The following is a 56197-nucleotide window of genomic DNA, read 5'->3' as shown; positions in this document are numbered from 1 at the left end:
TACGCCGGGCAGACCGTCACGCTGAAGTTCACCGGCACCGAGGACGTCTCCCTGCAGACGTCGTTCGTGCTCGACGACACCGCTGTCAACGTCTCCTGACCTGACCGCCCGACCCCGGGGCCCGGCGGCCACCCCACGCGGGTGGCCGCCGGGCCCCGCCCGTTACGGTCGCACCATGTCCGACGCGGAACTCACGGTCAGGGTGGACGGCCCGGTGGCAACGGTGGTCATCCACAACCCGGCCCGGCGCAACGCCATGACCCCGGCCATGTGGCGGCAGCTCCCGGTGCTGCTCGACGGTCTGGAGGCCGACCCGGCGGTACGGGTGCTAGTGCTCACCGGCGCGGCCGGCACGTTCTGCGCCGGGGCCGACCTCGGCGACCTGGACGAGCTGCTGGCCGCCGGAGACGGCAGCATCGCGGTGGCCGCCGAGGAACGGCTCGCCGCGTTCGGCCGTCCCACTGTGGCCGCGATCGAGGGTGCCTGCGTGGGCGGCGGCTGCCAGCTCGCCGTCGCCTGCGATCTGCGGCTGGCCTCGGCGGAGGCCCGGTTCGGCGTACCCCCGGCCCGGCTCGGCCTGGTCTACCCGGCGCCGACCACGCGGCGGCTGGCCGCGCTCGTCGGTCCGTCCGCCGCCAAGCACCTGCTGTTCAGCAGCGAGCTGGTCGACGCCGAGCGGGCGCTGCGGATCGGCCTGGTGGACGAGGTGCTGCCGGCCGGGGAGCTGGCCGGGCGGGTGGCGGCGCTGACCGCCACCATCGCCGAGCGTTCCCGGCTCACGGTGGCCGCCGCGAAGGAGATCGTCGACGGGCGCGCCGACGCCGACCGGCTCGCGTGGTGGCACGGCCAGGTGCGGGACAGCGGCGAGGCCCGCGAGGGGGTGGCGGCCATGAACGAGCGCCGCCCGCCGCGCTTCGGCTGGACCCCGCCGACCGCCCACTGACCGCCGTTTGCCCGGCACCCCTCGGCGGGTACGTCCCGACCGGCGATCCAGCGGTCACCGCGCCGACCGGCTCCGGCTGACCTGGGCCAGCAGTTCGTCCACCGACCACTGGTCGGAGGCGTGTTCGCCGTACTTCTCGGCGAGCACCCGCCCGTCCGGCGCGATCAGGAAGTCGGCCGGCAGCCCGAACCGGCCGCCGTGCGGCGTAAGGGACGGCGACCGCTCCCGTCCGCGCAGGATGTACCAGGTGCTGCTCGCCACGCCGCGCAGGATCGGCAGCCAGGCGCGCGGGTCGAGCAGCGACCGCCGCGCCGACTCCACCCCGAACTCCCGGTAGAGCCGCCGGTCCGGATCGGCCACCACGGCGAACGGCAGGTCGGCGACGTGCTCGCGCAACTCGTCGGCGGGGGAGTGGAAGAGCACCACCTCGCGTACGCCCGCCGCCTCGATCTCGGCGTGCCGGCGGACGATCGAGCGCAGGTGGAGGTTGCAGACCGGGCAGCCGGCGAAGCGACGGAACTGGAGGTGGATGAGGCGGTCCGGGTCCGGCAGGGCGACCTGGGCACCGGTCACGCTGGTGAGATGGCGAGGGGTGACGACGTCCATGCGCGCTCCCGTTGTAGGCGTACGACGTACTCCTACAACCGTAGGCGTATCTTGTACGCTGTCAAGGCCATGCCCCGCCCCCGTTCCCTGACCCCGGCCCAGCTCGCCGACGCGGCGCTCGCGGTGCTCGACCGGGACGGCCTCGCCGGCCTCACCATGCGCGCGGTCGGCGCGCAGCTCGGCACCAGCACGATGGGCCTCTACCGCTACGTCGCCGACCGCGACGAGTTGGAAGCGCTCGTCGTCGAGCGGGTCCTCGAACCGGTCGACACCCGCCCGCCGCCCGACGTCCCGTGGGCGGACGGCATCCGGGACCTGGCCGAGCGGGTACGCCGCGCGGTCGGTCTCCACCCGGCAGTGGTGCCGTTGCTCCCCGCGTACCGGCACCGCTCGCCGACGATCCTGCGCTGGGGCGAGGCGGTGCTCGCGGTGCTGACCGGGGCCGGCTTCACCGGCACCGGACGGGTGATCGCGTTCCGTGCCCTGCTCGGCTACGTGGTCGGCGCGATCCAGATGGAACACCTCGGCGCGCTGGCCGGGCCCGGCACGGCTGTCATCGCGGCGCTGCCCCGCGACGAGTTCCCCCTGCTCGCCGCGACCGCGCGCGATGCCGGCGTGGTCGTACCGGAGGACGAGTTCGGCGGCGGGCTGGACCTCCTGCTCGACGGGCTGGCCCGGCGTCTCGACAGGTAGGCGCACTGGTGGGACCGGCGGGCGCGGCGCCGGGGCGTACCCCCGACACCGCCCCCTGTGCCCGCCGGCCGTCCGTCACCGCGCCAGCGCGGCCCAGCTCGGCGTCACCGGAGCCCGCCGCAGCGGCATGCCTGCCTCGGCCGGGGTCCGGTCACCCTTGCGCTGGTTGCACGCGTAGCAGGCGGCGGTGGTGTTCCCCCAGGTGTTCCGGCCACCGCGCGAGCGGGGCAGGACGTGGTCGATCGTGCTGGCCGCGCCGTCGCAGTAGGCGCACCGCCGCCGGTCGCGCGCCAGCACCCCGGCCCGGGACCAGGCCGGGCCGGCGCTGAACCGCCAGCGGGTCACCACGTACCGGACGAGGCGGACCACCCGCGGCAGCGGGAAGACGCCGATCACCCGGTCCGGCTCGGCCTCGTGGATCTCGGCGACCCGGCGGCAGAGCATCCGGATCGCGTGCTTGACGGTGACCCGGTGCAGCGGGCCGAGGTCGGCGTTTATGACGAGGACGGCGTCCACCGGGCTCTCCCTTCACGATCGGCGGTACGGCGACGAAAAAGCCGCCCGGTCCACGGGACCGGGCGGCGACGACGGGGACGCGCGACGCGCGTCAGTCGTGCCCTCCGGGCCAGGGACCGTGTTCCCGGCAGCCGTCGCCGAGCAGCCACGACGTCATCGTGGTGGCGTATCGCAGCGACATCGACGGCTCCTGGGACGGTGGTTGACCTTGCGCGCTCACGGTAGATCGATCCGCGAGTCGTGGCCAACGTATTTCGATCCGTCCTCGGTGGGTCGCCGCTGCCGTCCGGCCCGGCCGGCGCTTCGCGCGGCGGCGAGCGGCCGGTCGATCCGGGCGGTCATCTGCACCACCAGCTCGCTGTCCAGCAGCGGACGGTTCACCTCGGCGGCCACCGACAGCGTCGGCGTGGAGATCGACCGCCAGATCGCGGTGAGCCCGGCGCCGAGGCCGACGAGCGCCACCGCCGCCCGGGTGGTGGGGGAGCCGGCCGCCGCGGCGGCGCTGACGCCCACCACCGCCAGCAGCACCACAAGCAGTGGTGCCAGCACCGGCCAGAAGATGCCCCGGGCCGCCTGCGCCACCAGCTTCCGGTCCCGGATGACGACGTTGCGGGCGATCACCGCCCAGTTCTCCTCGTCCAGCAGGTCGCGAGGATGCAGCCCACCGGTGAGCACGTCCTGCCACAGGTCGCCCTGGTTGCGCAGCTCCCGGGCCAGGTCGGCGAGTCCGGCCTCGCCCGGGTCGCCGACGGTGGCCCGGCCGACAGCCGTGGCCCAGGCGGCGAGCGAGCGGCGCACCACGGCGGCCGAGTACGGCGGCAGCACGCTCGCCAGCTCGTCCAGCCACCTGCCGATCTGGAGGTGCCGGCCACCGAACCGGCCCGGGAGCCGGTCGGCGTCGCCGCGCCGTACGGTGTCGGCGAGCGAGCGCCCGAGCCGGTACGCCACACCCACCCGGTGGTTCGTCGCCATCGTCCAGCGCAGCACGTCGATGTTGAGGTCGTCGAGCGCCCGCAGCAACGGGTCCCGGTCGGCGCCGGTGGCGCGGCGGGCGGCGGCGGTGGACGGCACGGTACGGCCCGCCGGGGTCAGCGGCGCGATCTGGGCCAGCGCCACGTCCACGCCGTCCAGGTACATGCCGAGCCGGTGCCACCCGGCCAGCTCGGTCAGGTTCGACAGCTTCGGCGGCGCGGCCACCGGCCGGTTCCCGCCGTCGGTCAGGTCGGCGGTCTGCGCGTGGTGGTAGGCGTCCGCCATCGACCAGCCGAGTCGCAGCGCGGTGACCACCACGGTCCGCTCGTCCCGTGGTGTCCCGTGCTCCTCGTCGCGCCGCTCGCGCGTCGCGATGCTCACCGCCCGACCTCCCGTGTCACCGGATCAGTCGAGCGTAGAGGCGTTTTTGCCCGCCTATGACCGTTTCGGGCCCACCCTGCCGGCCAGCAGGCCGCGCGGACGGATCGAGTGGACCGGCTCGGCCGCCGCCCCCTCGGCACGCAGGATGTGGTTCGCCGCGATGATCCCGGTGGCCGCCGACCGTTCCATCAACGCGCTCGGGAACTCCGTGCGGATGCCGTCGCCGGCCAGGTAGAGGCCCGCCGCGTCGGTCTCCACCCCCGGCCGCCCGGCGTGGCTACCAGGCGTGAACGCCGGGGCCTGCGCCTCGACCCGGGCGCGCAACTCGCGTACCCGCAGATCGGCCACCTCCGGCCAGAGCGCGGTCAGCTCCCGCAGCATCCGGGCGGCCAGCTCGTCGGCCGGCACGTCCGGCTCGCAGGCGTACGCGTGCAGCTCCACCACCGAGCCGCCGGTCCGCTCGGCCCAGCGGCGGGGCTCGTCCTCCAGCCGGTGGTAGAGCGTCACCGAGTCCAGCGTGGGCTGCCGGGAGACGCCACTGAACACCGCCCGGTCCGGGCGGACGTCCCCGTCCATCCAGTACCGCGCCACCGCGTACGGCGGTCCGGGTGTGCCGAACGCGGGCATCCGCGCCACCAGCTCGGGTGCCGCCGCGACCAGGCCGGGCGAGGCGGCGACCAGCGCGGCGAGCGCGGGCGGGTCCACCGCGAGCACCACGTGCGGCGCCTCCCAGACGTCGCCGTCCGCGCCGGTGACGCGCCAGCCCTCCGGGGTACGGTCCAGCCGGGCCGCCGGAGCGCCGGTCAGCACCCGGCCGCCGTGCTTCTCCACGTGCCGGGTCAGCGGCTCCCAGATCGCCGTCGCGTAGTCCCGGTCCGGGCAGTCGAACGCCAGCCCTTCCGGGTTGCCGAGCAGGTAGAAGTGGAACTGCGCGATCATCTCGGCGGCCGACATCTCCGCCTCGTGGTTGAAGAACGAGTGCGAGAAGACCTCGAAGAGCATGGCTCGCGCCCGGTCCGGCAGGCGCAGCGAGGTGAGCAGCTCGTCGGCAGTGCGCTCGTCGAACTCCTCGTAGGTGCGCACCGGGTCGTAGGTGAGCAGCGGCAGCGCGGCGTCCCGATCCATCGTGCGCAGGTCCGCCAGGCGCAGGCTCGGGCTGCGCAGCAGCAGCGCCAGCAGGTTCGCCGGCGGCGCGGGCGGCAGCTTGCCGAACTCCTCCGTGGGCCACTGCTCGGACAGGATCGGGTAACCCGGAATCGGCTTGAGGAAGCCCAGCTCCGGGTCGACGCGGCGCAGGATCGAACGCCAGTTCCAGTACTGCCGGAAGAACGCGTGGAAGCCGTGCTCGTTGCGCTGGACGCCGTCGGGCAGCTCCTCCGGCCAGGCGCCGAGCCGGCCGCCGAGGTGCGGCGCGGCCTCCAGCACGGTCACCGCAACCCCGCGCTCGGCCAGCACCACCGCCGCCGACATGCCGGCGATGCCGCCGCCGACCACCAGCGCCGCGACCGGTCGCGGCACGCGGGGAGCGCCACCGCCGCCCGGGTCCACCACGTGCTCGCGTACGCCGATCAGGCGACCTACCACTTGCGACAGACTCACGGGGGCATCCTTCAGTCGGTGGTCCCCCCAGTCTGCCCGAGGTGAAAGGAAGGGGCCCTTTTTAACGCATACGGATGTGCGGGGGCCCTTCTTAACGCCGGGCGGCCCGGTTACGTCCGCGCCGCGCGCCGGCCGCCCGCGCGCCGAGTGCGCCGCGCAGGGGCGCGGGGGAGGTGTTAACAAGGGGCCCTTCCTCTACCGGAGGCGTTAAAAAGGGGCCCTTCCTTTCACTCCAGGCAGTGGCGGGGGCGGTCGGAGGGGGGCCAGACGTACTCCAGGTCGGGGGAGACGTCGGTGAACAGCCGCGCATAGTGGACCGGGTCCTTGCGCAGCAGCGACGACCGGTGGCTGCGGTGCAGGTCGTCGCGGCCCAGCCAGGGCGGCAGCTCACCGGCGGCGGCCAGCTCGTCCTGGGTGCGGATCACGGCGATGCCGCAGGCGGTGGCGAGGTCGGTGGCGAGCGTGCCGGCGCAGGTGTCGGCCCGGCCGGGCTCGCACCACACCGCGCACATGTCCAGCCCGTACCGGGTCAGCGCCTCCTCGTACCCGGCCCACATCTTCACCGCGGGATGGTTGCGCCAGCCGTAGTCCGGCCGGGTCAGGCCGCGCAGCACCTGGATCGTCTCCACGCGCTGCTTGCCCAGCCGCTTCTGGTCCAGCGTCCGGGCGCTGGCCAGGAAGTCCGGATACGGCAGGAACGTCTGCATGCCGGTGCTCTACCCGTACCCGGCCACGCCATGCGTTCATGATCGAGGGGGCTGCGCGTACCGCGAGCGGCTGACTACCATCCGGACATGGCCGAGCCCCTGCGTGACCGCGCACGCCGCGCGACCGGCTGGCGGCTCCGGATGAACGGGGACGAACGCCCCCACTTCGTGGTCTGCGGCTCCGATCCGCTCGCCTACTGGGTGGTCCGGTCGCTGCTCGCCACCGACAGCGCCGACGGGCGGGTGCGGGTCACGCTCGTGGTGCCGGCCCGCCGCCGGTCCGAGGGCCCGGACGGGCGGGACGTGCCGGGGGTACGGGTCGTCACCGCCGAACGCCTCGACGAGGCGGCGTTCCGCCGGGCCGGGCTGGCCGGCGCGGCCGGGCTGGCGCTGCTGAACCAGGACGACGTGGGCAACATGCACGCCGCGCTCTGCGCCCAGGAGGTCGAGTCCCGGCTGCGCCTGGTGGTGCGCATGTTCAACACCAACCTGGCGGACGGGCTGCGCCAGCTCTTCCCCGACTCGGCGGTGCTCTCCGACGCCTCGATGGCCGCGCCCGCCTTCGTCGCCGCAGCGCTGGGCGAGGTGGCGCCGACCCACTTCCGGCACGCCGGGCGCACGCTGTACGTGGCGCGGCGCGACGACGTACGCCCCCAGGACGTGGTCTGCGGCCTGGCCGTCACCACGGACCCGGACCTGGTCCGGGTGCTGCCCGCCGACGAGGCCGCGGCCGACGTGGTGCTGGCCGAGGCGACCGGCCGGCCGGCGGGCACGGAGGTGGCCGCGCGGCGGCTGGTGCGGGCGCGGCGGCGACGGCAGCCGGCGGCGGTGCTGCTGCGCGCGGTCCGCCACTTCGCCACCCGCAAGATCGGCATCGCGGTGCTGGTGCTGCTCGGGGTGATCGCGGTGCTGGGCTGGCTCAACGCGCGGGCCGCCGACGTCAGCTGGAGCGAGGCGGTCTACCTGACGCTGGTCACCACGCTCACCGGCCAGGACCCGGACGTCAACAAGCCGGTCGCCGCCCAGGTCATGCAGGTGGTGCTCAACCTGGCCGGGCTGGCGCTGATCCCGCTGATCACGGCCGCCGTGGTCGACGGCGTCGTAAACGCCCGGCTGGCCCTGCACGCCGGGCGGGTCCAGCCGGACCGCTCCGGGCACGTGGTGCTGGTCGGGCTGGGCAACATCGGCACCCGGGTGATGGCCCAGCTGCACGACTTCGGCGTCGAGGTGGTGGCGATCGACAAGAACGCGGACGCGCGTGGCGCCGCGCTGGCGCACCGGCTGGGGGTGCCGCTGATCGTCGGCGACGCGGGCCGGGAGGAGACGCTGCGGTCCGCGTCCGTCGACACCTGCCAGGCGCTGGTGGTGGTCTCCACCGACGACGGGACGAACCTGCGTGCCGCGCTGATCGCCCGGTCGCTCGACCCGGACCTGCGCGTGGTGCTGCGGCTGTTCGACGGCGACTTCGCCGAGCGGATCCAGCAGGCGTTCGGCATCGGCATCTCGCGCAGTGTGTCCTATCTGGCCGCGCCGTCGTTCGCGGCGGCGCTGCTGGACCGCGCGGTCGTCGCCACCATCCCGGTCGACCGGCACGCGCTGCTGGTCACCGAGGTGCCGGTGGTGGCGGGCTCACCGCTGGACGGGCGTCCGCTGAGCGCGGTGGCCCGGCCCGGCGAGGTACGCCTGCTCGCGTACACCCGGCCGAACCAAAAGGCCGACTGGACGGCCGATCCGCGGATGGTGATCCAGGCCGGTGACCGGTTGACTGTGGTGGCCCGGCGGGCCGGGCTGACCGCGCTGCTGCGGGAGACCACGCCCGCGCCGCCGCCGGCGCCCGCCGGTCCACCCGCCGCGCGCCGCCCGGAGGAGTGACCGGCCGCGTCAGGCAGGTCGCCGACGGCGGCGGACGGCGTACCCGAGTGCGCCGAGCGCGAGCACGCCGAACCCGGCGAGCACGCTCGGCAGCGGCAGGTTGACCGCCAGCACCAGGCAGCCGACCAGCCCCAGCGCGGCGAGCACCCGGGCCGGTACGCGGCGGGCCGGGTCCGGGCCGAGCGTCAGCGCCGACGCGTTGGTGATCGCGTAGTAGACCAGCACGGTGCAGCTGGAGAAGCCGATCGCGCCCCGGACGTCGCCGACCGCGACGACGGCGATCACCACGGCGGCCACGGCCAGCTCGGCGCGGTGCGGCACCCGGTGGCGTGGGTGCACCGCCGCGAGCACGCGCGGCAGGTCCCGGCGGCGGGCCATCGCCAGCGAGGTGCGGCCGACGCCGGCCAGCAGCGACAGCAGCACCCCGGTCACCGCTACCGCCGCGCCGGCCCGGACCAGCCAGGCCAGCCCCGGGTGCCCGGTGGCGGTCACCACCTCGACCAGCGGCGCGTCGGTGGACGCCAGCCGGTCGGCGCCCAGCACGCCGAGCGCGACCACCGCCAGCGTCAGGTAGATCGCCAGCACCGCGCCGAGCGCCAGCGGCACCGCGCGGGGGATGGTGCGCTCCGGGTCGCGTACCTCCTCGCCCAGCGTGGCGATCCGCGCGTACCCGGCGAACGCGAAGAACAGCAGCCCGGCGGCGGTGAGCACACCGCGTGCCCCGAGGTCGGCGGGGGCGGTGAGCCGGTCGGCGGCCACCTGCGGCGCGCCGGTCACCGCCACCACGGCGAGCACTGTGAGCACCAGCGCGACCAGCACCCGGGTGGCGGCGGCGGTCTTGCCGATGCCGCGCAGGTTCACCACCGTCACCGCCACCACCGCGAGGACGGCGACGAGCCGCGCCCGCCCCGGCCACAGGTACGCCCCGACGGTCAGCGCCATGGCCGCGCAGCTCGCGGTCTTGCCGACCACGAAGCCCCAGCCGGCCAGGAAACCGGCGAACGGGTGCAGCCGTTCCCGGCCGTACACGTAGGTGCCGCCGGACTCGGGGTAGCGGGCGGCGAGCCGGGCCGAGCTGGTGGCGTTGCAGTAGGCGATGAAGCCGGCCACCGCCAGCGCGACCAGCAGACCGACGCCGCCGGCTGCCGCCGCGGCGGGGGCGAAGACCACGAAGACGCCCGCGCCGAGCATCGAGCCGAGACCGATGACGACCGCGTCGGGTACGCCGAGTCGCCGCGCCAGTTGTTCCACACCGGCAGCCTAGGAGCGTGCGGTGAACAGCGGGTGCGGTCGCCCGGTCAGCCCGGCGCGGACCAGTCGACCGGCCGCCGCCAGTCGCCGAGCCGGCGCGGCAGCGGCAGGTCGTCCCAGGGCACCCGGCGCAGCAGCCGGTCCAGCAGCAGGCCGAGCAGCAGACCGGCGATCGAGTCGGTGAGCCAGTGCCAGCCCAGGTAGACGGTGGTGCAGAAGACCACCGCCGGGGGCACCACCCGGACCACGGTGACCAGCCGGGGCGGCACGGTCCGGCCGACCGTGCGCACGAGCGGGGCCAGTAGCAGGGCCAGCACGCCGTACCAGACGATCGCGTTGGCGACGTGCCCGGACGGGTACGACTGGGCGAAGCGGACCGGCAGGTCGTGCTGGAACAGCGGCAGCGTCTGCTCGGGCGACAGGAACGGCTCCTTGACCGAGGCGCTCGGCGCCGGCCGGGCCGTCCACACCTTCAGCGGGCCGATCGTGAAGAACGTCAGCACGAACGCGACCACCGGCGGCAGGATCGGCCGCACCGAGCGCAGCCGCAGCGCCAGCAGCACGCCCAGCCCGGCCGCGAGCAGCGTCAGCGGGGTGCCCTGGCCGAGCAGGTTGAGCGTCATCGCCACCCGGCGGGCGGCGGTCGGGCGGTGCTCGTCGGACCAGTCGGCGACCGCCCGGTCGAGCCCGAACAGGTGCCCGGAGGCGAGCGCCACGGTGATCGCCACCACTGCCGCGAGCAGCAGCCCGTCGAACCACCACCCGGCCGGCCGGACCGGCCGCAGCCGCAGGTGACCGCGTACCCCTGAGGTCTGACGCACGCGACCACGCTACCGGCCGCCGACGGCGCCGGGGCGGCGCGGGCATCGGCGGCTGTGTGCCGAGCCACGAAGGGAAGCGCGGTCCGGGGGTGAGCGGTCACACTGGTTGCCGTGCGGATCACCTCGGCTCTCGTCGACCCGGCGCTGCTCGACCTCCCCTGGTCGACCCCGCTGGAGCAGTGGCCTGCCGAGCACCTGGTGGCGCTGCCGCAGGGCATCTCCCGGCACATCGTGCGGTTCGTCCGGCTCGGCGGGTACGTCTACGCGGTGAAGGAGACCGGCGAGCGGGTCGCCGAGCGCGAGTACGACCTGCTGCGGGCGCTGGAGCGGATCGACTTCCCGTCGGTGGAGGCCGTCGCCATCGTGGCCGACCGGCAGAGCGACGACGGCGAGCCGCTGGACCCGGTGCTGATCACCCGCCACCTCCAGTTCTCCCTGCCCTACCGGGCGCTGTTCTCCCGCACGCTGCGGCCGGAGACCATGAACCGTCTGCTCGACGCGCTCGCGGTGCTGCTGGTCCGGATGCACCTGACCGGTTTCTTCTGGGGCGACTGCTCGCTGTCCAACACGCTGTTCCGGCGGGACGCGGGCGCGTTCGCCGCCTACCTGGTGGACGCGGAGACCGGCGCGCTGCACCCGTCGCTGTCCAACGGGCAGCGCGGCGAGGACCTGGAGATCGCCCGGGTCAACATCTTCGGCGAGGCGCTCGACCTGCAGGCCGCCGGCCTGCTGCACGAGTCGATCGACCCGGAGGTGGTCTGCGAGGAGGTCGTACGGCGCTACGAGCAGCTCTGGCACGAGATCACCTACGAGCAGCAGGTCGAGCGCGCCGCCCGGCACGACATCGAGCGCCGCATCCGCCGCCTCAACGAGCTGGGCTTCGACGTGGCCGAGGTGGCGATGTCCACTGTCGACAACGGGCGTTACCTGGTGCGGCCGAAGGTGGTCGACGTCGGCTACCACACCCGGCGGCTGCTGCGCCTCACCGGCCTGGACGCGGAGGAGAACCAGGCCCGCCGGCTCCTCAACGACCTGGACGCCTACCGGGTGGAGAGCGATCTGACCGACGAGCAGCAGGCGGCGCACCGCTGGCTGACCGAGGTCTTCGAGCCGGTGGTCCGGGCGGTGCCCGCGCACCTGCGCCGCAAGCTGGAGCCGCAGGAGCTGTTCGCCCAGATCATCGAGCACAAGTGGCTGCTCTCCGAGCAGGCCGGGCGGGACGTGGGGATGCGCCGGGCGGTGCAGTCGTACCTGGCGGACGTGCTGGTGCACCGGCCGGACGAGCAGGCGGTGCTCGGCGTCGAGGTGCCCACCGCCTGACCGCCGGGCGGGTCACTCCACCCAGTTGCCGCCGCGCATCACCCGCACCACGTTCAGGTCGTCGTCAAGCACCACCAGGTCGGCGCGCAGCCCGGCGACCAGCGCGCCGACCCGGTCGCCCAGGCCGATCGCGCGGGCCGGGGTGGTGGCGACCATGCGGCAGGCGTCCGGCAGGGCCACGCCCGCGCCGACCGCGTGCCGCAGCGCGGCGTCCATGGTGAGCGTGCTGCCGGCGATCGCGCCGTTGTGGGCGAGCCGGGCCTCCCCGCCGGCCACGGTGACCGCCTGGCCGCCCAGCTCGTACTCGCCGTCGGGCATGCCGGCGGCGGCCATCGCGTCGGTGATCAGCGCGGCCCGCTCCGGGCCGGCCACCGAGGTGGCGAAACCGAGCATCCCGTCGTGCAGGTGCACCCCGTCGGCGACCAGCTCGCACACCACGTTCGGGGCCTCCAGCAGCGCCACCACCGGGCCGGGCTCACGGTGGTGCACCGGGCGCATCCCGTTGAACAGGTGGGTGCCGACCGTCGCGCCCGCGGCCACCGCCGCGCGGGTCTGCTCCCAGGTCGCGTCGGTGTGCCCGACCGCCGCCACCACGCCCTGCGCGACAAGCAGCTCGATCGCCTTGGTGGCGCCGTCGCGTTCCGGCGCGAGCGTGACCATGCGTACCGCGCCGCCGCCCAGCTCGATCAGCTCGGTCAGCTCGGCCGTGGACGGGTCCCGCAGGAACTCCGGGTTCTGCGCGCCGCAGCGGTCGGCAGACAGGTACGGGCCCTCGAAGTGGACGCCGGCGAGCACGCCGGACTCGACCAGCGGGCGGTAGGCGGCGGTGGCGTCGCGCATCAGCTCGAACGGGGAACTGACCAGGCTGGCCAGCAGCGTGGTGGTGCCGTGCCCGAGATGGAACGCGGCGGCCTGCCGCGCCGCCTCCGGGTCGCCGGTGGTGAACGTGTGCCCGCCGCCGCCGTGGGTGTGCATGTCCACGAAGCCCGGCACGATCCAGTGCCCGTCGCGCACCGACGGATACTCGGCGACGGCGGTGATCCGCCCGTCCGCGATCTCCACGCAGCCCTGCCGGATGACGCCGGTCGGGGTCACCACCTTGCCGGTCACGCGCCGGGTCATCGACTCTCCTTCACCAGGGTGTCCAGGGCCAGCAGGGCGGCGCCGAGGCAGCCGGCCTCGTCGCCGAGGTCGGCCGCGACCAGGCGCGGTTCGCGATGGAACGTCAGCCGCTCGCGCAGCGCCGCCCGCAGCGGGTCGAACAGCCGGGCACCGGCCTGGGCCAGCCCGCCGCCGAGCACCACTGTCGACACATCGTAGAGCGCCTGCCCGGTGGCCAGTCCGTCGGCGAGCGCCTCGACCGCGTCCTGCCACACCTCCACGGCGAGCGGTTCACCGGCCGCCGCGCGCTCGGCCACCTGGGCGGCGGTGGTGGGCGCGCCGGACAGCTCCGCGTACCGGCGTCCGATCGCCGAGGCCGACGACACCGCCTCCAGGCAGCCGGTCCGCCCGCAGCCGCAGCGCGGCCCGCCGGGCCGTACCAGGATGTGGCCGATCTCCCCGGCGGCGCCGTGCGCGCCGGTGGCGGCCGACCCGTCGACCACGTGGGCGGCGGCGATGCCGGTGCCGATGGCGACGAACAGGACGTGGCCGGCGTCCCGCCCGGCCCCGAGGCGCGCCTCGGCCAGGCCTCCGGCACGCACGTCGTGGCCGAGCGCCGCGGGCAGTCCGAGCCGTGTGCGGGCCAGCTCCCGCAGGGGTACGTCCCGGAAGCCCACGTTCGCCGACCAGACCGCCACGCCGCGCGCCTCGTCGACCACTCCGGGTACGGCGATGCCGCAGGCCACCGGCGCACGGCCGTCGGCGCGGGCCTTGCCGGCCAGCCCTTCGGCCACGTCGAGGATCGTGCCGACCACCGCCTCCGGGCCGCGCTGCGCGCCGGTGTCGTGCCGTTCGGTGTGCACTGTCGTGCCGTCCGGCCGGACCAGGGCGCACTTCATCCCGGTGCCGCCCACGTCCAGCGCGACGACGACCTCGTCGCCTCCACTCACGCCGTGGGCTCGCTTCGCTCGCTCACGCCGTGCTGACTGGGCATGCGCTCACGGCCCTCGCTGCGCTCGGTGCGTTCGCTCATGCCAGGACCACGGACCGGGTCAGGTGACGCGGCGCGTCCGGGTCGAGGCCACGGGTGGTCGCGAGCGCGACCGCGAAACGCTGGGCCAGGATCAGGTCGGCCATCGGGTCGACCGGGTTGCGCCCGGCCGCCCAGCTCGTCAGCACCGTGCGCCAGCCGTGCGTGCGGCTGTGCACGAACGCGGCGCCGGTGGCGGCCACGTCCTCCGGCAGGCCGTCCGGGATCTCGCCGAGCGCCCACACCAGCCGGCCGGGGGCGGCGACCGAGATCGGGCCGTGGCGGTAGTCCATCGCCGGGTACGCCTCGGCCCAGAACGTGGCCGCCTCGCGGCACTTCAGCGCGGCCTCCTGGGCCAGCCCGACGGTCCAGCCGCGGCCGAGGAAGGTGACCTGCTCGATGCCGGCCGGGTCGATCGGCAGCGGGGCCCGGACGGCCACCTCCGCGTCGGCGGCGAGCCGGCTGAGGTCCTCGCCGAGGTGGGCGCGCAGCAGCGCGAGCGCGGTGGTGGCGAAGCGGGTCTGCACCACCGACCGCTCGTCGGCGAAGGGGAGCGCGACAGTGGCGTCCGCGGACGCGACGGCGGCCGAGTCCGGGTCGCCGACGAGGACCGTGGTGGGGATCCGCCCGCGCAGCGCGGCGAGCAGGTCGAGCACCTCGGTGGTGGTGCCGGAGCGGGTGATCGCGATGAGCCGGTCGTAGTGGCGGCCGGTGGGGAACTCGCTGGCCTGGAAGGCGTCGGTCTCGCCGTGGCCGGCGGCCTCGCGCAGCCCGGCGTACGCCATGGCCATGAACCACGACGTGCCGCAACCGACCACCGCGACCCGCTCGCCGGGGCGCGGCAGGCGCTCGGCGACGGTCGGAGCGAGTCGCGCCGCCTCCCGCCAGCAGTCGGGCTGGCTCGCGATCTCCGCGTGCACGTACGCCATGACAACTCCTCGCCGGGAAAAACCCTTGCGCAATACGGCGCGATACTGCCGTCTTTCGCGCGTCATTCTGCGCGAAGCGGCGTGGTTGTGGCAACTGTCTCCAAGTTCGCGCAGCGAAGGCTTTTGCGCGGACTGAGTTTCGCGCACTAGTGTGCACGCAACCGATCACCGTTCACGCATAGTCAGGGAGGCCCCAGCGGTGGACCGCTACGCGCGCTGGAACGCGCTGCTGGAGATGCTGACCGACAGCGGCCGGGTCACCGTCGAGGAGGCGGCCGACCGGCTGGACGTCTCCCAGGCCACCATCCGGCGTGACTTCGACCAGCTCGCCCAGCAGCAGATGATCACCCGCACCCGGGGTGGCGCGGTCGCCAACGGCGTCTCCTACGACCTGCCGCTGCGCTACAAGACCGCGAAGCACTCGGCCGAGAAGCAGCGGATCGGCACGGCCGCCGCCGCCCTCGTCTCCCCGGGCACCGTGGTCGGCCTCAACGGCGGCACCACGAGCACCGAGGTCGCGCGGGCGCTGGCCGTACGCCCCGACCTCAACACCAGCGCGGAGGGCGCCCAGCTCACCGTGGTCACCAACGCGCTGAACATCGCCAACGAGCTGCTGGTGCGCTCGCGGATGAAGGTGGTGGTGGCCGGCGGCGTGGTCCGGCCCAAGTCGTTCGAGCTGGTCGGCCCGCTGGGCGGGGCGCTGCTGCGTGAGGTCACGCTTGACGTCGCGCTGCTCGGCGTGGACGCGATCGACCCGCAGCTCGGCGCCGCCGCGCACCACGAGGGGGAGGCGGCCATGAACAGTCTCATGGTCGCCCGCGCCAAGCGGGTCGTCGTGATAGCCGATTCCTCGAAGCTCGGTGGGCACGCGTTCGCCCGGATCTGCCCGGTGGACCGGGTCGAGACGCTGGTGACCGACTCCGGCGCGTCCCCGGACGTGGTGGCGGCGTTCCGCGAGGCCGGCGTCCACGTCGTCTGCGCCTGACGGCGCAAGGAAGGGACCCTTCTTAACGCCTGCGGTAGAGGAGGGGCCCCTTTTTAACGCGCCTCGACGCGCCTCGACACGCCGACACTGCATACCGGGTATTGCCATCCGGTGCATACCGCGTATGGTGTCGCTGACGCCTACTTATCGGGGGAGGTCAGCTGTGTCGGCTGTCCTGGAGATCGAAGGTCTCCGCAAGACGTACCGGAGCCGGAAGCGCGGGGTCCGCCACGCGCTCGACGGTTTCGACATGCGAGTGGAAGCCGGCCAGGTGCACGGCTTCCTCGGCCCGAACGGGTCGGGCAAGACCACCACGTTGCGTACGCTGCTCGGCCTGATCAAGCCGAACGGCGGCCGGATGGCGATCCTCGGTCAGGAGCTGCCGCACGCGCTGCCGGCCGTCGCCGGGCAGGTCGGCGCCATCGTGGAGAGTCCGCAGTTCTTCCCGCACTTCAGCGCGCGGGACACGCTGGGCCTGCTCGCCCAGGCGGGTGAGCTGCCCAAGCAGCGCGTGGACGAGGTGCTGGAGCTGGTCGGGCTGCGCGACCGGGCGGGTGAGCGGGTCAAGACCTACTCGCTCGGCATGAAGCAGCGCCTCGCGGTCGCCTCCGCGCTGCTCAAGAACCCCAAGCTGCTGATCCTCGACGAGCCGGCGAACGGGCTCGACCCGGGCGGCATCCGGGAGATGCGCGGCCTGATGCGGGAGCTGTCCGAGGCCGGTATGACGGTGGTGCTCTCCAGCCACATCCTGGGCGAGATCCAACTCATCTGCGACTCGGTCACCATCATCTCGCTCGGCCGCCGGGTCGCGTTCGGACCGGTCGACCAGGTGCTCGCGGCCCACTCCCAGGGCGCCGTGCGGGTACGCCTGGAGGCGGTCGACGACCTGCCCCAGGCCGCCGACGCGCTCAGCCGTGCCGGGGTCGGCGTGACCGCCGAGCCGGACCACCTGATGCTGTCCGGTGTGGACAAGCCGGCCACCGTCAGCCGCCTGCTCGCCGAGCAGGGCCTGTACGTCAGCGAGCTCACCCCGGTCGCCGTCGACCTGGAGAGCGTCTTCCTCGAACTGACCGCCACCGCGCCGGTCCCCGGCCAGCACCGTCAGGTCGATCAGTCCGCCAAGGTCGACCAGACCGGCACCGCAGGAGGTTGGGGCGCATGAGCCTGTTCGTCACCGAGCTGCGCCGGCTCGGCAAGCGCCGGCTGACCCGGCTGATGCTCGTGCTCCTGGTGCTCGGCCTGGCCACCGTCGCGACCGCGTTCAGTTTCTCCAGCGAGAAGCTCTCGCCCGTGGTGGTGGCCGAGGCCGAGGCCAAGGCGAACAACGACTACCAGTCCGCGATGACGGACTGGAAGCGTAACGTCGCGGAGTGCGAGGCGGTCCAGGCGCGCGGCGAGAAGACCGAGGAGCGGTACGGCCCGAACTGCGGCAAGGACTACCAGCCGCAGCCCGACATGTTCGAGGCGAAGTGGTACCTGCCGTACCAGTTCGACTTCCGGGCCGAGTTCCCCATGTTCATCGCCGTGTTCGCCGCCTCCGTGGCGCTGTTCGGCTTCATCGTCGGCGCCTCCTTCGTGGGCGCCGAGTGGAACACCGGCGGGATGATGAACCTGCTGTTGTGGCGACCGAAGCGGCTGACCGTGCTGGGCACGAAGCTGGCCGCCCTGCTGACCACGGTGTTCGGCCTGACCGTGGTGCTCGGCGCGCTCTGGACGGCGGCGTTCTGGCTGATCGCCGGCCAGCGGGGCAGTACCGCGAAGATGACCGCCGGGGTGTGGCAGTCGATCGGGCTGGACGGGCTGCGCGCGCTGGGCATGACGCTCCTCGTGGCGGCGGTCGGGTTCGCGCTGGCCTCGCTGGGCCGGCACACGGCGATGGCGCTCGGCGCGGCGGTGGGCATCTTCGCGGTGAGTGAGATCGGCATCCGGATCGCGGTCGCCGTGCTCGGGGTGCAGTTCGGCGACCGGTACGTGCTCTCCACGTACGCCCAGTCGTGGTTCCTGAAGCAGGCGGAACTGTTCGACTACGACACCTGTCAGTTCTCCCAGGGCGCCTGCGAGCCGGCCACGTACGTGGTCACCTGGCAGCAGTCGGCTGTGGTGTTCGGCGTGGCCCTGGTGGGCGCGGTCGTGGCCGCGTTCTGGACGATGCGGCGGCGGGACATCGCCTGACCTGGTCCGCGCCGCCGGCTCCCCCCGGCGGCGCGGACCCCGCGTCCGATGCGGCCGGGGGCGGCCCTGGTTACGCTGGGGCTCCCCCGGCCGGCGCGCTCCGCGTGCCGGTCACCCGCCGTCGGAGAGGAGCGCCATGTCCGCCGACGCCTCGCAGCGGGCCGCCGTCGACCCGTCCGGCCCGGCAGCGGGTACGCGCCACGCGGGCGGGACGGTTCCGCCACCGCGCACCGCTCCGCCCGTCGAGTCCACCGCACCGTCGGAGTCCGTCCGGCCCGGGTCGCCGCCCGTCGAGTCCACCGCGCCGGTCGAGCAGCCCGGTCCGGAAGCGGCGGATACGGGCGCCGCGGGCACGACGCCGGCCGGCCTCACCGAGCGGGAGCAGCGGATCCTCGCCTTCGAGGCGCAGTGGTGGAAGCACGCCGGAGCCAAGGAACAGGCCATCCGGGACACGTTCGGGCTCTCCGCGACCCGCTACTACCAGCTGCTCAACGCGCTGCTCGACCACCCGGCCGCGCTCGCCGCCGATCCGGTGCTGATCGGCCGGCTGCGCCGGCTGCGCTCGTCGCGGGCCCGCAACCGGCGGCGCTGACCCGCCTCACTTCTCGTACGTGCGCAGCCCGTTGCCGATGGCGAAGAACGTCGGCGCCCACTCGCCGATGAAGATGCCCCAGCGGTCCGCCCGCGCCACTCCGGCGCGCTCCATGTGCTTGGAGAGGAACCAACTGGTGACCGAGAGGCCGATGCTGACGAACCCGGCGAGGTATGCGTGCTCCGCCCGGATGCCGCCCTCGTGCAACCGCTCCAACATCTCGAATCCCCCTGTCACCGAGACCGACCCGGTCGCGTCCGACGCTACCGAAAGCGCGGGAGTGATGACGCAGGGTTACCGCGATCGGGCCGGTGGCGGATGACCTGGCGCGGGCCGGGTAGGCGGCCGGCGACGACGAACGGAGGCGACGATGGGAGCACCGGACCGCCGGTACGCGATCGGCAGCAGGCCGGCCCGCCCGGCCGGGGAGGCGCCGGTGATGCGGGTGCGTTCCGCCTCCGACCCGGCGCCGGGCCGCCCGGAGAACGAGGACGTGGTCTTCCGGATCGGCCCGCTCGTCGGCGTCCTCGACGGGGCCACCGTGCCGGAGGGCTTCGACACCGGATGCGTGCACGGTCCCGCCTGGTACGTCCGGCACCTGGCCGCCCGGATCGGCCTGGCGATCGCGGCCCGGCCCGCCGCCACGCTGATGAGCAGCCTCGCGGCGGCGATCCTCGCGGTCCGGGCCGACCACGGCGGGACGTGCGACCTGGACCATCCCGGCACCCCCTCGTCCACCGTCTGCCTGCTGCGGGAAAGCGGCGACCGGGTCGACTACCTGGTGCTCTGCGACAGCCCGCTGGTGCTCGACACCGACCGCGGGATCGAGGTGGTCACCGACGACCGGCTCGCGGACGCGGTGGCCGACCTGCGTCGCAGCGCCGCCGCGCTGCCCGACGGCGAGACCGACCCGGCGACCCGGTTCCGGCGGGCGACGACGGTGCAGCGGACCCGGATGAACCGCACCCACGGCTACTGGACGGCGGCGAGCGACCCGGACGCGGCGTACCACGCGCTGACCGGCACGCTTCCGCTGCGCGGTCCGGGTGCGCTGCGCCGGGCCGCGCTGCTCAGCGACGGCGCCTCCTGCGCGGTCGACCAGTTCGGCCTGTTCGACTGGGCCGGGCTGCTGGAGGTGCTGACCGTGGCGGGCCCGGAAGGGCTGATCGATCGGGTCCGCGCGGCCGAGCGGGACCACCCGGAGCGGCTGCGGCGGCGCAAGCGCACCGACGACGCCTCGGTGGTGCTGTGCGAGTTCGCTCCTCCGGCGTGAGCACGCTCACGCCGGAACACCCGGTCGGATGACAACGCAGCGTGAGGCGGAACACCCCGGGGGTACGACCGGCCGAGGCGGTCGGCCATAGCGGCAATCCGGGCCCAAAGGGGTGGACGGCCCGGACAGGTAGCGGCAGACTGCGCCTCGTGACGGGTGCGGTACGGCTGGAGCCGGTGGACGAGCGGAACCTGGAACCGTTGCTCTCCGTAGCGGCGGCGGAGGCGGAACCGGAGGACGTGATGCCTCCGGTGCAGGCGCCCGCGGGCTGGTCGCTCGCCCGCCGGGACGCGTTCCGGGAGTTCCACCGGGCGAACCTCGGCGGACTCGACGGCCCGACCCGCACCGCCATGTACGCGATCGTCTCCGGCGGCGAGGTCGTCGGCATGATCCGGATGACCCGCCGGGACGAGCCCGGCACTGTGGAGACGGGCATGTGGCTGGGCCGCTCCGCCCGGGGCCGAGGTCTCGGCGCCGCCGCGCTGCGGCAGCTGCTGCACACCGCCGCGGCGGCCGGGATGCACACAGTGGTCGCGGACACCACGCCGGACAACGCGGGCGCTCTCTCCGTTCTTCGTAAATGCGGTGCGGAATTGCGCGAGGAGGGCGGAGAAGTGCACGCCCGAATGTGCCTCGACTCGGCGCTGCCGATCCGCTGAAACCCGTTCTTGCAGCTCCCTGACGCTTGACGTGAAGTTTCGGCCGCCTTTTCCGTTCCCCTGAGGAAATGTTTTCCCAACGGGGTGACGGGTAGTTCGCGCCCCGGGGAGTGCGGAGGAGAGCGGATGAAAAGCGGAGCACGGGTGGCGCTGGCGGTGGGCTTCGGCTACCTGCTGGGTCGCCGGAGGAAGATGCGTACCGCGTTGACGCTCGCCGCGGCGGTCGCCGCCGGGCGAGCCAGCCAGCGTCCCGGCGGCATCAAGCGGCTCGGCGCGGATCTGATGGGCGCCAGTCCGCAGCTGCGCAACCTCGGCGGGCTGGCGCCGCCGCTGGTGGCGGCCGGGCGGGCCGCGGCGACCGCCGCCGCCGGCAGCGGCATCGACGCGATCGGCGGCCGGCTGCGCGACGGGGCCGACGCGCTGCGCCGCCGGAGCGGCCCGGGCCGGCCGGACGCCGAGCGTTCCGCGCCGGACGAGGAACCGGAGCTGGACGAGCAGCCCGAGGCGCCGGACCGACAGCAGCGGGGGCGGTGACGATGGCGACGACCGATCTGACCGGCCGGGTACGCGACGAGATCGGCGGCGAGCTGCGCAACCTCGCCTCGGCGCTCGGTGAACGGGCCGTCCAGGCGATCAGCGACCGGGTCACCGCCGCGACCGGACGACTCAGCGAGTACGCGCAGCAGGGCGGCGACCCCGGCCTGGTCGCCGCCGCCACCGGCGCGCGGAAGCTCGCCGAGGGCAGCTCCCCGGTGAAGGCCATGTTCCATGCCGGCGTGGCCGGCGGTAGGGAGAAGCTGATGGCGGCGTTCGGCCGCAAGGGCGGCGGCGACGGCGGCCGGAAGCTCAAGGTCACCAACATCGTCGAGACCATCGAGGTCGGCGTACCGGTCCGGGTCGCCTACAACCAGTGGACGACGTTCGGCGACTTCCCGAGCTTCATGAAGAAGGTCGAACAGGCCGACTGCGACGACGAGAAGATGACCTGGAAGGCGCAGGTGCTCTGGTCGCACCGGACCTGGGAGTCGACGATCGTGCGGCAGATCCCGGACCGGCTCATCCACTGGCGGTCCACCGGCGAGAAGGGCTCGGTCGACGGCAGCGTCAGCTTCCACGAGGTCGCCCCGGAGCTGACCCGGATCCTGGTCGTGCTGCAGTACCACCCGCAGGGCTTCTTCGAGCACACCGGCAACCTGTGGCGGGCCCAGGGCCGCCGGGTCCGGCTGGAGCTGAAGCACTTCGTCCGGCACGTGATGACCCGGACCGTGCTCGACCCGGACGCGGTCGAGGGCTGGCGCGGCGAGATCGAGGACTCCCAGGTCGTCAAGGACCACGAGACCGCGCTCCGGGAGGAGCGGGGAGAGACCGGGCCGGCCGACGACGAGTACGCCGCCTACGACGAGGGCAACGACTTCGCCGACGACGAGTACGCCGACGAGCCGGTCCTCACGGCGCCGGAGCGTGCCCGCCGCCGCGACGAGCGCTGACCGGTCAGGACCGGCCGGCGGCGTACGACTCCAGGTGCGCGAGCTGCACCGGGTCCAGCGACGGCCGGACACGGTCCCGGGCCGCGCCGACGTGCGCGGCAGTCACGGTGCTCGCGTTGAGCGACTCCCGCATGGCGGCGAGCGCCGCCTCCCGTACCAGCGCGGCGCAGTCGGCGGCGGAGAAGCCGTCCAGCTCGGCGCCGAGCGCGTCGAGGTCGACGTCCGGCGCGAGCGGTACGCCCCGGGCGGCGGCGCGGAGGATCTCCGCGCGGGCCGGCCCGTCCGGCGGCGGCACGTAGACCAGACGTTCCAGCCGGCCGGGACGCAGCAGCGCCGGGTCGACCAGCTCCGGCCGGTTCGTCGCGCCGACCACCACCACGTTGCGCAGCGCCTCCACCCCGTCCAGCTCGGTGAGCAGCGCCGCCACCACCCGGTCGGTGGTGCCGCCGTCGCTGGCCTGCCCGCGTACCGGGGCCAGCGCGTCCACCTCGTCCAGGAACACCAGCGTGGGCGCGGCCTGGCGGGCCCGGCGGAACAGCTCCCGCACCGCCCGCTCGCTCTCACCCACCCACTTGGAGAGCAGCTCCGCGCCCTTCACCGACAACACGTTCGCCCGCCCGGACCCGGCCAGCGCGGTGACCAGGTAGGTCTTGCCGCAGCCGGGCGGCCCGTAGAGCAGCACCCCGCGCGGCGGCGTCACGCCCAGCCGGGCGAACGTGTCCGGGTAGGTGAGCGGCCAGAGCACCGACTCGGTGAGCGTCTGCTTGACGTCGTGCAGTCCGCCCACGTCGTCGAGCGTCACCGACGCCAGCTCCAGCGTGGACGCGGACATCGTCGTCGGCCGGACCACCTCCAGCGCCTCGGTGAAGTCCGTCATCGCCACCGTCGGCGTCTCCGCCGTCTTCTGCCGCAGCGCCGCGCGTACCCCGGCCTCGCGGACGAGCGCCGCCAGGTCCGCCGCGACGAACCCGGGGGTACGGCCGGCCACCTCGTCCAGCCGTACGTCGCCGGCCAGCGGCACCTGCCGGGTGAGCACTGTCAGCTGTTCCCGGCGCAGCGCCGCGTCGGGCAGCGGCACGGTGATCCGCAGCGCCAGCAGATCCGGGCCGCGCAGTCCCGGGTCCACCGCCTCCGGTCGCCCGCTGGTGCAGACCACCGCCACGCCGGCCCGCAGCGCCTCGGCGACCACCTGGCGGAACACGGTGGCCAGCGGACCCGGCTCGTCGGCCGGGGCGATCGCCTCCACGTCGGTGACCAGCAGCACGGCCGGTCCGCCGGCGCGTACCGCCGACGCCGCCTCGCGGAGCCTGCGGGCCGCCGCGTCGTTCGTGAGCGCGGCCAGCTCCGGCGCCCAGAGCGGGCGCAGACCCGCGCCGACCCGGGCCGCGACGGCGCGCACGAGCGCTGACTTGCCTGAGCCCGCCGGTCCCTCCACCAGCACGCCGAGCGAGACGGTGGTGCCGAGCCGGCCCAGCACCTCACGGTGGTGGAAGCCCAGGTCCAGCAGCTCGGTCAGCTCCTCGGCCTGGGCGCGCAGGCCGGGCAGCTCGTCGACGTCCGGGGCGTCCTCCGGGCCGAGCAGGCCCTCGGCCCGTTCCGTCCCGGCCGGCGCGGCCGAGGGGGCGGAGACGGGCGCGCCCGGGGACACCGGGCCGGAGCCCCGGGTGGCCGGACCGTGCTCCCAGCCCACCACCGTGTCCATGGTGACGAGCGCGCCGGCCGCCGGCTCGACGGACACGACGTTGAGCAGCGTGCTGGTCCAGGCGTACCCGACGGAGCTGGCGAGACTGCGCCGCGCGGCCTCGATCAGGCCGCGCACGGCGGCGTCCGGGAGCACGTCCTGCGGCAGCAGCGAGACGTCGTCGCCGGGCGTGACGACCTTGCCGAGCAGCGCGAGCCGCAGCATCTCCGGCGGGACCGCGGCGACCACCGCGGCCGGGCCGGCCAGCGTGAGCCGGCGCGCCGGGGTGGCCGGCAGCGGGCTCACCGTCACCTGGCCGCCGGCCCGCAGCCCCAGGTTGCCGAGCAGCAGGTCGTCGGCGTGCAGCAGGACGCCGCTGGTGCCCGGGTCGGCGGCGGCCGCGATGCCGGCGGTCGTCCGGCGGCCGGTCAGCCGCACCGGATCGCCGGGGCGCAGCGCCAGCGCGGTGAGCACCTCGGGGTGCAGGCGTACCACGCCGCGGCGGGCGTCGAGCGCGGCCGGCCGCAGCGTCGCGGTCAGGGTCAGATCGGGTTCCGCCACCCGCCGACAGTAGCCGCCGTGACCACGAGGTGCCGCCTCAGCGCGGGTCCGGGCCGTCCAGCAGCGAGGGATCCCGCCGGATCATCTCCGCCAGCCGGGCCGCCGGGTCCGACTCGACCGAGTCCTGCCCGGGGGCGGGCACCGTCTTCACCGACATGGGCCACGCCGGCGGGGGCGTCGGCGCCGAGGCCGGGCCCACCGTGACCGCGGGGCCCGACCAGGAGACCCGCAGCGGGTACGCCTGGTCGCCCACTTCCACCCGCAGCGTGACGGCGACCCCGGGGTGGTCGGCCACGACCCGCCGGACCGCGTCGGCGACCTCCTCGACCGGGTCACGCCGCGCCGGCGCCGCGCCGCCCCGCAGCCGGTACGCGCCGTGGCCCGCCCGCCCGTTGCCCGGCTCGGCCGGCAGTTCCTCCGGGACCACGTCCTGGTCGGTCCCGCCGGCCGGTTCGCCGGGCGCCCGGCGGCGCATCGCCTCCTCGCGCCGCGCCATCCGGGCCAGTGTCTCGTCCAGATCACCTCTCATGGCGTCCACCCCTTCGCCAGACAACGGATCGAAACGACTGTCGGTGTTCAGCCCGCCCGTGGCTGCGGGGCGGGCCCGTCGCCGCGCCGCCCCGAACGGGTCGCCCGGTCCAGCGCCCGGTCCAGGACGACCAGCAGGGCGTCCCGGACGGAGAGCCGGTCCCGGGCGTCGAACTGCACGAGCGGCACGTGCTCCGCGATCGCCAGCGCCCAGCGGATCGACGGCAGGTCGAGGGCCAGCCGCCCGTCGAAGGCGTTGACGCCGACGGCGAACGGCAGCCCGGAACGTTCGAAGAAGTCGATGGCCGGATAGCAGTCGTCGAGGCGGGCGCTGTCCACCACCACGAGCGCGCCGAGCGCCCCCCGGGCCAGGTCGTCCCACATGAAACCGAACCGCGCCTGACCGGGCGTACCGAAGAGGTAGAGCTTGAGGCTGCGGTCGATGGTGACGCAGCCGAAGTCCATGGCGACGGTCGTGGTGGTCTTCCCGGCGACGCCGCCCGGGTCGTCGATGCCGATCCCGACGGTGGTCATCTCGGCCTCGGTGGTCAGCGGCGCGATCTCCGAGATCGCCCCGACCGTGGTGGTCTTGCCGACCCCGAACCCGCCGGCGATCAGGATCTTGACCGGGATCGGCGGGCGGGGCGCCGGGACCCGGCTCACGATCGGGGCCGGTTCCTGGGGCGGCACCCCGGGCGGCAGGTACGGCAGCGGCGGGGTGGGCGGTGGCGGTGTGGCGCGGCCGATCAGCGGGGCCGGTCCGCCGTAGCGGCTCGGGGCGCTGTTCGCGGACGGCCCGCCCAGGGCCGCCGCCGGCCATTCAGGAGATCGCACGAAGTCCATCAATCACTCGCAGGATGATGTCGGGATCGAGGGCGTCGTCGCCGTCCGCGACGTGCACGTCGAGATGGCCGGCGGCGCGGAGGTCGCCGACGAGTACCCGGGTCACACCGAAGTGCATCCGGGTCCGGGCGGAGATCTCCGCCACCGAGACGGGCTCGGCGCAGATCGCGACGATCGCCGCCAGTTCCGGGGACAGCCGGGCCGTCACCGCCCACGAGGTGCTGCCCGGACGAGCGGTGACCTGGGTCTCCAGACCGATCGCCGGGTCGCCGTCCACTCGTCCGGCGGTCAGCACGAACGGGCGCGGGCCGGTCGGCTCCCCGTCGCCCGCGTCCGGCTCCGGAACCGGAACGGACGCGTGCAGGAAGGGGCGGACCCGGATGCCGGGTTCCGGCTCCGGGTCCGCGCCGGCGGCCCCCGGGATCATTGCTGAACGGCGTTCTTCAGCTCGGCGATCAGGCGGGGACTCAGGGCGCCGCCGGCCCGGCCGGCGAAGAGCGTCATCTCGTACGCCACGGTGCCCAGGTTGGCCGTCCGGTCGGCGACGACGCCGAGGACCGAACCACTGCTGATCGCGCTGATCAGCAGGTAACCCTCGGCCATGTCGACGATCACCCGGTTGAGCGCGCCCAGCGCGTACCAGCTCGCGGCGCCTCCGGCGAGGCTGGTCATGCCGGAGACCACGGCGGCGAGCCGTTCCGCGTTGGACCGGTCCTTGATGGCGGACATGGCCATCAGCAGCCCGTCCGAGGAGACCGCGATCGCCTCCATCACCCCGGCGGTGCTGGAGGTGAACGAGTCGAGCAGCCAGTTGAAGGTGCGCGCCTCGGGGCTGAGGTCGCCGGCGGCGCTCTGTTCGATGTTGTCGTGCAAGAAGGGGCTGGTCACCGTGATGGGTCCTCTTCGTAATGACGGTCTGGGCTGACTTCGCGCAGAGCGCGGGCGACGCCCGCCTCGAATTCGTTGACGAGATTGCGGACCTCGACGGGGTCGCCGGGGTCGGAGCTGGCCGGGGGCGTGGACTGGACCGGGGTGTCGGCCAGGTTCGCGCCCGGCACCCGCCGGCTCAGCCGGGGACGCTCCGTTGCGGGCGGGACGAGGGTGGTGTGGCCCTCGGCCCGGCGTACGCCGTCCTGGAACGCCTCGACCAGGGCCCGGACGGAGGCCGGATCGGCCGGTACGCCGACCAGCGGCCCGCCGGTCGCCGGGGCGGCCGGGGTGGTGGGCGCGGGGGCCGGGAGGTTCGCGCCGGGCACCCGCTGCCGGATCGGCGACCGCGTGCCGGGCCGTCCGGTGGGCGGGCCGACCGGTTCCGGCCCGGCCGGGACCGACGGGCGACCACCGGCGGGGGGCGCCGTGCGGGCCGGACCGACCGGCGGGGCCGACGCCGGTCCGGCGGTCGGTACGGGCGCGGACCCGACGGTCGGCGTGCGCGCCGGCCGGACAGCCGGTGGCGACGACGGCCCGACGGCCAGGCCGGCCCCGGCGGCCGGTGCGAGGGCCGGGCCGGCGGGCGGCGTCAGGGCCGGACCCGCCGGTGGGGTCAGGGCTGGGCCGGCCGGCGCGGTGCGGGTCGGGCCGGTCGTCGGCCCGGCGGCCGGGGGAGCGACCGGGACCGGGCCGACGACCGGTGTCGGCGGGGAGGTACGGCCGGGGTGCGCCACCGGCCCGGCCGGCCGGGTGGCGGGCGCACCTGCGGCCGGCGGCCAGGCGGGCGGCGCGCCGGCGGTGGGCAGGCCCGGATCCTCGGCCGGCTCCGGAGCGTCGTCCCGCTTGCCGAAGGCGTTCCACGGGTCGCCGCTGGACATGCTGCGGGTGGCCCGGCTCAGCAGCTCCGCGTCGAAGCCGGCGGGCGGTTCGACCGCTGCCGTCCCGTGCTCGTGCCCGCCGGGCGGCACAGCGGCCAGCGTGGCGGTGGCGAAGACCGGCTCGGGGCGGCGGACCACGAGCGAGTCGGCCGGGACCTCCAGGGTGGCGGTGACTCCGCCCCCGGGGGTCGGCGTCAGCCGGACGTGCCAGCCGTGCCGCCGGGCCAGCCGGCCGACGACGAAGAGGCCGAGCACCTCGGTCGGGGCGAGGTCGAGCCGCTCCCGGCGGTCGAACCGCGCGTTCTCCTCGGCCATCCGCTCCTCGGTCAGGCCGATGCCGTGGTCGACCACCACGAGCCGGGCGCCGCCGTCGGTCAGCTCGCCGGTCACCACCACGCGGGTGTGCGGCGCCGAGAAGGAGGTGGCGTTCTCCATCAGCTCGGCCAGTGTCAGCACCAGGTCGCCGACGATCGCCGGCGCCGCCGCGACGCCGGGCGGCACCTCCACGTCGACGCGGGTGTAGTCCTCGATCTCGCCGAGCGCGAGCCGGACCACGTCGGCCAGCGGGACCGGCGCCACGTGGCCGTCCGAGCCGGTGGCGCCGGAGAGCACCACCAGGCTGCCCGCGTTGCGGCGCAGACGGCTGGAGATGTGGTCCAGCCGGTACAGGTGCTCCAGCCGGCCCGGGTCCGTCTCCTGCCGCTCCAGCCGGTCGATGAGCGCGATCTGGCGGCCGACCAGGTTCTGGGTACGCCGTCCGACGTGGCCGAACATCTGCGCCACGTTGCGGCGTCCGGCCACCTGCCGCTCGACCAGCCGGGCGGCGGTGTGCTGCACCCGGTCGAACGCGCGGGCCAGCTCACCGATCTCGTCCCGGGCGCTCACCTCCACCGGGTCGAGGCGTACCGGGGGCACGCTCTCGGACTCGTCGTCGGCGACCCGGGTCAGCTCCGCCTCGGCGACCCGGGCGACCCGCTCGGCGGAGCGGGTGAGCCGGCTCAGCGGGCGGGCGACGGTACGGGCCACCGTCATGCTCAGCAGCACCACGACCAGCAGGATGACGCCCGCCGCCACGGTGACCAGCCAGGCCGCGGTCAGAGCCTCCCGCTCCCGGGCGCGGGTCTCCGCGATGACGTCCGCGACGACCTTCTTCTCGACGAACTGGCCCAGCGTGATCATCGACCGGGACGCGGGGAAGAGCACGTCCAGCGAGACCGGCGCGATCGCCGCGTCGGGGTCCCGGAGGCTGTCCACCAGGAACGTCGGGCTGGTCCGCGCGGCCACCGCCGCGTCGTCCAGCTCGGCCACCTTGAGCTGCTCCGGCGTGATCAGCCGGCGGAAGCGCCGGTTGTCGACGTTGAGCGCCGCCATGCACGCCACGAACGACCGCGACATCCGCGGGTCGCCGGTCGCCTTGACCAGCACGATCTGGGTGGTGCAGGAGCTGAGCGCCTCGTCGACGCGCAGCAACGCGTCCAGGGCGAGCACCTGCCGCCCGGCGGCGGTGTCCGTGTCCACCTGGTACGGCAGTCGCAGCGCGTCGATCAGGGCGGTGTCGACCTCGCTGAACGCGGTCAGGATCTGGTCCGGCCTGGCCCGGCCGGCGAGCGTGGCGGTGCGGACGTCGTCCAGCTTGCGTACCCCGTCGAGGCTCTCGCGGACCGTCGCCGGCAGCGTCTCGGCGCGCAGATCGGCGACCCGGTCGTCGACGGTGGCCGACTTCTGGATCAGCTCGGTGCGGGACACCCGTCCGAGCAGCAGCCCGACCGAGAGCAGGCGTTCCTGCTGGAGATCCTGGACCAGGCTGCCGACCCGGCTGGCGATGCGGACCGTCTCGGCGGTGTCGGCGGCCCGCTGCGCGGCGGCCACCCGGTCGATGACCACCGGAACGGCCAGCCCGACCATGCTGAGCAGCGGGATGATCACCAGCAGGGCGAGCTTGCCCCGGATCCGTAACCTAGCGAGCAGCATCGAACGGCCTCCACCGGTCGGCGTCGCCGCCCCGGCCGACGGCGACCGGCTGGCGGTCACCCTCGGACACGGTGATCGGCGGGTCCCCGTGGACCGCCGGTGGCGGTCCGGCCTCGGCCGGCGTGCGGCGCGCCGGGGGAGGGCCGGCCGCCCGCGCCCGCCGTAGCGCGGCGAGGTGCAGCGCGGCGATCCCGGCGAGCAGCGCGACAGCGGTGCCGGCCGCGGCCCGGCCCAGCAGGCGGTCCCGGTCGATCGCGTCCAGCCGTTCCTTCAGCAGCGCGTCGAGCTGGTCGAGGATGACCGTCCGGAGCTGCTTGGCGGCGTTCTGCGCGGTGATGCCGGCCTGGGTGAGCTGGTCGGTGCTCGGCGCGGACCGCCCGCCGCCGGGCGCCGAGTACACCGAGAACGTCTCCAGCGAGCGCTGGTAGGTGTCCAGCGGGGTGAGCACGTTGGCGCCCAGGTCGGTGCTCTCCGAGCTGTCGACGGCGGAGCGCAGGTCGGCGACGAGGTCGGTGGCCGGGCCGAGCGCGGCGACGCGCAGCTCGGCCAGTTCCGCGCCGGTCCGCGCGCGCTCGGCGGCGGGGCGCTTGGCCGCCAGCCGGGCCAGGTCGACGAGCCGCCCGGCCAGCACGGTCGCGGTGGGCAGGTCACCGCCGATGCCGTCCTGGAGGAAGAACGAGTCCGAGCGCGGGTCGCGGATCAGCCCGGAGCTCTCCCGCACCTTGCGGTAGAGGGCCAGGAGCAGGTCGGACGCCTCGCCGTAGGCCCGGAAGGCCGCCTCGGGGTCGCCGAGCCCGCGGTCCGGCAGCGACTCGAGCTTCGCCCGCAGCCCGGCCCAGCGCTCGTGGGTGCGCAACTCGTCGCCGACGGCGCTGTCCACCTCGGCGACGCCCTCGATCGCGGCGGTGAGCGCGCCCCGGGAGACGGCTCCCTCGGCGACCGCTATCGCCTGGGCCTCCACCAGCGCGTCGGTGATCGGGCCGAGGGCGCGCAGGTAGCGCACACCGAGCCGTTCCCGGCTCGCCAGGTCGTGGTCGTCCGCGGCGCTGCTCTCGGACTGGGCGAAGATGAACCCGAGCGGTACGAGCAGCGCCAGCACCAGCAGCAGGGGAAGCGCGCGGCCCGGTACGGCGGGCCGCCGACGGACCCGCGGCGCGGGGACTGTCATGGTGTGTCTCCTCCGGCGACGGCGGGGCGTTCGGTGCCCCGGGAGGTCGCCGTACGCAGTCCCGTGCACCGGACCGGAAAAGTAGCCGAACCGGACGTCTGTGCAACCTCGGCCGATGAGTCGGCTTCACGTCAGTCCATTCTGGGCGACGCTGAGTGAGCTTCGACGTCACTCAGCGTCCGATCATGTTGCCGAGAAGTGACATCGACGATGGTTTGCGCGTGTAGATGTGAATTCACATGATCCGAACATGTGCCGCTGGGATGCTCTGGACCTTTGGCGGACGACGGTGGGCGAACGACGAACGGCGCAACCGGACGGACGTACGGCGGATCTCAGCGAATGCACAGCGATCGGCCCGTACCGTGTGCCGCATGAGATCACCAGTCGCGCGGATCCGGCGCGCCCTGGCCGGACGCCCACGCCGGATCGTCGCCGTCGTGGCGGTGGTAGTCCTCGTCGCCGCCGCGCTCGTCTGGGTGGCCCGGCCGCAGAGCCCGGACTTCCGCACCGAGTCGGCGCTGGTGACGGTCCGCTCCGGGCCCTCCGGTGACGAGCCGGTCGAGCTGGACACCACGCTCTACCTGCCGGATCGCGCGTCGGAAGCGAACCGCGTGCCGGCGGTGCTGCTGGCGCACGGGTTCGGTGGCACCAAGGACTCGGTCCGCTCCGACGCCGAGGACCTGGCCGCCCGGGGGTACGCGGTGCTCACCTGGACCGCCCGCGGCTTCGGGCGCAGCGGCGGCCAGATCCACCTGGACAGCCCCGACTACGAGGTGCGGGACGCCCAGCGCCTGCTCGACCGGCTCGCGGCCCGGCCGGACATCCGCCTCGACTCGCCGGGCGACCCCCGCGTCGGCGTGGTCGGCGGCTCCTACGGCGGCGGCCTGGCCCTGCTGCTGGCCGCGCAGGACCAGCGGGTCGACGCGATCGTCCCGATGATCACCTGGAACGACCTGTCCCGCGCGTTCCTGCCGGAGAGCACCGGCCGGCAGCCCACCGACGGCGTGTTCAAGAAGGGCTGGGCGGGGATCTTCTTCGGTGGCGGCGGGAACGCCGGCTCCGGTCCGGCCGGGCTCTCCGGGGCCACCGCCGCCGCGCCGGAGGGCGCGCCCGAGTCGGCCGGACCGCCGAGTCCGCAGCCGGGCGCCGGTCCCGGTACCGGCTCCGGTCGTGCGCCGGCCGGCGCCGCCGACCCGTCCTGCGGGCGCTTCGCCGCCGACGTCTGCGCCGCGTACCTGCGTATCGCGACCACGGGCCGGGCCGACGCGGCGGCGGTCGAGCTGCTGCGCCGGTCGTCGCCGGCCGGCGTGCTGGACCGGATCAAGTCCCCGACGCTGCTGGTCCAGGGCGAGGCGGACACGCTCTTCCCGCTGGCCGAGGCGGACGCCAACGCCCGGGGCATCGCCGCCGCCGGCACGCCGGTGCGGGTCGCCTGGTTCACCGGCGGCCACGACGGCGGCTCCGGACCCACCTCCGACTCCGACCGGGTGAAGTTCCTGACCGCGCAGTGGCTCGACCACTACGTCAAGGGGGACGGGGCGGCGCCCGGCGACACGTTCACGTTCTCCCGCATCGCCGGGTTCGACGCGCTCGACCGGGGCCTGGTCGCCACCGGCTTCCGTACCGCCGACTATCCGGGCCTGGCCGGGGAGGACCGCCGCGAGGTCACGCTCGCCGGTCCGCCCCAGCCGGTCGCCGTACCGCCCAACGGCAACCCGGCGGCGATCTCCTCGGTGCCGTTCGCCGGCGCGCTCGGCTCGCTGCTGGACGGCGTGGCCGGTGACATCCCCGGCCAGCACGCCCGCTTCGAGTCCGCGCCGCTGGACGAGCCGGTCGACGTGGTGGGCGCGCCCACCGTGCGGATCCGGGCCGCCTCCCCGACCGGCGAGGCGGTGCTGTTCGTGAAGCTCTACGACGTCGACCCGCAGGGGGCGGCCACGCTGCCGTCCGGCCTGGTCGCGCCGGTGCGCCTGACCGGCCTGCCCAGCTCCGTCGACGCGGCCACGCCGGTCACCGTCACGCTGCCGGGGATCGTCCGGCGGGTCGAGGCCGGGCACCGGCTGCGGCTCGTGGTGGCGACGTCGGACCAGGCGTACGCCTCGCCGGCCGAGCCGGCCGTCCACACGGTGGCGCTGGCCGACGGGCCGCTGACGCTGCCCACCGTCGAGGCCACGCCCATCCCCACCACGGCAGTGGTGTGGCGCTGGGCGCTGGCCGGGCTGCTCGCCGCAATCGTGCTCGGGCTCGTCGTGGTCGTGCTGCTCACCCGCCGCCGGCACCGCCGCCAGGACAACTCCGTGCACCCGGAGTACGCGGGCGTCCCGCTCGCCGTGCGCAACCTGCGCAAGGAGTACGCGGACGGCTTCGTCGCGGTCTCCGACGTCGACTTCGAGGTGCACCCCGGGCAGGTGGTCGGCCTGCTCGGCCCCAACGGCGCGGGCAAGACCACCACGCTGCGGGTGCTGATGGGGCTGACCCAGCCCACCGCCGGGGAGATCTACGTCTTCGGGCACCGGCTGGTGCCCGGCTCGCCGGTGCTGTCCCGGATCGGCGCGCTGGTCGAGGGGCCGGGCTTCCTGCCGCACCTGTCCGGCCTGGACAACCTCAAGGCGTACTGGCGGGCGACCGGGCGGCCGTGGGAGGACGCGCACTTCGACGAGGCGCTGGAGATCGCCGGCCTGGGCGACTCGGTGCACCGGCGGACGAGGAAGTACAGCCACGGCATGCGGCAGCGGCTGGCCATCGCCCAGGCCATGCTCGGCCTGCCCGAGCTGCTGGTGCTGGACGAGCCGACGGACGGGCTGGACCCGCCGCAGATCGCCGAGATGCGCCGGGTGCTCCAGCGCTACGCCACCGACGGCCGGGCGGTGCTGGTCTCCAGCCACCTGCTGGCCGAGGTGGAGCAGACCTGCACGCACGCCGTGGTGGTGAACAAGGGCCGGATCGTCGCCTCGGGTCCGGTCGAGGAGATCGTCGGCGAGTCGCCGAGCGTGCTGTTCGAGGTGAGCGACCCGGACGCGGCGCGTACGGTGCTCGACCGGCTCGACGGCGTACGGGTGCTGCCCGACGCCGAGGGCGCGCTGGTGGTCGACACCAACGGCACCGCGCGCAGCGAGGTGGTGGCCGAGCTGGTCCGGGCCGGTATCGGAGTGGACCGGGTGGTGCCCCGGCGCCGCCTGGAGGACGCGTTCCTCGCCCTGGTCGGCGAGAACTCTCGGGGAAGCGGGGACCGGTGATGGCGGGTTCGTCTGTGGCATCGTCGCCTGGTGGCGGCACGTCCGGGCCCGGCGCGGGCGGTGCGGCGGCCGGTTACCGGCCCTCGGCCACGCTTCCGTTCGCCGCGGAGTTCCGGCGGCAGGCGTCGCGCCGGCGTACCCAGCTCGCGCTGGGGTTCATGGTGCTGCTGCCGCTGATCATCCTGGTGGCGTTCCAGTTCGACTCCGGGGACGACGACCGCGGCGGGCGGGGCGAGTTCTCCAGCCTGGCCGACCTGGCCACCTCGGGCGGGCTCAATTTCACCCTGTTCTCGATCCTGGTCTCCGCGTCGTTCCTGCTGGTCGTGGTGGTGGCGTTGTTCTGCGGCGACACGGTGGCCAGCGAGGCGAGCTGGGGCAGCCTGCGCTACCTGCTGGCGGTGCCGGTGCCCCGGGCCCGGCTGCTCGCGGTGAAGCTGGTCGTCGCGCTCGCGTACTCCGGGCTGGCGCTGCTGTTGCTCGCGGGCACCGCGCTGCTGGTCGGCACGCTGCGGTACGGCTGGAAGCCGTTGAGCAGCCAGGTCTCGGCCGAGCTGGCCCCGGCCGACGGCTTGCTGCGGCTGCTCGGGGTGCTCGGGTACCTGGCGGTGGTGCTGCTGGTGGTGGCCGGGCTGGCGTTCCTGCTGTCGGTGACCACCGATGCCGCGCTCGGCGCGGTCGGTGGCGCGGTGCTGCTCTGGATCCTGTCCAGCATCCTGGATCAGATCACCGCGCTGGGCGGGCTGCGGAACCTGCTGCCCACCCACTACAGCAGCGCCTGGCTGGGGCTGCTGTCCACGCCGATGCAGACCGACGACGTGGTCAAGGGCGCGTTCTCGGCAATCGTCTACGCCACGTTGTTCTGGAGCCTGGCCTTCTGGCGTTTCACCCGCAAGGACGTCACCAGCTGAGGTGACTGTCGGGGGTACCCGCATTGGCGCGTCCGCCCATATCATGGGAGCGTTCCCATGCAATTGTCCCGCCTGCAAAGAAATTGATTAACATCGATACGTGCAATCGCCATCCTGGAGCGGTCAAACACCCGCCCCAGGAGGTCACACATGATTCCGACCCAGCTCAGCGGCCCTGTCCTGTCCCTGTTCCGCGCTGTTGTGGGGCTGCTGTTCCTATGCCACGGCGCGGCGTCGATATTCGGCGTCCTCGGCGGTAACCGAGGCTCCGGCGAGGCCGTCCCGTTCGCCACCTGGCCCGGTTGGTGGGCGGCGCTGATCCAGCTCGTCTGCGGCGTGCTGGTCCTCGTCGGCCTGCTCACCCGTCCGGCCGCGCTGCTCGCCTCCGGCTCGATGGCGTACGCGTACTTCACTGTGCACCAGCCGCAGAACCTGCTGCCGCTGCAGAACGGCGGCGAACTGGCGGCGCTCTTCTGCTGGTCGTTCCTGCTGGTCGCCGTGCTCGGCCCGGGCAGCTGGGCGCTGGACGCGCTGCTCGCCCGCCGCCGCGCCGCCCCGGCCGAGCCCGCCACCGCGTCGCCCGCCTCGGTTCCGGTCTGATCCGCCGCCCGGCGAGATCGCGGTACGGGAGGGCGCTTCCGTGCCGCGATCTGAGTCAGAGCGGGTTGACCGGCGAGGTCGAGGGGGCCGGTGGATCGGAGCGCGGGGGCGTCTGCGTCGCCGGGTCGGCGTCGCGGCGCTTCCAGGCGCTGACGCCGAGCCGGCCGGTGTTCCCGAGGTCGATCGGCCCGTCCAGCTCGACCGGGTTCGCCGGCCGGCCGGTCGACGGGGCGACGTCGAGTTCGGCGCCCGCGGTGGCCACCACGGTCGGGTCGGTGACGAGGTTGCGCCAGATCAGCGCCGCGCCGGCCCGTTCGCCCGGCGCCAGCACGATCCGGGTGGGCGGGTGGTCGAAGCCGGCGGTGATCGGCGCGGCGCCCGGGATGATCCGTACCGTTATCGCGTCCCCGTCGGCGTCCCGGAGCGCGACCGCCGGATAGCCACGCAGCTCGTACGGGCGGTCGCCGCAGTTGACCAGGTCCAGGCCCATCGCCCGCAGCCCCATCGCCGCGCTCACCCCGAGCCCGGTGATCCGGATGCCCTCCGGGGAGCACGTGGCGGCGGGCTCGGCGCCGGGCCGGGGTGGTGCCGACGGCGGCCCGTCGACCGGGGCCGGTGCCGGGGTGCAGCCGGCGAGCAGTGCCGCGCCGGCGAGGAGCCCGATCCGGGCAGTCGCCTTCCGCATCAGGCGATCATGTCATCCCGCCGGGAGTGGCGGGGGAGGCTGATCATTGCGGCCGGGCGGGCGCGGTGAGGACGGCGTCGAGCAGGCCCGGGTAGAGGCGGTCCAGCTCGTCGCGGCGCAGCCGCACGTACCGGGTGGTGCCCGCGATGCGGGTGCGGGTCAGCCCCGCCTCGCGCAGCACCTTCAGGTGGTGGCTGCGGGTGGCCTTGGAGACGCCGAACTCGAACGAGCCGCAGGCGTGCTCCCCGCCCGGCGCGAGCGCGCGCACGATCTGCAGCCGCACGTCGTCGGCCAGCGCCGCCAGCACGGCGGTGACCGGGACGTCGCGCAGCTCGGGTTCGTGCAGCTCCATGTGACTACGATAACCCATGTTCGACAATCGTCGAACAAGCTCCTAGAGTCGTGGCGTTTGGTTCGACGATACTCGAACATAGGAGCTGGGATGCGCTTCCGTTCCGCCGCCTTCCCGATCTTCGCAGTGCTCAGCTGGGGCGTCATGTTCCCCGTGCTGGCGAGCGCGCTGACCCGGGTGGACGCCCTCAACCTGACCACCGCCCGGTACGTCCTCGCCACCGCTGTGCTGGTCGCCCTGCTGCTGGCCCGCGAAGGGCTGGCCGCACTCGCCACGCGCGGGCGCGCGGCCGAGGTGTGGCTGCTCGGCGCACTCGGCTTCGCCGGCTTCAACACGCTGACGAACCTCGCCCTCGGCCATGCCACCCCGCAGCAGATCGCGCTGTTCGGCGCCACCGTGCCGCTGATCACCCAGCTGGTCCGCTGGGCGCGCGACGGCGTACGCCCCCGCCCGGCGCTGCTCGGACTGGCACTGGTGGCCCTGGTCGGCGTCGGCCTGGTGATCACCCGCGGCCGGCTGGACGGGCTCGGACAGTTCGGCGTCGGCGGGCTGCTCATGCTGGGCGCGGTGATCGGCTGGGCCTTCTACACGCACGGCGCGAGCCGGTTCCCCGAATGGTCGGCGCTGCGCTACACCACGCTGACCGCCGTCACGGGCATGCTCGCCATGCTCGCCGCCAGCGCCGTCGCCGACCTCACCGGGCTCCAGCACGCGCCGGCCGCCGCCGACCTCGTCGCGGTCGCCCCCCAACTGGCGTACGCGGTGCTGATCGCCGCCGTCCTCGCGGTGCTGGCCTGGAACACCGGTGTACGGCGACTCGGCCCGGCCGACGCCGCGCTGTTCATGAACCTGGTGCCGGTGGTCACGTTCGCGGTGCAGATCCTGCGCGGGTACCGGCCGGTCGCGATCGAGCTGGTGGGCGCCGGGCTGACCATCGCCGCCCTGGTGGCCGCGAACCTGGTCACCCGTACCCGCCCGGCAGCCGTGACCACGACGGCGCCGGAGCCGCTCGCGGTGGTGGACCGGCCCGCCGTGGTGGAGCCGGCCGCGGTGGTCGGACGCTGAGCCGGCCCACAGCGTGGGATCCCGGGGTGGCGCGGCCGTGAGCAGCGCATAGACTCGGCGGCACAACTGAATACCTCATCCAGAGGGGCTGAGGGATACGGCCCGACGACGCCCCGGCAACCACCCGCACGCTCGACGACGAGCGACAGCGGGCAGGTGCCAATTCCGTCCCCGCCGCACCCGGCGATGCGGGGAAAGATGAGAGGAAATCCTCGACATGACGTCGACGCTTCCCGCCGCCACCGGCATCGACACCACCCTCAGCCCGGCCCGCGCCCTGGTCTGCCGCGCCTGTTCGGCGCGCTACCCGCTGGCCGCCCAGCACGCCTGTTACGAGTGCTTCGGGCCGCTGGAGGTCGACTACGACACCGCCGCGCTCGCCACCGTCACCCGGGAGCAGATCGAGGCCGGTCCGGCGAACATCTGGCGGTACGCGGCGCTGCTGCCGGCCGGTCAGGACCCGGACACCCGGGTCACGCTCGACCCGGGGCTGACCCCGCTGGTCGCCGCCCCGAACCTCGCCGCCGAGCTGGGACTCACCGCGCCGCTGTGGGTCAAGGACGACAGCGCGAACCCCACCCACTCGTTCAAGGACCGGGTCGTCTCGGTGGCGCTGACCGCGGCCCGGCAGCTCGGCTTCACCCGCTACGCCTGCGCCTCCACCGGCAACCTCGCCAACTCCGTCGCCGCGCACGCGGCCCGGGCCGGCGTGCCGTCTGTCGTCTTCATCCCCGGCGACCTGGAGCAGGGCAAGGTCGTCACCACCGCTGTCTACGGCGGTGACCTGGTCGCCATCGACGGCTCGTACGACGACGTGAACCGGCTCTGCGGCGAACTGGTGGAGACCGACGAGTTCGAGGACACCGCGTTCGTCAACGTGAACGTGCGGCCCTACTACGCCGAGGGCTCCAAGACGCTCGGCTACGAGGTGGCCGAGCAGCTCGGCTGGCGGATCCCGGCCCAGGTGGTCATCCCGATGGCCAGTGGCGAGCTGCTCACCAAGATCGACAAGGCGTTCGCCGAGCTGGTCGAGATCGGCCTGGTCGAGGCGCCGGCCGGTGGCTGGAAGGTGTTCGGCGCGCAGTCGGCCGGCTGCAACCCGATCGCCACCGCGCTGCACGGCGACACCGACACGATCACGCCGGTCAAGCCGACCGGCATCGCCAAGTCACTGAACATCGGCGACCCCGCCGCCGGGCTGTACGCGCTGGAGGCGGTGCGCCGTACCGGCGGCTGGATGGACTACGCCGACGACGACGAGATCCGCGCCGGCATCCGGCTGCTCGCCCGTACCACCGGGGTGTTCGCCGAGACGGCGGGCGGCGTGACGGTCGCGGTGTTGCGCAAGCTGGTCGAGTCGGGCCGGCTCGACCCGTCCGCCGAGACGGTCGTGTTCAACACCGGCGAGGGCCTGAAGACGCTCGACGCGGTGGCCGCCCAGGTCGGGCCCACCCACCGCATCAAGCCGTCCCTGCGCGCCGCCCGGGACGCCGGCCTGCTGTCCTGACCCGGAGCCCGGCGCCTCGGCCGAGTGGGGGAGGTGGGGCTCGCCCGGGTGGGGGATCGGGTGAGACCGGTGGGTAACCGGTGATGTGCGGTGAGTGCCAGAAAACCACCCTCAAGGACTTGACGGCAGGAACCGGACGGCGCAAGATGCTTCGTGCGGGAGGGCATCCGCCGGAGACTTTTCAAGTTCTTGCGACCCAACGCCGGAGGCGTTGTGCGGACGTCCCTCCCGACCAACGTCCGAAGAGGCCAGCGGAAAACCGCTGGCCTCTTCGCTGTGTCCGGCGCACCCTGGGTGACATGACGCTGACCGTGACGCCGCTTGATCCCGCCGACCGGCAGACGCTCGACGCGGCGTACCGGATCGCCTGCGCCGCCCAGGCCGTCGACGAGCCGGACCTCCCGCCGATCTGCCGCCGCCGCTTCGAGGCGCTGCTGTCGCACCCGATGCCCGGCATCGAGGGACGCTGGCTCGTCGCCCGCCTGGACGGGCTGCCGGTGGGCTGGCTCCGGTTGCACCTGCACACGATCGAGAACACCGAGAACGCGACAGTCGAACTGACAGTCGACCCGGCGTACCGGAGGCGCGGCATCGGCCGCGTGCTGCACGAGCACGGCGTGCGGCTGCTCCGCGAGCACGGCGGCAAACGCCTTGTCGGCTCGACCACCGCCGCGCTGCCCGGCGAGGAGGACCGGGTCTTCCCCGGCGCCGCGTTCGCCGCCGCCCTGGGCGCCAAGCCGGCGCTGGCCGACGTCCGCCGCCGCCTCGACGTGACCGGGCTCGACCGTGACCGGCTCGCCGCGCTGCTGGCCCAGGCCCGCACCGCGGCCACCGGATACCGGCCGGTGCGGTGGCGCGATCACACCCCCGAGGAGTACGTCGCGGACGTCGCCTACCTCCAGGGCCGGCTGCTGCTCGACGCGCCGATGGGTGAGCTGGACTGGAAGCCGGAGCGGATGGACGCGGCGCGGGTACGCGACGCGGAGCGGGCGCTCGATGCCCGGGGCGTACGCCGGTACAACACCGGCGTGGTGCACGAGGCGACCGGCCGCCTGGTCGGCTGGACCCAGCTCAGCCTGGACGCGAGCAGCGCCGACCACGCCTGGCAGGAGATCACCCTCGTCGACCCCGACCACCGCGGCCGCCGGCTCGGCCTGCTCTGCAAGGCCGGGAACCTGGAGTACGCGCTGACACACGAACCGGCGTTGCGGGCCGTCGACACCTGGAACGCGGTCGCGAACCGGCACATGATCGCGATCAACGAGCAACTGGGCTTCCGCCCGGCCGCCGGTTCCGTCGACTGGCAGTTGACGATCTGAGTTGTGACACGCCCCTACTGATCTGGTGCCTTTCTGTTGCATGATGGCGGGCATGACGGAGACCCCGCACCCCCTGTACGACAGGCACCGCGAGACCCTCGACCGGGCGCTGACCGCCATCGCGGAGCGCGGGTACTGGTCGGCCTACCCCGAGTCACCCAGCCCCCGGGTGTACGGCGAGACCGCCGCCGCCGACGGCAAGGCCGCCTTCGAGGCGTACCTGGGTGGCGACTTCCCGCTCGACCAGGCCGGTGACGGCAGCACGGTCGCCACCGAGGTCAGCCCGTTCGGCGTGGCGCTGGACGTGCGCTACCCGCACGCGGGCGCCGACCAGCTCGTGTCCGCCGCGAGCGCCGCGCTGCCCGCCTGGCGCGACGCCGGCCCGCAGGCCCGGGTGGGCGTCTGCCTGGAGATCCTCGCCCGGCTGCACAAGAACGTCTTCGAGCTGGCGAACGCGGTGCAGTTCACCAGCGGCCAGGCGTTCGTGATGGCGTTCCAGGCCGGTGGCGCGCACGCGCTGGACCGGGCGCTGGAGGCGGTCGCGTACGCGTACGCCGAGATGACCCGCCACCCGGGGACCGCCGGCTGGGAGAAGGCCGCGGGCAAGGGCGACCCGCTCCGGATGACCAAGACGTTCCACGTGGTGCCGCGCGGGGTCGCGCTGGTCATCGGCTGCAACACGTTCCCCACCTGGAACTCGTACCCCGGTCTGTTCGCCTCGCTGGCCACCGGCAACCCGGTCGTGGTGAAGCCGCACCCGCGCGCGGTGCTGCCGCTGGCGATCACCGTGAAGTACGCCCGCGAGGTGCTCGCCGAGGCCGGGTTCGACCCGAACCTGGTGCAGCTCGCGCCCGAGGCGCCCGGCGAGAAGCTCGCCACGACGCTGGCCCTGGACCCGGCCGTGAAGATCGTCGACTTCACCGGCTCCACCGAGTACGGCGACTGGCTGGAGGCGAACGCCCGGCAGGCGGCCGTCTACACCGAGAAGGCCGGCCTGAACACGGTGGTGATCGACTCCACCGACGACTTCGCCGGGCTCTGCCGCAACCTCGGCTTCACGCTGACGCTGTACAGCGGCCAGATGTGCACCACCTCGCAGAACCTGCTGATCCCGCGCGACGGAATCGAGACCGACCAGGGGCACAAGAGCTTCGACGAGGTGGCCGCCGGGATCGCCGGCGCGGTCGCCAAGCTGACCGCCGACCCGGCCCGCGGCGTCGAGCTGACCGGCGCGATCGTCAACGACGGCGTGCTGGAGCGGCTGGACGAGGTCACCAAGGTCGGCGAGCCGGTGCTGGAGTCGCGCGTAGTCGAGCACCCGTCCTTCCCCGGCGCGGTGGTGCGTACGCCGACTGTGGTGAAGCTGGACGCCTCCGACACCGCCACCTACTCGCGGGAGTGGTTCGGGCCGATCTCGTTCGCCATCGCGACCGACTCGACCGAGCACAGCCTGCGCATCCTGCGCGAGACGGTGGGCGAGAAGGGCGCGCTGACCGCGGGCGTCTACTCCACCGACGAGGCCGTGCTGGACGAGGCCGAGAAGGCGGCCATCGACGCCGGGGTGCACCTGTCCTGCAACCTCACCGGCGGGGTGTTCGTCAACCAGTCGGCGGCGTTCTCCGACTTCCACGGCTCCGGCGCGAACGCGGCGGCCAACTCGGCGCTGACCGACGGCGCGTACGTGGCGAACCGGTTCCGCATCGTCCAGAGCCGCCGCCACTCCTGAAAGGAGGGGCCCCTTCTTAACGCCTCCGGTATAGGAGGGGCCCCCTCTTAACAACTGCTGTCCGGTCGGCCTCACGCCGGGCGGCGCATCTGGAGTTCGTGCAGGCGGGGGATCCTGGGGTGCGGCACGCGTACGCCGGTGTCCACGAAGCCCAGCTTCTGGTAGGCCCGGTAGGCCCGGTCGTTGCCGACCACCACCTCCATCATCAGCTCGGGCCGTCCGCAGGCGCGCGACCAGGCGGCCACCTCGTCGACGAGCGCGGCGAGCAGACCGCTGCCCCGCCGGGCCGGCGTCACGTAGACCGCGTAGACGAGCGTCAGGCCCGGCTCGTCCGGCGCGGCGGTGCCACCGGCGTGGCCGACCAGCCGGCCGCCCGGGTCGGCCACGAACTGGGCGGTGTGGTCGCCCCGGGAGACGGCCGCGACCCGGGCCGCGAACTCCGCGTGCGGCCGGGCGGCGGCCTCGGCCACCGTCTCCAGGAAGGCCAGTGGGGAGTCGGCCAGCATCTCCAGCCGCAGCGCCCGCATCCGGGCGGCGTCGGTCGGCCGGACCCGGCGAACGGTGGTCGTGGTGGGCGCGCTGGTCATGCCGCATGCATACCGGACGGGCCGGCGCAGGCGCGTGACCGGGGCCGGGTACCGCCCGGAATATGCCCGATTTGTGGTCGTGCGCCGTCGTCACGCCTCGTGTAGCGTGCGATTTCGGTCACCGAATTCAGTGGTCGTCGCCGATCGCTGAACCGGTGTGCTACCGGTGCCGGTCCGCCGGTTTCCGGGTGTTGGAACGCCGCGCAGAGTGAGGAAGTGCACCGTGGCACAGGGCACCGTGAAGTGGTTCAACGCCGAAAAGGGCTACGGCTTCATCGCCGTCGACGGCGGGCAGGACGTCTTCGTCCACTTCTCCGCGATCGAGATGGACGGTTACAAGGCGCTGGACGACGGCCAGCGGGTCGAGTTCGAGATCGCGCAGGGGCAGAAGGGTCCGCAGGCCGAGCGGGTCCGCGTCATCGCCTGACCTCCGCCCGCCGGGCGGTTCCGCAGCCGGGTCCGCCGACCGGGGGGCTGCGCTGTGAGCGTGCACCATGGAAGATCATGAGCCGTTCCAGCCGTAGCCGCTGAGGAGGGCCCATGTCCGATCTGCCTCCGCCGGGTTCCACCGAACCGGTGTCGCCGACGCCGTCCGGCTCTCCGGCCGACCCGACCGCGCCTCCGCCTCCGGCCACCGATCCGGCGTCGTCGGGGAGCGCCGGCCCGTCCGTGCCCGCTCCCGGCCCGGCGCCCGCCGATCCCTGGGCCGACCAGACCGGCTACGGCCCGAGCATTCCGCAACAACCCGGGTACGACGCGCAGCCCGCCCACCCGAACCCGTCCGGCCCGGCCACTCCCGCCGACCCGGCCACCCCGCCCGGTGGGGGCGACCCGGCCGGCTGGACCGCGCCGGGTGCCGCCCCGCCCCCCAGCTACCCCACGCCGCCGGGCTACCCCACGCCGCCGGGCTACCCCACGATGCCGGGCTACCCGGCTGGTCCTCCCCAGGCGGGCTGGCCCGGGTACCCGGCTCATCCGATGCCGGGCGTCGCCTACCCGGTGGCCGCCGGCCCCGGTGCGTACGCCGGCTGGTTCCCCGGCATCGACCCGCAGGACCCGCTCGTCAACCCGCCGCACGCGGGCATCGGCCCATGGTTCGCCCGTTGCTGGGGGGCGCTGCGGCGCGGTTGGCGGCAGCTCCTGCCGATCGTGCTGCTCACCCAGGTCCCCCCGGCGATGGTGATCGGCGTCCTCACGCTCGTCCTCAGCCCCGACGGGCAGATGGCGACCGCGCCGGACGGGTCGCCGGTGCTGCCGGAGGACTTCTGGGCGCAGACGCTCGGCTTCTACGGCGCGATCCTGTTCGCCGGGCTGATCTTCGGCGCGCTCCAGGCGATGGGCTGGGCGGCGGGCACCTGGGTGATCGCCCGGCAGGCGGCCGGTCAGCCGGCCGGGCTCGGCGCCGCCTTCCGGTACGGGCTGAGCCGAGCCCTCGGCCTCTGGGGCTGGACCATCGTGGTGTCGCTGCTGGTCACGCTCGGCGCCTGCTTCTGCCTGCTGCCCGGCCTCTACGCCGCGCTCGCGCTCGCCCTGTTCGGTCCGGTCTACCTGTTCGAGCGGCGGGATCCGGTCGGGCGGTCGTGGCGGATGTTCCACAGCCGGTTCGGCATGGTGCTGGGCCGGGTCGCGCTGGTGGTGGCGGCGTTGGTCGTGTCGACGCTGCTGGACGTCGTGCTGAGCGGGATCAGCGGGGCGCTCTTCGGGCTCGAGCCGATGGGCGCCGTGGGCACCGCGATCGGCGCGGTGACGCTCACCGTTCTCAGCGCCGTGGTGGCGGCTCCGGCCTACCTGGCGCAGCAGGTGGGGCTGGTGGTCACGTACGCCGAGCAGCGGGCCCAGGAAGGCCCGGTGACCGCGGCTCAGCTGGCGGCGGAACTCGGCTGAGCGGGGCGGTCGTGCTTGCACTCGGCTAGGGAGAGTGCTAAACAAGTCATTGGCACTCGCATACGGTGAGTGCCAGAAGGTCGGGGCGGTAGGGCCACGGCCGCACCGGTGTCCCAGGTGGCGCCGGAGCGGTACGGGGCCGGTCGTCGCGGGCTGTCCGGCCCGACCGAGGAGACGTCGTCGTCGCCAGGTGGCGACGTCCCCAAGGTGCGTACACCAGACGGCCCATCCGGGCATCCCGGGTGGCCCGTGAGTGTCCAGGAGGACAACGCCGTATGGCCAAGATGATCGCGTTCGACGAAGAGGCGCGCCGCGGCCTCGAGCGGGGCATGAACCAGCTCGCCGACGCCGTGAAGGTGACGCTCGGCCCCAAGGGCCGCAACGTCGTGCTCGAGAAGAAGTGGGGTGCCCCCACCATCACCAACGATGGTGTGAGCATCGCCAAGGAGATCGAGCTCGAGGACCCGTACGAGAAGATCGGCGCCGAGCTGGTCAAGGAGGTCGCGAAGAAGACCGACGACGTCGCCGGTGACGGCACGACGACGGCGACCGTCCTGGCCCAGGCCCTGGTTCGTGAGGGTCTGCGCAACGTGGCCGCCGGCGCCAACCCGATGGCCCTGAAGCGGGGCATCGAGGCCGCCGTGGCCAACGTCTCGGAGGAGCTGCTCAAGCTCGCCAAGGACGTGGAGACCAAGGAGCAGATCGCCTCCACCGCCTCCATCTCCGCCGCCGACCCCAGCGTCGGCGAGATCATCGCCGAGGCGATGGACAAGGTGGGCAAGGAAGGTGTCATCACCGTCGAGGAGAGCAACACCTTCGGCCTGGAGCTCGAGCTCACCGAGGGCATGCGCTTCGACAAGGGCTACATCTCCGCCTACTTCATGACCGACCCGGAGCGTATGGAGGCCGTCTTCGACGACCCGTACATCCTGATCGTCAACAGCAAGATCTCGTCGGTGAAGGACCTGCTCCCGATCCTGGAGAAGGTCATGCAGTCGGGCAAGCCGCTGCTGATCATCGCCGAGGACCTGGAGGGCGAGGCCCTGGCCACCCTGGTGGTCAACAAGGTCCGTGGCACCTTCAAGTCGGTCGCCGTCAAGGCGCCGGGCTTCGGTGACCGCCGCAAGGCCATGCTGACCGACATCGCCATCCTCACCGGTGGCCAGGTCATCAGCGAGGAGGTCGGCCTCAAGCTGGACGCGACCGGCCTCGAGATGCTGGGCCGCGCCCGCAAGGTCGTGGTGACCAAGGACGAGACCACCATCGTCGACGGCGCCGGCGACGCCGAGCAGATCCAGGGCCGGGTGAACCAGATCCGGGCCGAGATCGACAAGAGCGACTCCGACTACGACCGGGAGAAGCTGCAGGAGCGTCTGGCCAAGCTGGCCGGCGGTGTTGCGGTGATCAAGGTCGGCGCGGCCACCGAGGTCGAGCTGAAGGAGCGCAAGCACCGCATCGAGGACGCCGTCCGCAACGCGAAGGCCGCCGTCGAGGAGGGCATCGTCCCGGGTGGTGGCGTCGCGCTGGTGCAGGCCGGCAAGACCGCCTTCGACAAGCTGGACCTGGCCGGCGACGAGGCGACCGGCGCGCAGATCGTCAAGATCGCGCTGGACGCCCCGCTGCGGCAGATCGCCGTCAACGCCGGCATGGAGGGTGGCGTCGTCGTCGAGCGGGTTCGCAACCTCGACCCGGGTCACGGCCTCAACGCCGCGACCGGCGAGTACGTGGACCTGCTGGCCGCGGGCATCATCGACCCGGCCAAGGTGACCCGTTCCGCGCTGCAGAACGCCGCGTCGATCGCCGCGCTGTTCCTCACCACCGAGGCCGTCGTGGCGGACAAGCCGGAGAAGACCCCGGCCGCTCCGGCGGGCCCGGGTGGCGGGGAGATGGACTTCTGAGTCCAGCTCCACCCAGTACGCCGAAAGGGGCGGGCCGCGTCAGCGGTCCGCCCCTTTCCGTGTGCGTGTCAGGTGGGCAGCGGGCGCTGGTTGCGTCGCTTGTGCGTCCGGTCGTACGGCGGCAGCCGCCGCGGCTCGTCCACCGGCTGCCGTTGCTCCTCCACCGGTGGCCGGTCCGCGCCGGTCAGCTCGGCGAGCTGCTCGGCGTCGCCGATGTCGAGCCGGTCGAACGGGAGCTGGCCGGGAAGCTCGTCGGACGGTTCCTCGGCCCGTTCGTCATTCGTGGTCATGCACCGCCTCCTCTGCCCCCGACCGTAGAGCCCGGTCGATGACGAAGGAGGTCGAATGGCGCTATTAGCGTCTATGCCCCTTTGATGGCTTTCCGGTAGAGGAAGAACACCCGTTCGATCCGGGCCCCCGCCGCGTTCGAGTAGAACGGCACCGGCCCCACCCAGCCGATCTGCGCCGCGCCGATCCCGGCCGCCGCCTGGTCACGCAGGCAGCGGCGCAGCAGCACACCGCCGATCCCGGAGCCCTCCGCCGCCGGCGCGGTGCCCATCGGCCCGAACCAGCTCGGCCGCGCCGACCCGTAGGCGGCGAAACCGAGGATCTCACCGTCCCGCTCGGCCAGGTGCACGCCCGCGTCCGGCCGCCCCACCGAACCGGCCAGCTCACCGTCCCAGGTGCCGCCGAACGTGGACCTGGCGAACGCGGCGAGCGCCGGCAGGTCGTCCGGGGTGGCCCGGCGTACCGTCACGCCCCGCCCGGCCAGCCGCCGCTCGGCGGCCTCGGTGGGACGCAGCGCCACCGACCCCTCGGACAGGTCGGCGGTCATGTTCCAGGCGGTCCGGTCCTGCCGGTAGCCGAGCCGCTGCGCGGCGCAGACCGCCGGGGTGTAGCGCACGTCGACCCCGGGCCAGGCGTAGTGCGGCGGGTTGCCGGCGAGCAGCACCTCGGCCGCGCCGAGCGCGCCGAGCCGGCTCTCCGCCTCGGCCAGCAGCGCCCCGCCCACACCCTGGCGGCGCTCCGGCGGGGCGACCGCGATCAGGTCGACGTGGCCGAGCCGCGGATCGGCTGCCGACAGCGACCCGACGAGCACCCCGATCAACGCGCCGTCGCGTACCGCGCCGAGCCGCAGCACCGGGCGGTCGGCCCCGGCGCGTTCCGCCACGGTGACCACCACCGCGGACGCCTCGACCGCGTCCTCCGGCAGGTCGAGCGACACGCGGCACAACTCGACCACCTCGGGCAGCCGGTCCCGGCCCAGCTCGATGATCTCCACGTCCATGGACGCCGACAGTAGGGCATCGGCAGGCCAATGGACAGGGTTGTTAACCGGTGGCGGCCGCTCGGGCCGCGCGCACCGCCGCGTACGCGTCGACCAGCCCGGCGCCGGAGACGTCCCGCGGTCCGCCGCAGGCCTCGGCGGGCTGCGGGACCGGCTGCGCGGTGTCGCGCAGGATGGCCCGGGTCCGTTCCAGGTCCCCGACCAGCGCGGGGTTCGCCGACCACATCAGCGCCACCACGCCCGCCACCTGCGGCGTGGCCATCGAGGTGCCGTCCAGCGTCGCGTACCCGCCGCCGGGCATCGCGGAGAGCACAGCCGCGCCCGGGGCGACCAGGTCCGGCTTGGCCACCCCGTCCGGCGCGGGACCACGGCTGGAGAAGTCGGTGACGCGGCGCTGCCGGTCCACCGCCCCGACGGTCAGCACGTCCGGGTACGGCGCCGGCGGGTCCACGATCGAGCCGCAGGACGGGCCGGTGTTGCCGGCGGCGGCCACCACCAGGATGCCGGCCGCGGTCAGCGCCGCGGTCGCCGGGCGCAGCGCCCCCGGATCGCAGCCCTCCAGCGGCGGGCAGCCCCACGAGTTGGTGAGCACGTCCGGGGCGCGCGCCGGACGGCCGTCGGTCAGCGGGTTCCCGCCCGGCGGGAACGGGGCCAGCATGAACTGGAGACAGTCGAGGTAGCGTGCCGGGCTGCCCAGGTTGCGGTCCAGGTTGACGCAGCCGACCCAGCTCGCGCCGGGCGCCACGCCGATGCCGTCCCGGCCCACCGCGCTGCCCAGCGTGTGGGTGCCGTGGCCACCCCGGTCGGCCGGGGCGCGGCGGTCCTCCCACGGGTCGTACCAGGAGTCGTCGCCGCCCCGGAAGCCGCCGGCTAGCGCCGGGTGCCGGCCGTCCACTCCGGAGTCGGAGGTGCCCACCACCACGCCGGAGCCGGTGACGCCCAGCTCCGACCAGACCCGGTCCGCCCCGATCAGCGAGATGTTCCAGGCCGGTCCGGTCGGCGCCGGGGCGTCGCCGCGCGCCGTCGGGGCGAGCGCGGGCAGCGGACGCAGCCGCTGGCTGACCAGCACCCGGGCCACCTCGGGCCGGCCGGACAGCCAGGCCCGCACCGCCGGGCCGCCGTCCGTCTCGATCGCGTTGACCAGGTAGTACGGCGTCGGCTTCAGCCGCATGTCGGTCAGCGTGCGGCGCAGGTCGCCCTGGGTGCGGTCGGCGGTGGCGACCAGCCGCCGGTAGACCTCGGTCGCCCGGGCGTCCCGCCCGGCCCGTCCCGGCGTCCCGGCCGGCAACCCGGTCAGGTCGGCCTGCTCGCGCAGCACCACGAGCAGCCGCTCGCCGTGCAGACCCGGCTGGCCGGGGACCACGTACACCACGGCGACGGCGACGAGCAGCGCGGCGGCGGCGAGCGCGGCCGGACCGCGCCGGGGCGCGCGGGCGCGGGACCGGGCGAGCAGCACGCCGTACCCGAGGGCGAGCAGGACCGCGACGGCGAACGCGACGCCGGTGCCCACGGCGACCCAGAACGGCGTGTCCCGGGTGGTGGCGAGCAGGAGGGTGATCTCCTCCGGGTCGGTGAACGCCAGCGGCCCCAGCAACGCCAGCCCGATCAGCCAGCGCACCGGCGCCGGTCCGGCCGGGCGGCCCGACTGCCGGGCCGCCGCCTCCAGCGCGGCCAGCACGAAACCGAGCGGCGGCAGCAGGAACAGCGCCGGCAGTTGTACGCCGGACTGCCCGGCGGCGGCCGCGAGCGGCGTCAACGCGACGCCCGCGACCAGGCCGCCGACCAGCACCAACCGGGCCGGACCCGGCCCGAACGCGGCCCAGAACCGGGTGCCGAGCAGCGCCCCGGCGAGCGTGCCGAGCGCGGCGGCGGCCAACCCGGCGAGCACCGTCTCCAGCGCCCCGCCCAGCGCGCCCACCCACGCCCAGGGCAGCAGCGACGCCAGCCCGGCCGCGACCGCCAGCAGCGACACCGTCCCGAAGCGGCCCTCCGGGACCGCGTCCACGGCGACGGGCGGACGCACGCGGGCCAGCCGGGCGGCGACGAACGCGAGCACCGCGGCGGTCACCGCCAGCGCGGCCAGGTACGCCTCGTGGTGCACCGGCGGCACCATCCGCAGCAGCGTCGTCGCGCCCAGCGCGACCACGGCGGCGGTCCAGGCGCGGCCGGTCGCCCGCAGCGCGGGGGAGCGGGGCGCCAGCGCCAGCGCCAGCGAGGGCGCCCCGGCCAGCAGCACGGTGACCACCGCCACCACCGGCCAGACCGCCACCGCACGGTCCAGGCCCATGACCAGCATGACCTGCTCGACGAGCCAGCCGCCGACCTGACCCGGAACGGTCACCAGCACGACCCAGAACCCGGTGAGCACGGCCGCGACGACCGGCCACGGCCCGGTCTCACGCGGTGGCGGCGGCGGTAGGGGCGCGAACGGCGGGCCGGTCAGCATGGTCATCACGGTACGGCCGGGCCGTGTCGCCGCGCGCCCCGGACGGTTACCGTGGACGGGTGCGCGACCCCAACGTGTCCCGATCCGTGGCCGGCCAGCTCTCCGCCGAGCGCCGCGCCGACGACCTGCGCCGCCTTCGGGCCGAGCGGTTCGACGTCCTGGTCATCGGCGGCGGGGTGACCGGAGCGGGCGCCGCGCTCGACGCCGCGTCCCGCGGGCTGAAGGTCGCCCTGGTGGAGGCGCGCGACTACGCCGCCGGCACCTCCAGCCGGTCCAGCAAGCTGATCCACGGCGGCCTGCGCTACCTGGAGCAGCTGGAGTTCCACCTGGTCCACGAGGCGCTGACCGAACGCGGACTGCTCGCCACCCGGCTCGCCCCGCACCTGGTCCGTCCGGTGCCGATCCTGGTTCCGCTGCCCGCCGAGGGCGGCGCGCGGGACCTGCCCCGGCGGTTCTTCCGCCGCTCCTACTACGGGCTGGGCGTGGCGGCGTACGACGCGTTCGCCGGGGTGTTCGGCGGCGGGCGGGGGATGCCGCTGCACCGGCACCTGAGCCGCGAGGGCACGCGCCGGATCTTCCCGAGCCTGCGTCCGGACAAGCTGGCCGGCGCGATCCGCTACTACGACGGTCAGGTCGACGACGCCCGTCTCGTGGTGACGCTGGCGCGTACCGCGGCGAGCCTCGGCGCGACGGTGGTGACCAGCGCCCGCGCGGTCGGCCTGACCCGCCAGGCCCGCGAGGTCACCGGCGTGCGGGTACGCGACCTGGAGGCGCCGGCCGGCTCGCCGGACGCCGAGTTCGAGGTACGCGCGCGCACCGTGATCGCCGCCACCGGCGTGTGGAGCGACGACATGTCGCGGATGCTCAACGACGTCGGGCTCCGCCCGAAGCTGCGGGTCCGGGCCTCCAAGGGAGTGCACCTGGTGGTGCCCCGCTCGGCGATCGTCGGCGAGACCGGCCTGATCCTGCGTACCGCCACGAGCGTGCTCTTCGTGATCCCCTGGGGCGGGCACTGGATCATCGGCACCACCGACACGGACTGGCAACTCGACAGGTCCCACCCGGCCGCGACCGCCAGCGACATCGAATACCTGCTCTCCCAGGTCAACACGGTGCTGGACCGGCCGCTGACCACCGCCGACATCGAGGGCGTCTACGCCGGGCTGCGCCCGCTGCTGGCCGGCGAGGCGGACTCCACCTCGAAGCTGTCCCGCGAGCACGCCGTGGTGGAGCCGATGCTCGGCCTGCTGCTGGTGGCCGGCGGCAAGTACACCACCTACCGGGTGATGGCGTCGGACGTGGTCGACCGCGCGATGCACCGGCTCGGCCGGACCCGCCCCTCGCGTACCGCCGACCTGCCGCTGCTGGGCGCCGACGGGTACGCGGCCCTGTGGCGGGACCGGGCCGACCTGGCCCGCCGGCACGGAGTCGCGGTCGGCGTGGTCGAGCACCTGCTGGAGCGATACGGCAACCTCACGCTGGACCTGCTCGCGCTGGTCGACGCCGATCCGCTGCTCGGTTCGCCGCTGGCCGGCGCGCCGGAATACCTCGCCGCCGAGGTGACGTACGCCGCCCGCGCCGAGGGCGCGCTGCACCTGGAGGACGTGCTCACCCGGCGTACCCGGATCTCGATCGAGACCAGCCACCGCGGCCTGGAGTCGGCGGAGCACGCCGCGGAGCTGATGGGCGCGGTGCTCGGCTGGGACGCGGCGACCCGGGACCGGGAGGTGGCCCACTACCGGGCGCGGGTGCTGGCCGAGCGGGAGTCGCAGCTCATGACGGACGACATCGCCGCCGACGCGGCCCGCCTCGGCGCGCCCGATGTGCGTGGTTTCGCAGCAGACCGAGGGACCGACGGCCCGGGCGTTGAACTTCCGGCCTCCCCCAGGTAGGGGATCCCCACCCCGGGCCGCTCGGCCGGTAGTGCGCGCTACCTACGGAAGTGTAGGTTTCCCCGCGTGGTCCGCCCATCATGGTCGTCGCGCGTCCCCGCCCTGTCCGCTGCCGTCCTGCTGGCGACCGCTCTGACCGGATGCGCCTTCGGCCGGGCCGAAGGCGCCACCGCGCCCGGAACAGCGGGAACAGCCAGCCCCACCCCGGCCGGCAAGCGCGTCTCCCTGGTGCAGAAGCTCGGCGACGAGGGCCCGATCCGCCACCTCGACGTGGACCCGTCCGGCCGCTGGCAGTGCCGCGACTGCGCCGGTGACGGCGTGGACGCCACCGGCACGCTGAGCCCCGAGCAGAGCCGGCGGCTCCAGCGGATGCTCGCCGACCCGGCGCTGGCGAAGGAGACCGACGAGGCCCGCGGCTACAAGCAGGGCTGCATCGGCGTGCTGACCTCGACGTTGCTCGTCCCGCCCGGCCTGACCGTCACCATCCAGGACTGCCCGGGCGAGCCGAAGCCGAAGGTGGCCTACGACGTGCTGCTGCTCGTCACCCAGGCCACGCCCGCGGAGGACAAGGGTTAGAACACCTTGCCGGGGTTGAACAACCCGGCCGGGTCCAGCGCCGCCTTGATCGCCTGGTGCACCCGTACGCCCACCGGGCCGATCTCGCGGGCCAGCCAGTCCCGCTTGAGCAGCCCCACGCCGTGCTCCCCGGTGCAGGTGCCGCCCAGCTCAAGCCCGAGCGCCATGATCTCGTCGAAGGCCCGCCGCCCCCGGGCCAGGCTGTCCGGGTCGGCCCGGTCGACCACGATGTTCGGGTGCATGTTGCCGTCGCCCGCGTGACCGACCACCCCGATCGGCACCCGGCACGCCTCGGCGATCCGGGCCACCCCGTCCAGCAGTTCCGCCAGCCGGGCGCGCGGCACCGCCACGTCGTCGATGACCAGGCCACCGTTGCCGCCGGGGTAGGTCTGCGCCGCGAACCGCTCCATCGCCGGGTGGGCCAGCCGCCGGGCCTGCAGCAGCGCCGCCGCCTCGGTCGCGTCGCCGGCCGCGTAGACCTCGTCGGCGCCCGCCGCCGTGCACACCTCGGCCAGCCGGGCCAGGTCGTCGGCGGCCCGGGCGCCGGTGTCCACCGCTGCCAGCAGCAGCGCCTCGGCATCGGTGCGCAGACCCATCGGCCGGTACGCCTCGATCGCCCGCAGATGGGTCCGGTCCAGCAGTTCCAGCAGACTCGGGGTGAGCCCCCGCCCGGCGATCCCGGCGACCGCGCCACCGGCCGTGGCCACCGTGGGGAAGACCGCGACCAGTGTCAGTGACTGCTCCGGGGCCGGACGCAACGCCACTGTCACCTCGGTGATCACGCCGAGCGTGCCCTCCGAACCGACGAAGAGCCGGGTCAGGTCGTACCCGGCGACCCCCTTCGCGGTACGCCGCCCGGTGCGCAGCACCTCGCCGGAGGCGAGCACCACCTCCAGGCCCAGCACGTACTCGCCGGTCACGCCGTACTTCACGCAGCACATGCCACCGGCGTTGGTGGCCACGTTGCCGCCGACCGTGGACGACTCCCACGAGCCGGGATCCGGCGGATACCAGAGGCCGTGCTCCCGCACCGCGCGGGCGAGCGCCGCGTTGACCACGCCGGGCTGCACCACGGCGATCCGGCCGACCGGGTCGATCTCGCGGACCCGGTTCATCGCCACGGTGCTCACCACCACCGCGCCGTCCACCGCGTTCGCCGCGCCGGCCAGCCCGGTCCGCGCGCCCTGCGGCACCACCGGTACGCCGTGCCGCCCCGCCGCCCGGACCACCGCCACCACGCCCTCGGTGTCACGGGGCCGGACCACCACCAGCGGGACGCCCGAGTCGCACAGGTCGGCCTCGTCGCGGGCGTGCCCGGCCAGCAGGTCCGGGTCGGTCAGCACGGCGGCGTCGCCGAGCGCGCCCCGCAGGTCGTCGAGGAGGGGATGGGCGGCCATGCCGGGAAGGCTACCGGCGTACCGTCTGTTGCCGTGCTCTACCTGGACCCGCCCGCCGTGCCCTGGCGCGGCCGGCTCTGGTCGCACCTGATCAGCGACGTCTCGTACGCCGAGCTGCACGCGTTCGCGGAGATGCTCGGCGCGCCCCGGCGCGGCTTCGACCGGGACCACTACGACGTGCCCGCCGAACGGTTCCGGGCGGCGGTGTGGCTGGGCGCGACTGTCGTGCCCTCGCGGGAGATCGTCCGGCTGCTGCGGGACACCGGCCTGCGCCGTCCGAAGCATCGCTTCTCAGGCCAGCGCGGCCAACTCCCGGGACAGGTTGGCCCGGGCCCGGGACTCCCAGCGGGCGTGCGGCTCGGGTAGCCGGTACAGCGCCGGCAGCGCGAGCAGGTGCCGCAGCGCCGCCGACCGGCCGGCGCGGAAGTCCGGGTCGGGCACGTGCGCGTACTCGGCGCGGATCGCGGCGGCGTACCTGTCGTAGCGCTCCCGCGGGGCCGCCAGCACCGCCAGGTCCGCGTCGCAGAGCAGCGCGCCGTCCGGGTCGTCCGGCCCGACCGCGTGACCGGCGGTGAGCAGCACCAGGCGGCGTACCCCGGTCACCGTCGCGGCCGGGAGCCCGGCGGCGGCCAGCAGCTCGCCGCCGAGGTCGGCGCTGGCCCGCTCGTTGGCGTCACCCGCCGCGCGCGGGTCGTAGACCGCGTCGTGGCACCACGCCGCGAGCCGGACCAGGTCGGGGTCGCGGGCCAGCCCGGCGTACGCGTCGACCACGTCGAGCACCGCCCGCAGGTGCGCCTCGTCGTGGTAGCGCCGGTGCGGCTCCCGCCAGCCCGCCAGCAGCCGGGCGCCGGCCCGCTCGACAGCCGCCGGATCGGTCGCGCCCGCCGCCCGCGCCGTCTCCCGCCACCGTGCCGTCAGGTCGTCCATCGGATGCAGTCTGCCCCCTTCGGCCCGGGCAGAGGGATTCAGCCGGGGCGGTACGGGTAGTACCGGCCATGGCCCGGGACGGACGACTGCAGTTCTTGCGTCGCGGAAAGCTGCGTGAGGGGCGGACCGACCGCGACGGGCAGCGGATCGCCTCCGCGATGGAGGAGCTGCGGCACCGGGGCAAGGCGACCCTGCACGACCGGCTGCACCGGGTCCGGACCGCGTTCGGCCTGGCGGTGCAGGCCGGGCTCGCCGCCGGCCTGGCGTACCTGATCTCGCACCGGCTGCTGAAGAACCCGCAGCCGGTCTTCGCCCCGATCTCCGCCGTCGGCACGCTCGCCGCCTCGGTGGGGCAGCGGTTCCGGCGTACGGTCGAGCTGATCGCCGGCGTGGCCGTCGGCGTGCTGGTCGGCGACGCGCTCATCTACTTCGTCGGCACCGGCGCCTGGCAGCTCGCGCTCGTGGTGACCTCGGCGATCCTGCTGAGCATCTTCGCCGGGGCGAGCGTGGCGATCGTGATCCAGGCCGCGGCCACCGCGGTGCTGATCGTGACGCTCAGCCCGTCCACCGAGAACCTGGAATTCCCCCGCTTCATCGACGCGTTACTCGGTGGCGGCATCGCGCTGCTCGTCACCGCCATCCTGCTGCCGCTCAACCCGCTACGGGTGATCAACCGGGCCGCCCGGCCCGCGCTGGACCTCCTCGCCGACCAGCTCGACGCCTGCGCCGAGGCGCTGCGAAACCAGGACCGGGAGGCGGCCCAGCGCGCGCTGTTCCGGCTGCGGGAGAACAAGGAGGAACTGGCCGCCCTCTCCGAGGCGATCGAGGGTGCCAAGGAGACCAGCACGCTGTCCCCGGCCCGCTGGCACCGGCGCGGCGAGCTGACCCACTACGCGGAGGCGGCCGACCCGATCGACCGGGCCATGCGCAACACCGGCACGCTGATCCGCCGCGCGGTCACCATGATCGAGGACGACGAACCGGCCCCCGAGCCGATGCCGGACGCGATCGGTCATCTGGCCGAGTCGGTGCGCCTGCTCCGCCATGAGTTCGCCGCCGGGCAGGAGCCGCAGGAGGCCCGCGAACGGTCGCTGCGCGCGGTGAGCGAGGCCGGCCGGGCGTACGCCGAGGGGGTCGGCTTCTCCGGCAGCGTGGTGATCGCGCAGGTGCGTACCACGGCGAGCGACCTGATGGTGGCCTCCGGGATCGAGCAGGAGGAGGCGAACCGCCTGGTCCGGCAGGCGTTCGGCGAGAAGGAGCACCGCACCGGCCCACCCACCGACCGCAACCCCGCCGCCCACCCACCCACGGCCCCCCCAGTCGGCTGACCCGCCCGGCCCCCGCCGCCCGTCCCGCCGCCTGCCCGCCCCGCCCCGCCCCGGCCCGCCTCCCGCCCGGCCCGCCTCCTGCCCGCCGCGTTGATCAAGGAGTT

53 protein-coding genes and 1 riboswitch (1 of these 54 cut by a window edge) are annotated in these 56197 nt (G+C 74.3%); of the genes, 27 read left to right on the top strand and 26 right to left on the bottom strand.

Features of this window, described 5'->3' with window-relative positions; genetic code table 11:
* Positions 1-99, top strand: partial view of a M4 family metallopeptidase gene (locus J3R08_RS29070; RefSeq protein ID WP_043327955.1) — the final stretch only. Its footprint begins 2301 nt before the window's first position; the window shows 99 of its 2400 coding nt (coding positions 2302-2400); its start codon lies off the left edge, out of view; the stop codon is at positions 97-99.
* A 76-nt stretch (positions 100-175) separates the two neighbouring features.
* Positions 176-943, top strand: coding sequence for an enoyl-CoA hydratase/isomerase family protein (locus J3R08_RS29065; RefSeq protein ID WP_209963475.1), 768 nt, complete (start codon positions 176-178; stop codon positions 941-943).
* Positions 944-997: 54 nt separating this feature from the next.
* On the opposite strand, the gene J3R08_RS29060 is transcribed toward J3R08_RS29065, so the two are convergent.
* Positions 998-1549 carry a peroxiredoxin-like family protein gene (locus tag J3R08_RS29060; RefSeq protein WP_209963473.1) on the bottom strand — a complete coding sequence of 184 codons (552 nt, stop codon included), beginning with the start codon at positions 1547-1549 and terminating at the stop codon, positions 998-1000.
* A 69-nt stretch (positions 1550-1618) separates the two neighbouring features.
* Between J3R08_RS29060 and J3R08_RS29055 the strand changes: the two genes are divergently transcribed.
* Positions 1619-2242 (top strand): TetR/AcrR family transcriptional regulator, encoded by a 624-nt coding sequence (locus tag J3R08_RS29055; protein ID WP_187693837.1) that lies wholly within the window; start codon positions 1619-1621, stop codon positions 2240-2242.
* Positions 2243-2317: 75 nt separating this feature from the next.
* On the opposite strand, the gene J3R08_RS29050 is transcribed toward J3R08_RS29055, so the two are convergent.
* The 4 genes from J3R08_RS29050 to J3R08_RS29035 form a co-directional block, all read right to left on the bottom strand.
* Positions 2318-2758 (bottom strand): HNH endonuclease, encoded by a 441-nt coding sequence (locus J3R08_RS29050; protein ID WP_043327959.1) that lies wholly within the window; start codon positions 2756-2758, stop codon positions 2318-2320.
* A gap of 216 nt (positions 2759-2974) precedes the next feature.
* Positions 2975-4111, bottom strand: coding sequence for a hypothetical protein (locus J3R08_RS29045; protein WP_209963470.1), 1137 nt, complete (start codon positions 4109-4111; stop codon positions 2975-2977).
* Between the two features lie 54 nt (positions 4112-4165).
* A complete protein-coding gene (locus J3R08_RS29040; protein WP_209963468.1) occupies positions 4166-5710 on the bottom strand; it encodes an FAD-dependent oxidoreductase in 1545 nt (514 codons plus the stop codon).
* A 227-nt stretch (positions 5711-5937) separates the two neighbouring features.
* Positions 5938-6417: an MSMEG_6728 family protein gene (locus tag J3R08_RS29035; protein WP_043327962.1), complete on the bottom strand. Its 480-nt coding sequence runs from the start codon at positions 6415-6417 to the stop codon at positions 5938-5940.
* Positions 6418-6504: 87 nt separating this feature from the next.
* On the opposite strand from J3R08_RS29035, the gene J3R08_RS29030 reads away from it, so the two are divergent.
* The gene (locus tag J3R08_RS29030) at positions 6505-8289 is read left to right on the top strand and encodes a TrkA family potassium uptake protein (RefSeq protein ID WP_369799321.1); all 1785 of its coding nucleotides are present in this window, start codon (positions 6505-6507) and stop codon (positions 8287-8289) included.
* A 9-nt stretch (positions 8290-8298) separates the two neighbouring features.
* On the opposite strand, the gene J3R08_RS29025 is transcribed toward J3R08_RS29030, so the two are convergent.
* The gene (locus J3R08_RS29025) at positions 8299-9540 is read right to left on the bottom strand and encodes an APC family permease (protein WP_064446742.1); all 1242 of its coding nucleotides are present in this window, start codon (positions 9538-9540) and stop codon (positions 8299-8301) included.
* A 47-nt stretch (positions 9541-9587) separates the two neighbouring features.
* Entirely contained in the window at positions 9588-10361 is a 774-nt protein-coding gene (locus J3R08_RS29020; protein WP_064446741.1) for a phosphatase PAP2 family protein, read from the bottom strand.
* Between the two features lie 111 nt (positions 10362-10472).
* On the opposite strand from J3R08_RS29020, the gene J3R08_RS29015 reads away from it, so the two are divergent.
* Complete coding sequence (locus tag J3R08_RS29015) at positions 10473-11681, top strand: DUF4032 domain-containing protein (RefSeq protein ID WP_030502801.1); 1209 nt, start codon at positions 10473-10475, stop codon at positions 11679-11681.
* A 12-nt stretch (positions 11682-11693) separates the two neighbouring features.
* Here J3R08_RS29015 and nagA read toward each other — a convergent pair whose 3' ends face one another.
* The 3 genes from nagA to J3R08_RS29000 all read right to left on the bottom strand — a co-directional run bounded on the left by nagA (position 11694) and on the right by J3R08_RS29000 (position 14741).
* Entirely contained in the window at positions 11694-12803 is a 1110-nt protein-coding gene (gene nagA, locus J3R08_RS29010) for an N-acetylglucosamine-6-phosphate deacetylase (RefSeq protein ID WP_064446740.1), read from the bottom strand.
* Positions 12800-13732 (bottom strand): ROK family protein, encoded by a 933-nt coding sequence (locus tag J3R08_RS29005; protein WP_064446739.1) that lies wholly within the window; start codon positions 13730-13732, stop codon positions 12800-12802. Before J3R08_RS29005 ends, nagA begins: the two co-directional genes overlap by 4 nt.
* Before the next feature lie 79 nt (positions 13733-13811).
* The gene (locus tag J3R08_RS29000; protein WP_043327967.1) at positions 13812-14741 is read right to left on the bottom strand and encodes an SIS domain-containing protein; all 930 of its coding nucleotides are present in this window, start codon (positions 14739-14741) and stop codon (positions 13812-13814) included.
* Between the two features lie 199 nt (positions 14742-14940).
* Between J3R08_RS29000 and J3R08_RS28995 the strand changes: the two genes are divergently transcribed.
* The 4 genes from J3R08_RS28995 to J3R08_RS28980 all read left to right on the top strand — a co-directional run bounded on the left by J3R08_RS28995 (position 14941) and on the right by J3R08_RS28980 (position 18490).
* Positions 14941-15726 (top strand): DeoR/GlpR family DNA-binding transcription regulator, encoded by a 786-nt coding sequence (locus J3R08_RS28995; RefSeq protein ID WP_043327968.1) that lies wholly within the window; start codon positions 14941-14943, stop codon positions 15724-15726.
* Between the two features lie 163 nt (positions 15727-15889).
* Positions 15890-16888 carry an ATP-binding cassette domain-containing protein gene (locus J3R08_RS28990; RefSeq protein ID WP_043327969.1) on the top strand — a complete coding sequence of 333 codons (999 nt, stop codon included), beginning with the start codon at positions 15890-15892 and terminating at the stop codon, positions 16886-16888.
* On the top strand, positions 16885-17898 hold the full coding sequence (locus J3R08_RS28985) for an ABC transporter permease subunit (protein ID WP_064446738.1): 1014 nt from the start codon (positions 16885-16887) through the stop codon (positions 17896-17898). Before J3R08_RS28990 ends, J3R08_RS28985 begins: the two co-directional genes overlap by 4 nt.
* A 136-nt stretch (positions 17899-18034) precedes the next feature.
* Positions 18035-18490, top strand: a complete 456-nt coding sequence (locus J3R08_RS28980; protein WP_064446737.1) for a DUF3263 domain-containing protein — start codon at positions 18035-18037, stop codon at positions 18488-18490.
* 6 nt (positions 18491-18496) lie between these two features.
* Here the strand turns inward: J3R08_RS28980 and J3R08_RS28975 are convergent, their stop codons facing one another.
* Positions 18497-18709 (bottom strand): hypothetical protein, encoded by a 213-nt coding sequence (locus J3R08_RS28975; protein WP_013288875.1) that lies wholly within the window; start codon positions 18707-18709, stop codon positions 18497-18499.
* 151 nt (positions 18710-18860) lie between these two features.
* Between J3R08_RS28975 and J3R08_RS28970 the strand changes: the two genes are divergently transcribed.
* The 4 genes from J3R08_RS28970 to J3R08_RS28955 all read left to right on the top strand — a co-directional run bounded on the left by J3R08_RS28970 (position 18861) and on the right by J3R08_RS28955 (position 21909).
* Positions 18861-19763, top strand: a complete 903-nt coding sequence (locus tag J3R08_RS28970) for a hypothetical protein (protein WP_064446736.1) — start codon at positions 18861-18863, stop codon at positions 19761-19763.
* 149 nt (positions 19764-19912) lie between these two features.
* Positions 19913-20422 carry a GNAT family N-acetyltransferase gene (locus J3R08_RS28965; RefSeq protein ID WP_043327973.1) on the top strand — a complete coding sequence of 170 codons (510 nt, stop codon included), beginning with the start codon at positions 19913-19915 and terminating at the stop codon, positions 20420-20422.
* A gap of 126 nt (positions 20423-20548) precedes the next feature.
* Positions 20549-20956: a hypothetical protein gene (locus J3R08_RS28960; RefSeq protein ID WP_043327974.1), complete on the top strand. Its 408-nt coding sequence runs from the start codon at positions 20549-20551 to the stop codon at positions 20954-20956.
* A 2-nt stretch (positions 20957-20958) separates the two neighbouring features.
* Positions 20959-21909, top strand: coding sequence for an SRPBCC family protein (locus J3R08_RS28955; RefSeq protein WP_082930987.1), 951 nt, complete (start codon positions 20959-20961; stop codon positions 21907-21909).
* A 4-nt stretch (positions 21910-21913) separates the two neighbouring features.
* Here the strand turns inward: J3R08_RS28955 and J3R08_RS28950 are convergent, their stop codons facing one another.
* Genes J3R08_RS28950 through J3R08_RS28920 form a run of 7 tightly spaced genes read right to left on the bottom strand, consistent with a single transcriptional unit; the run spans position 21914 to position 30469 of the window.
* A complete protein-coding gene (locus J3R08_RS28950; protein ID WP_043327975.1) occupies positions 21914-24151 on the bottom strand; it encodes an AAA family ATPase in 2238 nt (745 codons plus the stop codon).
* 37 nt (positions 24152-24188) lie between these two features.
* Positions 24189-24680, bottom strand: coding sequence for a hypothetical protein (locus tag J3R08_RS28945; protein WP_043330885.1), 492 nt, complete (start codon positions 24678-24680; stop codon positions 24189-24191).
* Between the two features lie 47 nt (positions 24681-24727).
* Positions 24728-25522 carry an ATP/GTP-binding protein gene (locus J3R08_RS28940; protein ID WP_176722823.1) on the bottom strand — a complete coding sequence of 265 codons (795 nt, stop codon included), beginning with the start codon at positions 25520-25522 and terminating at the stop codon, positions 24728-24730.
* A complete protein-coding gene (locus tag J3R08_RS28935; RefSeq protein ID WP_043327976.1) occupies positions 25500-25949 on the bottom strand; it encodes a DUF742 domain-containing protein in 450 nt (149 codons plus the stop codon). Before J3R08_RS28935 ends, J3R08_RS28940 begins: the two co-directional genes overlap by 23 nt.
* Positions 25946-26410 (bottom strand): roadblock/LC7 domain-containing protein, encoded by a 465-nt coding sequence (locus J3R08_RS28930; protein WP_043327977.1) that lies wholly within the window; start codon positions 26408-26410, stop codon positions 25946-25948. The genes J3R08_RS28935 and J3R08_RS28930 overlap by 4 nt, the downstream gene beginning before the upstream one ends.
* Positions 26407-29301 (bottom strand): nitrate- and nitrite sensing domain-containing protein, encoded by a 2895-nt coding sequence (locus J3R08_RS28925; RefSeq protein WP_064446853.1) that lies wholly within the window; start codon positions 29299-29301, stop codon positions 26407-26409. Before J3R08_RS28925 ends, J3R08_RS28930 begins: the two co-directional genes overlap by 4 nt.
* Positions 29288-30469 carry a hypothetical protein gene (locus J3R08_RS28920; protein ID WP_064446735.1) on the bottom strand — a complete coding sequence of 394 codons (1182 nt, stop codon included), beginning with the start codon at positions 30467-30469 and terminating at the stop codon, positions 29288-29290. Before J3R08_RS28920 ends, J3R08_RS28925 begins: the two co-directional genes overlap by 14 nt.
* Before the next feature lie 374 nt (positions 30470-30843).
* Here J3R08_RS28920 and J3R08_RS28915 point away from each other — a divergent pair, with 374 nt between their 5' ends.
* The 3 genes from J3R08_RS28915 to J3R08_RS28905 all read left to right on the top strand — a co-directional run bounded on the left by J3R08_RS28915 (position 30844) and on the right by J3R08_RS28905 (position 35216).
* Complete coding sequence (locus J3R08_RS28915; protein WP_064446734.1) at positions 30844-33708, top strand: alpha/beta fold hydrolase; 2865 nt, start codon at positions 30844-30846, stop codon at positions 33706-33708.
* Positions 33708-34616: an ABC transporter permease gene (locus J3R08_RS28910; protein WP_043327978.1), complete on the top strand. Its 909-nt coding sequence runs from the start codon at positions 33708-33710 to the stop codon at positions 34614-34616. The genes J3R08_RS28915 and J3R08_RS28910 overlap by 1 nt, the downstream gene beginning before the upstream one ends.
* A 150-nt stretch (positions 34617-34766) precedes the next feature.
* A complete protein-coding gene (locus tag J3R08_RS28905; RefSeq protein ID WP_064446733.1) occupies positions 34767-35216 on the top strand; it encodes a DoxX family protein in 450 nt (149 codons plus the stop codon).
* Positions 35217-35271: 55 nt separating this feature from the next.
* Here the strand turns inward: J3R08_RS28905 and J3R08_RS28900 are convergent, their stop codons facing one another.
* The gene (locus J3R08_RS28900; protein ID WP_064446732.1) at positions 35272-35901 is read right to left on the bottom strand and encodes a DUF4232 domain-containing protein; all 630 of its coding nucleotides are present in this window, start codon (positions 35899-35901) and stop codon (positions 35272-35274) included.
* Positions 35902-35944: 43 nt separating this feature from the next.
* Positions 35945-36253, bottom strand: coding sequence for a helix-turn-helix transcriptional regulator (locus J3R08_RS28895; protein ID WP_043327981.1), 309 nt, complete (start codon positions 36251-36253; stop codon positions 35945-35947).
* A 90-nt stretch (positions 36254-36343) separates the two neighbouring features.
* Here J3R08_RS28895 and J3R08_RS28890 point away from each other — a divergent pair, with 90 nt between their 5' ends.
* The 4 genes from J3R08_RS28890 (at position 36344) to paaN (ending at position 41870) form a co-directional block, all read left to right on the top strand.
* Positions 36344-37318, top strand: a complete 975-nt coding sequence (locus tag J3R08_RS28890) for a DMT family transporter (RefSeq protein WP_051611342.1) — start codon at positions 36344-36346, stop codon at positions 37316-37318.
* A gap of 72 nt (positions 37319-37390) precedes the next feature.
* A riboswitch (SAM riboswitch) is annotated at positions 37391-37523 on the top strand.
* A 12-nt stretch (positions 37524-37535) separates the two neighbouring features.
* Positions 37536-38825, top strand: a complete 1290-nt coding sequence (thrC, locus tag J3R08_RS28885) for a threonine synthase (protein WP_064446731.1) — start codon at positions 37536-37538, stop codon at positions 38823-38825.
* A gap of 299 nt (positions 38826-39124) precedes the next feature.
* Positions 39125-40144: a GNAT family N-acetyltransferase gene (locus J3R08_RS28880; protein ID WP_064446730.1), complete on the top strand. Its 1020-nt coding sequence runs from the start codon at positions 39125-39127 to the stop codon at positions 40142-40144.
* Between the two features lie 52 nt (positions 40145-40196).
* Positions 40197-41870: a phenylacetic acid degradation protein PaaN gene (paaN, locus tag J3R08_RS28875; RefSeq protein ID WP_197494891.1), complete on the top strand. Its 1674-nt coding sequence runs from the start codon at positions 40197-40199 to the stop codon at positions 41868-41870.
* Positions 41871-41941: 71 nt separating this feature from the next.
* Here paaN and J3R08_RS28870 read toward each other — a convergent pair whose 3' ends face one another.
* Positions 41942-42457, bottom strand: coding sequence for a GNAT family N-acetyltransferase (locus tag J3R08_RS28870; protein ID WP_043327984.1), 516 nt, complete (start codon positions 42455-42457; stop codon positions 41942-41944).
* Positions 42458-42680: 223 nt separating this feature from the next.
* On the opposite strand from J3R08_RS28870, the gene J3R08_RS28865 reads away from it, so the two are divergent.
* From J3R08_RS28865 to groL, 3 genes are all read left to right on the top strand, one after another.
* Positions 42681-42884: a cold-shock protein gene (locus tag J3R08_RS28865; RefSeq protein WP_013288855.1), complete on the top strand. Its 204-nt coding sequence runs from the start codon at positions 42681-42683 to the stop codon at positions 42882-42884.
* Between the two features lie 113 nt (positions 42885-42997).
* Positions 42998-44341: a hypothetical protein gene (locus tag J3R08_RS28860; protein WP_064446728.1), complete on the top strand. Its 1344-nt coding sequence runs from the start codon at positions 42998-43000 to the stop codon at positions 44339-44341.
* A 275-nt stretch (positions 44342-44616) separates the two neighbouring features.
* Complete coding sequence (gene groL, locus J3R08_RS28855; protein WP_018787968.1) at positions 44617-46239, top strand: chaperonin GroEL; 1623 nt, start codon at positions 44617-44619, stop codon at positions 46237-46239.
* Between the two features lie 68 nt (positions 46240-46307).
* Here groL and J3R08_RS28850 read toward each other — a convergent pair whose 3' ends face one another.
* The 3 genes from J3R08_RS28850 to J3R08_RS28840 all read right to left on the bottom strand — a co-directional run bounded on the left by J3R08_RS28850 (position 46308) and on the right by J3R08_RS28840 (position 49979).
* Positions 46308-46529 (bottom strand): hypothetical protein, encoded by a 222-nt coding sequence (locus J3R08_RS28850; protein WP_030502772.1) that lies wholly within the window; start codon positions 46527-46529, stop codon positions 46308-46310.
* Positions 46530-46600: 71 nt separating this feature from the next.
* Positions 46601-47527 carry a GNAT family N-acetyltransferase gene (locus tag J3R08_RS28845; protein ID WP_209963466.1) on the bottom strand — a complete coding sequence of 309 codons (927 nt, stop codon included), beginning with the start codon at positions 47525-47527 and terminating at the stop codon, positions 46601-46603.
* A 43-nt stretch (positions 47528-47570) separates the two neighbouring features.
* Positions 47571-49979, bottom strand: a complete 2409-nt coding sequence (locus J3R08_RS28840) for a S8 family serine peptidase (RefSeq protein WP_209963464.1) — start codon at positions 49977-49979, stop codon at positions 47571-47573.
* A 68-nt stretch (positions 49980-50047) separates the two neighbouring features.
* Between J3R08_RS28840 and J3R08_RS28835 the strand changes: the two genes are divergently transcribed.
* Together J3R08_RS28835 and J3R08_RS28830 are read left to right on the top strand one after the other, a co-directional pair.
* Positions 50048-51865 (top strand): glycerol-3-phosphate dehydrogenase/oxidase, encoded by a 1818-nt coding sequence (locus tag J3R08_RS28835; RefSeq protein WP_043330892.1) that lies wholly within the window; start codon positions 50048-50050, stop codon positions 51863-51865.
* A gap of 66 nt (positions 51866-51931) precedes the next feature.
* Positions 51932-52441, top strand: coding sequence for a hypothetical protein (locus J3R08_RS28830; RefSeq protein ID WP_043327989.1), 510 nt, complete (start codon positions 51932-51934; stop codon positions 52439-52441).
* On the opposite strand, the gene J3R08_RS28825 is transcribed toward J3R08_RS28830, so the two are convergent.
* The gene (locus J3R08_RS28825) at positions 52438-53838 is read right to left on the bottom strand and encodes an FAD-binding oxidoreductase (RefSeq protein WP_043327990.1); all 1401 of its coding nucleotides are present in this window, start codon (positions 53836-53838) and stop codon (positions 52438-52440) included. The genes J3R08_RS28830 and J3R08_RS28825 overlap by 4 nt on opposite strands.
* Positions 53839-53871: 33 nt before the next feature.
* On the opposite strand from J3R08_RS28825, the gene J3R08_RS28820 reads away from it, so the two are divergent.
* Complete coding sequence (locus J3R08_RS28820; RefSeq protein WP_113973536.1) at positions 53872-54204, top strand: DUF4031 domain-containing protein; 333 nt, start codon at positions 53872-53874, stop codon at positions 54202-54204.
* Here J3R08_RS28820 and J3R08_RS28815 read toward each other — a convergent pair.
* A complete protein-coding gene (locus tag J3R08_RS28815; RefSeq protein WP_113973535.1) occupies positions 54130-54765 on the bottom strand; it encodes a metal-dependent phosphohydrolase in 636 nt (211 codons plus the stop codon). The two genes, J3R08_RS28820 and J3R08_RS28815, sit on opposite strands and share 75 nt — an antisense overlap.
* Positions 54766-54833: 68 nt before the next feature.
* On the opposite strand from J3R08_RS28815, the gene J3R08_RS28810 reads away from it, so the two are divergent.
* Entirely contained in the window at positions 54834-56093 is a 1260-nt protein-coding gene (locus J3R08_RS28810; protein WP_069087815.1) for an aromatic acid exporter family protein, read from the top strand.
* The last annotated feature ends 104 nt before the right edge of the window (positions 56094-56197 follow it).

The organism is Micromonospora sp. HB375, assembly GCF_017872985.1.
GTDB classification, from domain to species: domain Bacteria; phylum Actinomycetota; class Actinomycetes; order Mycobacteriales; family Micromonosporaceae; genus Micromonospora; species Micromonospora chalcea.
This window is presented reverse-complemented; position numbering and strand designations above follow the sequence as displayed.

Excerpts from the sequence above, each read along its gene's own strand:
- J3R08_RS28960 (WP_043327974.1), top strand. The coding sequence starts at position 20,549 with ATGAAAAGCGGAGCACGGGTGGCGCTGGCGGTGGGCTTCGGCTACCTG.
- J3R08_RS28810 (WP_069087815.1), top strand. The coding sequence starts at position 54,834 with ATGGCCCGGGACGGACGACTGCAGTTCTTGCGTCGCGGAAAGCTGCGT.
- J3R08_RS28940 (WP_176722823.1), bottom strand. The coding sequence starts at position 25,522 with ATGGACTTCGTGCGATCTCCTGAATGGCCGGCGGCGGCCCTGGGCGGG.
- J3R08_RS28900 (WP_064446732.1), bottom strand. The coding sequence starts at position 35,901 with ATGCGGAAGGCGACTGCCCGGATCGGGCTCCTCGCCGGCGCGGCACTG.
- J3R08_RS29035 (WP_043327962.1), bottom strand. The coding sequence starts at position 6,417 with ATGCAGACGTTCCTGCCGTATCCGGACTTCCTGGCCAGCGCCCGGACG.
- J3R08_RS28970 (WP_064446736.1), top strand. The coding sequence starts at position 18,861 with ATGGGAGCACCGGACCGCCGGTACGCGATCGGCAGCAGGCCGGCCCGC.
- J3R08_RS28840 (WP_209963464.1), bottom strand. The coding sequence starts at position 49,979 with ATGACCATGCTGACCGGCCCGCCGTTCGCGCCCCTACCGCCGCCGCCA.
- thrC (WP_064446731.1), top strand. The coding sequence starts at position 37,536 with ATGACGTCGACGCTTCCCGCCGCCACCGGCATCGACACCACCCTCAGC.
- J3R08_RS29000 (WP_043327967.1), bottom strand. The coding sequence starts at position 14,741 with ATGGCGTACGTGCACGCGGAGATCGCGAGCCAGCCCGACTGCTGGCGG.
- J3R08_RS28980 (WP_064446737.1), top strand. The coding sequence starts at position 18,035 with ATGTCCGCCGACGCCTCGCAGCGGGCCGCCGTCGACCCGTCCGGCCCG.
- nagA (WP_064446740.1), bottom strand. The coding sequence starts at position 12,803 with ATGACCCGGCGCGTGACCGGCAAGGTGGTGACCCCGACCGGCGTCATC.
- J3R08_RS29055 (WP_187693837.1), top strand. The coding sequence starts at position 1,619 with ATGCCCCGCCCCCGTTCCCTGACCCCGGCCCAGCTCGCCGACGCGGCG.
- J3R08_RS28890 (WP_051611342.1), top strand. The coding sequence starts at position 36,344 with ATGCGCTTCCGTTCCGCCGCCTTCCCGATCTTCGCAGTGCTCAGCTGG.
- J3R08_RS29030 (WP_369799321.1), top strand. The coding sequence starts at position 6,505 with ATGGCCGAGCCCCTGCGTGACCGCGCACGCCGCGCGACCGGCTGGCGG.
- J3R08_RS28945 (WP_043330885.1), bottom strand. The coding sequence starts at position 24,680 with ATGAGAGGTGATCTGGACGAGACACTGGCCCGGATGGCGCGGCGCGAG.
- J3R08_RS28895 (WP_043327981.1), bottom strand. The coding sequence starts at position 36,253 with ATGGAGCTGCACGAACCCGAGCTGCGCGACGTCCCGGTCACCGCCGTG.
- J3R08_RS28860 (WP_064446728.1), top strand. The coding sequence starts at position 42,998 with ATGTCCGATCTGCCTCCGCCGGGTTCCACCGAACCGGTGTCGCCGACG.
- J3R08_RS28910 (WP_043327978.1), top strand. The coding sequence starts at position 33,708 with ATGGCGGGTTCGTCTGTGGCATCGTCGCCTGGTGGCGGCACGTCCGGG.
- J3R08_RS28850 (WP_030502772.1), bottom strand. The coding sequence starts at position 46,529 with ATGACCACGAATGACGAACGGGCCGAGGAACCGTCCGACGAGCTTCCC.
- J3R08_RS29065 (WP_209963475.1), top strand. The coding sequence starts at position 176 with ATGTCCGACGCGGAACTCACGGTCAGGGTGGACGGCCCGGTGGCAACG.
- J3R08_RS28825 (WP_043327990.1), bottom strand. The coding sequence starts at position 53,838 with ATGGCCGCCCATCCCCTCCTCGACGACCTGCGGGGCGCGCTCGGCGAC.
- groL (WP_018787968.1), top strand. The coding sequence starts at position 44,617 with ATGGCCAAGATGATCGCGTTCGACGAAGAGGCGCGCCGCGGCCTCGAG.
- J3R08_RS28975 (WP_013288875.1), bottom strand. The coding sequence starts at position 18,709 with ATGTTGGAGCGGTTGCACGAGGGCGGCATCCGGGCGGAGCACGCATAC.
- J3R08_RS28845 (WP_209963466.1), bottom strand. The coding sequence starts at position 47,527 with ATGGACGTGGAGATCATCGAGCTGGGCCGGGACCGGCTGCCCGAGGTG.
- J3R08_RS29060 (WP_209963473.1), bottom strand. The coding sequence starts at position 1,549 with ATGGACGTCGTCACCCCTCGCCATCTCACCAGCGTGACCGGTGCCCAG.
- J3R08_RS28870 (WP_043327984.1), bottom strand. The coding sequence starts at position 42,457 with ATGACCAGCGCGCCCACCACGACCACCGTTCGCCGGGTCCGGCCGACC.
- J3R08_RS28935 (WP_043327976.1), bottom strand. The coding sequence starts at position 25,949 with ATGATCCCGGGGGCCGCCGGCGCGGACCCGGAGCCGGAACCCGGCATC.
- J3R08_RS28985 (WP_064446738.1), top strand. The coding sequence starts at position 16,885 with ATGAGCCTGTTCGTCACCGAGCTGCGCCGGCTCGGCAAGCGCCGGCTG.
- J3R08_RS28905 (WP_064446733.1), top strand. The coding sequence starts at position 34,767 with ATGATTCCGACCCAGCTCAGCGGCCCTGTCCTGTCCCTGTTCCGCGCT.
- paaN (WP_197494891.1), top strand. The coding sequence starts at position 40,197 with ATGACGGAGACCCCGCACCCCCTGTACGACAGGCACCGCGAGACCCTC.
- J3R08_RS28915 (WP_064446734.1), top strand. The coding sequence starts at position 30,844 with ATGAGATCACCAGTCGCGCGGATCCGGCGCGCCCTGGCCGGACGCCCA.
- J3R08_RS28920 (WP_064446735.1), bottom strand. The coding sequence starts at position 30,469 with ATGACAGTCCCCGCGCCGCGGGTCCGTCGGCGGCCCGCCGTACCGGGC.
- J3R08_RS28880 (WP_064446730.1), top strand. The coding sequence starts at position 39,125 with ATGACGCTGACCGTGACGCCGCTTGATCCCGCCGACCGGCAGACGCTC.
- J3R08_RS28955 (WP_082930987.1), top strand. The coding sequence starts at position 20,959 with ATGGCGACGACCGATCTGACCGGCCGGGTACGCGACGAGATCGGCGGC.
- J3R08_RS28815 (WP_113973535.1), bottom strand. The coding sequence starts at position 54,765 with ATGGACGACCTGACGGCACGGTGGCGGGAGACGGCGCGGGCGGCGGGC.
- J3R08_RS28925 (WP_064446853.1), bottom strand. The coding sequence starts at position 29,301 with ATGCTGCTCGCTAGGTTACGGATCCGGGGCAAGCTCGCCCTGCTGGTG.